At 45.0% G+C, this 56,750-nt stretch carries 56 protein-coding genes, 2 tRNA genes and 2 CRISPR repeat arrays (2 of these 60 running past the window's edge); of the genes, 17 read left to right on the top strand and 41 right to left on the bottom strand.

Annotated features, from left to right (window positions below; genetic code table 11):
- Positions 1-852: the 3' portion of a hypothetical protein gene (locus tag P8X24_RS03985; RefSeq protein ID WP_372914151.1), read on the top strand. It extends 219 nt beyond the left edge of the window; the window shows 852 of its 1,071 coding nt (coding positions 220-1,071); its start codon lies beyond the left edge, outside the window; its stop codon occupies positions 850-852.
- On the opposite strand, the gene P8X24_RS03980 is transcribed toward P8X24_RS03985, so the two are convergent.
- Positions 835-2,043 carry a hypothetical protein gene (locus P8X24_RS03980; protein WP_372914150.1) on the bottom strand — a complete coding sequence of 403 codons (1,209 nt, stop codon included), beginning with the start codon at positions 2,041-2,043 and terminating at the stop codon, positions 835-837. The genes P8X24_RS03985 and P8X24_RS03980 overlap by 18 nt on opposite strands.
- 62 nt (positions 2,044-2,105) lie before the next feature.
- On the opposite strand from P8X24_RS03980, the gene P8X24_RS03975 reads away from it, so the two are divergent.
- On the top strand, positions 2,106-2,750 hold the full coding sequence (locus P8X24_RS03975) for an alanine--tRNA ligase-related protein (RefSeq protein WP_372914195.1): 645 nt from the start codon (positions 2,106-2,108) through the stop codon (positions 2,748-2,750).
- A 38-nt stretch (positions 2,751-2,788) separates the two neighbouring features.
- Complete coding sequence (locus P8X24_RS03970; protein ID WP_372914149.1) at positions 2,789-6,730, top strand: bifunctional RecB family nuclease/DEAD/DEAH box helicase; 3,942 nt, start codon at positions 2,789-2,791, stop codon at positions 6,728-6,730.
- On the opposite strand, the gene P8X24_RS03965 is transcribed toward P8X24_RS03970, so the two are convergent.
- The 18 genes from P8X24_RS03965 to cas6 form a co-directional block, all read right to left on the bottom strand.
- Positions 6,727-7,698, bottom strand: a complete 972-nt coding sequence (locus P8X24_RS03965; protein ID WP_372914148.1) for a type I restriction endonuclease — start codon at positions 7,696-7,698, stop codon at positions 6,727-6,729. The genes P8X24_RS03970 and P8X24_RS03965 overlap by 4 nt on opposite strands.
- Positions 7,695-9,140, bottom strand: coding sequence for a hypothetical protein (locus P8X24_RS03960; RefSeq protein ID WP_372914147.1), 1,446 nt, complete (start codon positions 9,138-9,140; stop codon positions 7,695-7,697). The genes P8X24_RS03965 and P8X24_RS03960 overlap by 4 nt, the downstream gene beginning before the upstream one ends.
- Positions 9,141-9,150: 10 nt before the next feature.
- A complete protein-coding gene (gene cas3, locus P8X24_RS03955; protein WP_372914146.1) occupies positions 9,151-11,226 on the bottom strand; it encodes a CRISPR-associated helicase Cas3' in 2,076 nt (691 codons plus the stop codon).
- The gene (locus tag P8X24_RS03950; protein WP_372914145.1) at positions 11,174-11,440 is read right to left on the bottom strand and encodes a hypothetical protein; all 267 of its coding nucleotides are present in this window, start codon (positions 11,438-11,440) and stop codon (positions 11,174-11,176) included. The genes cas3 and P8X24_RS03950 overlap by 53 nt, the downstream gene beginning before the upstream one ends.
- A 23-nt stretch (positions 11,441-11,463) precedes the next feature.
- A complete protein-coding gene (locus P8X24_RS03945) occupies positions 11,464-11,748 on the bottom strand; it encodes a hypothetical protein (protein ID WP_372914144.1) in 285 nt (94 codons plus the stop codon).
- Between the two features lie 29 nt (positions 11,749-11,777).
- A complete protein-coding gene (gene cas4, locus P8X24_RS03940) occupies positions 11,778-12,266 on the bottom strand; it encodes a CRISPR-associated protein Cas4 (protein ID WP_068322502.1) in 489 nt (162 codons plus the stop codon).
- Positions 12,263-12,520, bottom strand: coding sequence for a CRISPR-associated endonuclease Cas2 (gene cas2, locus P8X24_RS03935; RefSeq protein ID WP_068322505.1), 258 nt, complete (start codon positions 12,518-12,520; stop codon positions 12,263-12,265). The genes cas4 and cas2 overlap by 4 nt, the downstream gene beginning before the upstream one ends.
- Positions 12,520-13,539, bottom strand: a complete 1,020-nt coding sequence (cas1b, locus tag P8X24_RS03930) for a type I-B CRISPR-associated endonuclease Cas1b (protein WP_444851862.1) — start codon at positions 13,537-13,539, stop codon at positions 12,520-12,522. Before cas1b ends, cas2 begins: the two co-directional genes overlap by 1 nt.
- Positions 13,540-13,554: 15 nt before the next feature.
- Positions 13,555-16,423: a CRISPR direct-repeat array (repeat unit 29 nt; unit sequence CTTTCCACACTATTCAGTTCTACGGAAAC).
- A gap of 543 nt (positions 16,424-16,966) precedes the next feature.
- The gene (cas5, locus tag P8X24_RS03925; RefSeq protein WP_372842558.1) at positions 16,967-17,653 is read right to left on the bottom strand and encodes a CRISPR-associated protein Cas5; all 687 of its coding nucleotides are present in this window, start codon (positions 17,651-17,653) and stop codon (positions 16,967-16,969) included.
- A complete protein-coding gene (cas7i, locus tag P8X24_RS03920; protein ID WP_372914142.1) occupies positions 17,646-18,629 on the bottom strand; it encodes a type I-B CRISPR-associated protein Cas7/Cst2/DevR in 984 nt (327 codons plus the stop codon). The genes cas5 and cas7i overlap by 8 nt, the downstream gene beginning before the upstream one ends.
- Complete coding sequence (locus P8X24_RS03915; RefSeq protein ID WP_372914141.1) at positions 18,616-19,869, bottom strand: hypothetical protein; 1,254 nt, start codon at positions 19,867-19,869, stop codon at positions 18,616-18,618. Before P8X24_RS03915 ends, cas7i begins: the two co-directional genes overlap by 14 nt.
- Position 19,870: 1 nt before the next feature.
- Positions 19,871-21,088, bottom strand: a complete 1,218-nt coding sequence (gene csx1, locus P8X24_RS03910; protein ID WP_372914140.1) for a CRISPR-associated CARF protein Csx1 — start codon at positions 21,086-21,088, stop codon at positions 19,871-19,873.
- Entirely contained in the window at positions 21,085-22,239 is a 1,155-nt protein-coding gene (gene csm5 / locus P8X24_RS03905) for a type III-A CRISPR-associated RAMP protein Csm5 (protein WP_372914139.1), read from the bottom strand. Before csm5 ends, csx1 begins: the two co-directional genes overlap by 4 nt.
- A complete protein-coding gene (gene csm4, locus P8X24_RS03900) occupies positions 22,236-23,093 on the bottom strand; it encodes a type III-A CRISPR-associated RAMP protein Csm4 (RefSeq protein ID WP_372914138.1) in 858 nt (285 codons plus the stop codon). The genes csm5 and csm4 overlap by 4 nt, the downstream gene beginning before the upstream one ends.
- A gap of 5 nt (positions 23,094-23,098) precedes the next feature.
- Complete coding sequence (csm3, locus tag P8X24_RS03895; RefSeq protein ID WP_372914137.1) at positions 23,099-23,962, bottom strand: type III-A CRISPR-associated RAMP protein Csm3; 864 nt, start codon at positions 23,960-23,962, stop codon at positions 23,099-23,101.
- Positions 23,959-24,435 (bottom strand): type III-A CRISPR-associated protein Csm2, encoded by a 477-nt coding sequence (gene csm2 / locus P8X24_RS03890; protein ID WP_372914136.1) that lies wholly within the window; start codon positions 24,433-24,435, stop codon positions 23,959-23,961. The genes csm3 and csm2 overlap by 4 nt, the downstream gene beginning before the upstream one ends.
- A 4-nt stretch (positions 24,436-24,439) precedes the next feature.
- On the bottom strand, positions 24,440-26,698 hold the full coding sequence (gene cas10, locus P8X24_RS03885; RefSeq protein ID WP_372914135.1) for a type III-A CRISPR-associated protein Cas10/Csm1: 2,259 nt from the start codon (positions 26,696-26,698) through the stop codon (positions 24,440-24,442).
- Between the two features lie 4 nt (positions 26,699-26,702).
- Positions 26,703-27,419, bottom strand: coding sequence for a CRISPR-associated endoribonuclease Cas6 (gene cas6, locus P8X24_RS03880; protein WP_372914134.1), 717 nt, complete (start codon positions 27,417-27,419; stop codon positions 26,703-26,705).
- A gap of 139 nt (positions 27,420-27,558) precedes the next feature.
- Between cas6 and P8X24_RS03875 the strand changes: the two genes are divergently transcribed.
- Complete coding sequence (locus tag P8X24_RS03875) at positions 27,559-28,098, top strand: RNA 2'-phosphotransferase (protein WP_372914133.1); 540 nt, start codon at positions 27,559-27,561, stop codon at positions 28,096-28,098.
- Here P8X24_RS03875 and P8X24_RS03870 read toward each other — a convergent pair.
- On the bottom strand, positions 28,058-28,750 hold the full coding sequence (locus P8X24_RS03870) for a biotin operon repressor (RefSeq protein ID WP_372914132.1): 693 nt from the start codon (positions 28,748-28,750) through the stop codon (positions 28,058-28,060). The two genes, P8X24_RS03875 and P8X24_RS03870, sit on opposite strands and share 41 nt — an antisense overlap.
- A 48-nt stretch (positions 28,751-28,798) precedes the next feature.
- On the opposite strand from P8X24_RS03870, the gene P8X24_RS03865 reads away from it, so the two are divergent.
- Positions 28,799-29,290 carry a biotin transporter BioY gene (locus P8X24_RS03865; protein WP_372914131.1) on the top strand — a complete coding sequence of 164 codons (492 nt, stop codon included), beginning with the start codon at positions 28,799-28,801 and terminating at the stop codon, positions 29,288-29,290.
- Here the strand turns inward: P8X24_RS03865 and wtpC are convergent.
- The 8 genes from wtpC to wtpA form a co-directional block, all read right to left on the bottom strand.
- Entirely contained in the window at positions 29,262-30,296 is a 1,035-nt protein-coding gene (gene wtpC / locus P8X24_RS03860; RefSeq protein WP_372914130.1) for a tungstate ABC transporter ATP-binding protein WtpC, read from the bottom strand. The two genes, P8X24_RS03865 and wtpC, sit on opposite strands and share 29 nt — an antisense overlap.
- A gap of 4 nt (positions 30,297-30,300) precedes the next feature.
- Entirely contained in the window at positions 30,301-31,014 is a 714-nt protein-coding gene (locus tag P8X24_RS03855) for a DUF3226 domain-containing protein (protein ID WP_372914129.1), read from the bottom strand.
- A 3-nt stretch (positions 31,015-31,017) separates the two neighbouring features.
- Positions 31,018-32,094, bottom strand: a complete 1,077-nt coding sequence (locus tag P8X24_RS03850; protein ID WP_372914128.1) for an AAA family ATPase — start codon at positions 32,092-32,094, stop codon at positions 31,018-31,020.
- A 33-nt stretch (positions 32,095-32,127) separates the two neighbouring features.
- Positions 32,128-32,874, bottom strand: a complete 747-nt coding sequence (wtpB, locus tag P8X24_RS03845; RefSeq protein WP_372914127.1) for a tungstate ABC transporter permease WtpB — start codon at positions 32,872-32,874, stop codon at positions 32,128-32,130.
- A gap of 32 nt (positions 32,875-32,906) precedes the next feature.
- Entirely contained in the window at positions 32,907-33,101 is a 195-nt protein-coding gene (locus P8X24_RS03840; protein ID WP_372914126.1) for a hypothetical protein, read from the bottom strand.
- Positions 33,102-33,137: 36 nt separating this feature from the next.
- A complete protein-coding gene (locus tag P8X24_RS03835; RefSeq protein ID WP_372842542.1) occupies positions 33,138-33,263 on the bottom strand; it encodes a hypothetical protein in 126 nt (41 codons plus the stop codon).
- A gap of 9 nt (positions 33,264-33,272) precedes the next feature.
- Positions 33,273-34,580 carry an ATP-binding protein gene (locus P8X24_RS03830; RefSeq protein ID WP_372914125.1) on the bottom strand — a complete coding sequence of 436 codons (1,308 nt, stop codon included), beginning with the start codon at positions 34,578-34,580 and terminating at the stop codon, positions 33,273-33,275.
- An 83-nt stretch (positions 34,581-34,663) separates the two neighbouring features.
- Positions 34,664-35,698, bottom strand: coding sequence for a tungstate ABC transporter substrate-binding protein WtpA (wtpA, locus tag P8X24_RS03825; protein ID WP_372914124.1), 1,035 nt, complete (start codon positions 35,696-35,698; stop codon positions 34,664-34,666).
- Positions 35,699-35,838: 140 nt separating this feature from the next.
- Between wtpA and P8X24_RS03820 the strand changes: the two genes are divergently transcribed.
- Both P8X24_RS03820 and P8X24_RS03815 read left to right on the top strand, forming a co-directional pair.
- A complete protein-coding gene (locus P8X24_RS03820) occupies positions 35,839-37,131 on the top strand; it encodes a 2,3-diphosphoglycerate synthetase (RefSeq protein WP_372914123.1) in 1,293 nt (430 codons plus the stop codon).
- Entirely contained in the window at positions 37,115-38,020 is a 906-nt protein-coding gene (locus tag P8X24_RS03815) for a 2-phosphoglycerate kinase (RefSeq protein WP_372914122.1), read from the top strand. Before P8X24_RS03820 ends, P8X24_RS03815 begins: the two co-directional genes overlap by 17 nt.
- On the opposite strand, the gene P8X24_RS03810 is transcribed toward P8X24_RS03815, so the two are convergent.
- Positions 38,006-38,713 (bottom strand): biotin--[acetyl-CoA-carboxylase] ligase, encoded by a 708-nt coding sequence (locus P8X24_RS03810; RefSeq protein ID WP_372914121.1) that lies wholly within the window; start codon positions 38,711-38,713, stop codon positions 38,006-38,008. The genes P8X24_RS03815 and P8X24_RS03810 overlap by 15 nt on opposite strands.
- Positions 38,714-38,770: 57 nt before the next feature.
- Here P8X24_RS03810 and P8X24_RS03805 point away from each other — a divergent pair.
- Together P8X24_RS03805 and P8X24_RS03800 are read left to right on the top strand one after the other, a co-directional pair.
- Positions 38,771-38,847, top strand: a tRNA-Phe gene (locus P8X24_RS03805).
- A gap of 8 nt (positions 38,848-38,855) precedes the next feature.
- Positions 38,856-38,933: transfer RNA gene (locus P8X24_RS03800), tRNA-Gly, on the top strand.
- Between the two features lie 485 nt (positions 38,934-39,418).
- Positions 39,419-43,693: direct repeats of the CRISPR family, unit length 30 nt; unit sequence GTTCCAATAAGACTAAAAGAGAATTGAAAG.
- Between the two features lie 7 nt (positions 43,694-43,700).
- On the opposite strand, the gene P8X24_RS03795 is transcribed toward P8X24_RS03800, so the two are convergent.
- Both P8X24_RS03795 and P8X24_RS03790 read right to left on the bottom strand, forming a co-directional pair.
- Positions 43,701-44,780, bottom strand: coding sequence for a DmpA family aminopeptidase (locus tag P8X24_RS03795; protein WP_372914120.1), 1,080 nt, complete (start codon positions 44,778-44,780; stop codon positions 43,701-43,703).
- A gap of 25 nt (positions 44,781-44,805) precedes the next feature.
- A complete protein-coding gene (locus P8X24_RS03790; RefSeq protein ID WP_372914119.1) occupies positions 44,806-45,636 on the bottom strand; it encodes a DUF835 domain-containing protein in 831 nt (276 codons plus the stop codon).
- A gap of 107 nt (positions 45,637-45,743) precedes the next feature.
- Here P8X24_RS03790 and cobO point away from each other — a divergent pair, with 107 nt between their 5' ends.
- Entirely contained in the window at positions 45,744-46,268 is a 525-nt protein-coding gene (gene cobO / locus P8X24_RS03785; RefSeq protein WP_372914118.1) for a cob(I)yrinic acid a,c-diamide adenosyltransferase, read from the top strand.
- On the opposite strand, the gene P8X24_RS03780 is transcribed toward cobO, so the two are convergent.
- The 3 genes from P8X24_RS03780 to mobA all read right to left on the bottom strand — a co-directional run bounded on the left by P8X24_RS03780 (position 46,265) and on the right by mobA (position 47,911).
- The gene (locus P8X24_RS03780) at positions 46,265-46,735 is read right to left on the bottom strand and encodes a TIGR00288 family NYN domain-containing protein (RefSeq protein WP_372914117.1); all 471 of its coding nucleotides are present in this window, start codon (positions 46,733-46,735) and stop codon (positions 46,265-46,267) included. The two genes, cobO and P8X24_RS03780, sit on opposite strands and share 4 nt — an antisense overlap.
- On the bottom strand, positions 46,620-47,228 hold the full coding sequence (locus P8X24_RS03775; protein ID WP_372914116.1) for a TIGR00288 family NYN domain-containing protein: 609 nt from the start codon (positions 47,226-47,228) through the stop codon (positions 46,620-46,622). Before P8X24_RS03775 ends, P8X24_RS03780 begins: the two co-directional genes overlap by 116 nt.
- Before the next feature lie 95 nt (positions 47,229-47,323).
- A complete protein-coding gene (mobA, locus tag P8X24_RS03770; protein WP_372914115.1) occupies positions 47,324-47,911 on the bottom strand; it encodes a molybdenum cofactor guanylyltransferase in 588 nt (195 codons plus the stop codon).
- Between the two features lie 27 nt (positions 47,912-47,938).
- Here mobA and P8X24_RS03765 point away from each other — a divergent pair, with 27 nt between their 5' ends.
- A complete protein-coding gene (locus P8X24_RS03765) occupies positions 47,939-48,520 on the top strand; it encodes an endonuclease dU (RefSeq protein ID WP_372914114.1) in 582 nt (193 codons plus the stop codon).
- On the opposite strand, the gene P8X24_RS03760 is transcribed toward P8X24_RS03765, so the two are convergent.
- Complete coding sequence (locus P8X24_RS03760; protein ID WP_372914113.1) at positions 48,492-49,340, bottom strand: carboxylate/amino acid/amine transporter; 849 nt, start codon at positions 49,338-49,340, stop codon at positions 48,492-48,494. The genes P8X24_RS03765 and P8X24_RS03760 overlap by 29 nt on opposite strands.
- An 83-nt stretch (positions 49,341-49,423) precedes the next feature.
- On the opposite strand from P8X24_RS03760, the gene P8X24_RS03755 reads away from it, so the two are divergent.
- Positions 49,424-50,767: a glycogen/starch synthase gene (locus P8X24_RS03755; protein ID WP_372914112.1), complete on the top strand. Its 1,344-nt coding sequence runs from the start codon at positions 49,424-49,426 to the stop codon at positions 50,765-50,767.
- Between the two features lie 47 nt (positions 50,768-50,814).
- Here P8X24_RS03755 and P8X24_RS03750 read toward each other — a convergent pair whose 3' ends face one another.
- Positions 50,815-51,279, bottom strand: coding sequence for a hypothetical protein (locus P8X24_RS03750; RefSeq protein ID WP_372914111.1), 465 nt, complete (start codon positions 51,277-51,279; stop codon positions 50,815-50,817).
- Between the two features lie 73 nt (positions 51,280-51,352).
- Between P8X24_RS03750 and P8X24_RS03745 the strand changes: the two genes are divergently transcribed.
- Both P8X24_RS03745 and P8X24_RS03740 read left to right on the top strand, forming a co-directional pair.
- Positions 51,353-52,042, top strand: a complete 690-nt coding sequence (locus tag P8X24_RS03745; protein WP_372914110.1) for a DUF4152 family protein — start codon at positions 51,353-51,355, stop codon at positions 52,040-52,042.
- Positions 52,043-52,128: 86 nt separating this feature from the next.
- Complete coding sequence (locus P8X24_RS03740) at positions 52,129-53,115, top strand: asparaginase (protein ID WP_372914109.1); 987 nt, start codon at positions 52,129-52,131, stop codon at positions 53,113-53,115.
- Here the strand turns inward: P8X24_RS03740 and P8X24_RS03735 are convergent.
- The 4 genes from P8X24_RS03735 to P8X24_RS03720 form a co-directional block, all read right to left on the bottom strand.
- Entirely contained in the window at positions 53,099-53,311 is a 213-nt protein-coding gene (locus P8X24_RS03735; protein WP_372914194.1) for a hypothetical protein, read from the bottom strand. The genes P8X24_RS03740 and P8X24_RS03735 overlap by 17 nt on opposite strands.
- 186 nt (positions 53,312-53,497) lie before the next feature.
- Entirely contained in the window at positions 53,498-53,704 is a 207-nt protein-coding gene (locus tag P8X24_RS03730) for a hypothetical protein (protein WP_372914108.1), read from the bottom strand.
- The gene (locus P8X24_RS03725) at positions 53,698-54,411 is read right to left on the bottom strand and encodes a PrsW family intramembrane metalloprotease (protein WP_372914107.1); all 714 of its coding nucleotides are present in this window, start codon (positions 54,409-54,411) and stop codon (positions 53,698-53,700) included. Before P8X24_RS03725 ends, P8X24_RS03730 begins: the two co-directional genes overlap by 7 nt.
- A 59-nt stretch (positions 54,412-54,470) precedes the next feature.
- Complete coding sequence (locus tag P8X24_RS03720; protein WP_372914106.1) at positions 54,471-55,226, bottom strand: DUF2666 family protein; 756 nt, start codon at positions 55,224-55,226, stop codon at positions 54,471-54,473.
- Between the two features lie 117 nt (positions 55,227-55,343).
- Here P8X24_RS03720 and P8X24_RS03715 point away from each other — a divergent pair, with 117 nt between their 5' ends.
- The 3 genes from P8X24_RS03715 (at position 55,344) to P8X24_RS03705 (ending at position 56,521) form a co-directional block, all read left to right on the top strand.
- Positions 55,344-55,742, top strand: coding sequence for an ArsR/SmtB family transcription factor (locus P8X24_RS03715; protein WP_372914193.1), 399 nt, complete (start codon positions 55,344-55,346; stop codon positions 55,740-55,742).
- Entirely contained in the window at positions 55,720-55,995 is a 276-nt protein-coding gene (locus tag P8X24_RS03710; RefSeq protein WP_372914105.1) for a nucleotide pyrophosphohydrolase, read from the top strand. The genes P8X24_RS03715 and P8X24_RS03710 overlap by 23 nt, the downstream gene beginning before the upstream one ends.
- A gap of 79 nt (positions 55,996-56,074) precedes the next feature.
- Positions 56,075-56,521 (top strand): Lrp/AsnC family transcriptional regulator, encoded by a 447-nt coding sequence (locus P8X24_RS03705; protein WP_372914104.1) that lies wholly within the window; start codon positions 56,075-56,077, stop codon positions 56,519-56,521.
- On the opposite strand, the gene P8X24_RS03700 is transcribed toward P8X24_RS03705, so the two are convergent.
- A protein-coding gene (locus P8X24_RS03700) for a 30S ribosomal protein S3ae (RefSeq protein ID WP_372838784.1) crosses the window boundary here: on the bottom strand, positions 56,518-56,750 show its end. Its footprint extends 367 nt past the window's final position; 233 of the gene's 600 nt are visible here — the last part of the coding sequence; the start codon falls outside the window, past its right edge — the gene reads right to left on this strand; the stop codon is at positions 56,518-56,520. The two genes, P8X24_RS03705 and P8X24_RS03700, sit on opposite strands and share 4 nt — an antisense overlap.

Below are 56,750 nucleotides of genomic sequence, written 5' to 3'. Positions count from 1 at the left end.
GGAGATGTGCTAACACTCTATGGCATATCCCTCTTTGTCTTGTTCGCTATGACCCTCACCGCATGGCTTCCAGACGGTTTAGAGGAGGGGGATCTAATATTCACAATATCCACCTTAGCCTATACTCTTGGCTTGGTGTTCCTGAGTGCCTGGGTATTTGGAGTTCCCAGGAAGAGCACTCCCCTCCCCGCAAGGGCCAAGTATCTTGTTGCTTCCCTAAGCATTCCAAACTGGAGTGATGATAACGTGTTTAAAAGGGCTAAATGCCAGGATTTCCTCCGAGGAACAGTTTATGAGGGAGATAAGCCACTAAACATAATCCCTCTCTATGCAGCCTTAGCCTATCACAGAGACAGGCTCGAGAAGGTTTTCCTTTTAGTCTCCAATAAAGTTGCTGGTGAAATTGAACGAAGGAGGTACCTAGAGAGGTTTTTCTCAGTAGCTTCAAAATGCCTTGGCTTAAAGTTCGTCGTAAACTTTGGGGAGCTGTCCCCTGGGAGAGGAGAGTGTATTGTTGGGGAAGGTAGGGAGGTTCACGTTCACTTCATAAGGATCGGTAGTGGTCAGGATATAAAGGAAGTTAAGAACTCGATATCTGCTGAGCTTTCAGACCTTCTTGGGAAAGAGGGAAGTGATGTTGTGTTTGATATTACAAGCGGAACTGCGGTAATAAGTGTCGCAATGATACTTGAAGCTATAAAGGGCGATGCAAGAGCCGAATATCTACTTCAAAACTGTGAGAAAGAGTACAAAAGCGAGTGCATAGAGTTAATAGAGCTGACTTTATTCGACTTTGAAGATTTGGTTAGGGAGTTTAGGGAATACTTCGAGAGGCTATATGAGGGCTCTTAGAGTCGGATAGAAGTACGCAAGCGTGAGGGAGAGGAGAGCGGTTCCTAAAGCCCCGTTAATGATATCATATGGTGGTAGTTCTCCATAGTCTCTCTTTACTAAGATAATGTAGAGCGTGAAGAGAAGTGCCTCCAGTATTCCTGCATTCTTAAGGACATCTGGAGATACAAGTTCTTGGAAGTACGGGAAGAGCTGAGCTAGTCCCCAGATCGCAAGGCCCAGGGAAGCCCATCTAAGGATGTACGGATTAACGGTGCTGTAGCCATGATAATGAAGTTCTCCGCTGAGGAATATAAGTTCAATGAAGCTGAGGATTGCAAAAACGGCAATTAGGGTTATTACTAGCTTGTTCTCAGAGAGGATGTTGTGCAGGTACTTGTACGCCATGCCTTCCCCTATAAGAACCAGGGTTAGGTAATGGACGAACTTCAACATGCCCTCTGGAGAGAGAACTATGCCGAAGAATATCGCCGCAAAGGCCAACAGCATGGCTCTGCCCCAGAAGTTTGGTGATCCAACGATGCCAGTCATCCACACGGGTAGCTCTTTGTAGTGAATTATGACTAAGTAAAATGGGAGGATAAATGCTGTATATAAAGCCGGTGCTACTGGATAGTAGATATTGTCTTCCTCCTTCTTTGCGTACAAAAGGTGTCCTAGGCTCTCTTGAAATGAATAAGGGATGAAACCCAGGGGTCCCAGCGTGAAGAAGTAGAAGGTTGTTAAGTCGATATCCCCTTCGGCCATTTTTTCTATGATCGCGTTTTCCGTGTATCCAATCATTAGACCAAAAACTCCCCAAATGAAAGCTGCTGCATCGGGATGCATATAGGAATTAAAGAAGGCAATGGGAATTCCGAGCAGGGTTAAATAGTAAGCCTCCCTCTCCCTTCCGAACAGCAGGAGAGTTGTGAAGATCCAGAAAACTATGAGAAATGGAATTGCATTGAAAAGCCCTCCTATGGTTCCGAATATGAATGCCAGCATAAGTCCAGTAAGCCTTGTGGAGAGAATCCCGAAAACGAAGTAGTCCCACCATGAAAAGGCTATGAAGAGGATTAGCATTATAACGACGAATGGGTCTTTTAAGTATCCTTCCAAGTGTATTTTCCCATCGCTAATCTTGAATATTATCTGAAAACCGACTATGGTCAGGAACCCCAGGACGAAGAATCCTAGAACTCTCCTCATCCCTTCCTAGCTTAGCTAAAGTAATTAAAAGATTTCTGATGATATTCAGCATAGGTGATACCATGACCAGAAAGCTGTACTATGAGGATGCATATTTAAAGGAAGCCAAGGCGAAAGTTTTGGAGATAAGGGACAACGCTCTGCTTTTAGATCAAACGATATTCTACCCAACGGGCGGCGGACAGCCCCACGACAGGGGCTGGATAAACGGCGTTGAAGTCTTAGATGTATACAAAGACGAAGAAGGAAACGTATGGCACGTGGTTAAGGAACCGGAGAAGTTCAAGGTTGGGGATGAAGTCGAGCTCAAGATAGACTGGGACTATAGATACAAACTTATGAGAATCCACTCGGCCCTCCATCTCCTTGAGCACGTTCTGAACGAAGTATTGGGATATGGGAAGTGGGAGCTCGTTGGTTCTGGAATGAGCGTCGAGAAGGGAAGGTACGATATTGCTTACCCAGATAACATTAACAAGTACAAGGAGAAGATAATCGAGCTCTTCAACAAGTACGTTGATGAAGGCGGTAAGATGAAGATATGGTGGGAGGGAGAAACAAGGTACACTCAGATAAGGGACTTTGAGGTAATTCCATGCGGCGGAACCCACGTAAAGGACATCAGGGAGATAGGGCACATAAAGAAGCTTAAGCGCTCCAGCATTGGGAGGGGCAAGCAGAGGATTGAAATATGGTTGGAGGACTAATGGTAAGCCTTTTATTCCCTTTTTGAGTTTTTAATAGCATGATAGAGCTCCACCCAAGTGAGATAGCGAGGTTCTTCGAGCTTGATCACTGTCCTAGATTCATGATATTGCTTCAAAAAAGGAAAAAGGGTGAGCTTAAAGGGTACGAGGAGATTATAAGGAGGAAGGAAACAGAGGATAGAGAGCTCGCGAAGTGGGGAGAGGAATTCGAGCTTCAAATCTTGAGGAGTCTTCAAGGCAGATCTGAGGATATTTATGGCTTCTTCAGGAAGGGGGATTACGGGAGAACAAGGAAGTGGTTTGAAAAGCACAACTCCATGGGTATAATTGAATTCGAGAACGAAGATGATGCCGTTGATGCTCTCTTGGAAATCCTGGGGTCGCATGAGAGAGTTCTAGTTTATCAGGCTCCTTTAACCGGGGAGATAGGAAAGTTCAGAATAAAGGGGAGGGCTGACTTCATCGCCAAGCTTGGCGATAAATACTATCTCCTTGAAACGAAGTTCACTAAGGAGGAGAAGCTATCCCACAGGGTTCAGGCCGTTATATATTCGATGCTTCTCTCGAAGCTTGTCGATGGGGAGATATATCTCTCGGTAGTTACGAGGGACAACGTTCCTTGGCCTACAAACTTCCTCAAGTTTCCTGATGACGTCCTTGAATTTGTGTTCACAATTGAGGATACACTTTCGAGGGACTTCAGGGAAGTTGAGCCATGGATAACCGTTAGGTGCACCACATGTCAGTTCGAGGCTCTCTGCCTCTCCCAGGCTTTAAGCACCGGGGATCTTGGGTTGCTTGGAGTGGCCCCAGGGGAGAAAAGGGTGTTCGTTGAGAACGGAATTAGAGACATTCAAGATTTAGCCAACCTCTTCTCCTTTCCTTCAAACAGTCCCGTTGATTTTAGGGAGCCCAAGGTGAGGAACAGGGATGCCGTAAAGGAGATAGCGAGGAGGACAGGTCTTAACATCGTTAGGCTTTCAAGGATAGCACAGGCGGTTCTGGCGGAGAGGAGTGGAAGGGTGGAGAGACTTTACATCCCCGGGTCGGGCTACAACCTTCCCAAGACAAGGGGAGAGTACTATCAAGACTTAGTTAAGGTCTTCATGTACGTCCAGAAGAGCCCGATAACCGAAACCCTCGTTGGCATCTCAGCCCTCGTTAAGGGTTCCAGAGGCAAGAGGATAATAGCGAAGATCGTAGAGGGGGCACCTATCGAGGTTCAAACGGGTCTCGGAGAGGAAGAGAAGATGCTCGGAAAGTTCTTCAGAGAGCTGATAGATGCCATAAAGGATCTCTCATCCAGTGAGGACATCTATCTCCACCTTTACTTCTACACGAGGGGCCAGAGGGAGAGCCTAGTTGATGCCCTGAGGAGGCATCCCGACCTTTGGTGGAGCAAGCCTATAAGGGCAATCCTAAGCTTGAGAAGAGCAATAGACTGGGAGGGCTTTTCCATTCTAACGGACGAGCTCATAGAGAGGCATGCCCTTCCCTTTGCCCAGGGCCTTGGAATAATTCCCGTATCAATTCAGTTCGGCTACAAATGGAGGGATAATGAGCTCTTCGAGGACGTTTTTAAGATCTTAGCGTGGAAGAGTGATGGAAAGCTTTACTTGGGAAAGCTGGAGAGCGTTACTAGGTGGGATCCGCTCAGGGATCCCCTCTATCCCGTAATAAATAGGGACGATGCTGAGCTCCCGTTCACGCCGTTCTGGAAGGCCCTCGTTGAGATGAGCAACTCCAATAGCGATGAGATAGCCTCGGGCCTTCGCGACATCCTGGGGCAGGTAGTTGAGGCCATGGCAACGATAGAAGAGGCGATAGATGAGAGGTACAAGGACGGGTTCGTGAAGAAACAGCCTATTAAGAGGGACGAGTTGGAGAACTTTGACATAGAGGATGGTTCTTTGGCCAAGGTTCTTATGGAGTACCTCCTCCTTGAGTTTCACTCAAGGAAGGGAATTCTTGAGAAGTACTACAGGCTACCCCTTGACGTCAGGGCGTATTCCGAGAAGACTGCTATAGTCAAGGTAACTAAGGTTGAGAAGGGTAAAGAGTGCAGGGTCTGGGGTCAACTGGTTATCCCTGGGGAAAAGGGATTTGTGAAGTACTCGCCAGATGAGGTGTTGGTCGATATAGATGAAGATTCCTGGGTTGTCGTGACTCCCCTTAATGGCTTAGGTGATGATGACCCAGCTAAGATAATCAAGAGAATGCCTCTTGGAATAGTCGAGGCTATAAATCATAAGCATGGGGACATCGTGATAAAGCTGATATCAGTTGGCAACATGAAGTTCACGTTTCCTCACTTTAGCTATAGGTGTAGGAACGGCGAGGTGATAATTAACGGTATAAAAGTGAGGGCCGGAGACTACTTGGTCTTAGATCCCGCAATCGATGACATAGGCATGTCTAAGGCCTATGATATCCTTAAGAACATCAATAATCATGTGATCTACGATTTGCTTAGGAACCTGTACGAGGATAATGCTGAAGTCAACGTTACCGTTGATCTGTGGGATGAAGGTCTAGTTAAGGAGTTCTTGGCAAACATTGAGTACCTGAACGATGAGCAGAGAGCCTTCGCTTCAGACGTAAGGCATAGGTTAGTAACACTCCAGGGACCCCCTGGGACGGGTAAGACCTCTGGAGCCTTAGCCCCCGCCATACTCGCGAGGGCCTATGCCACGCTCAAGAAGGGAAGGAGCGCTCTCTTCCTAGTTACCGGCCTTTCCCATAGGGCCGTAAACGAAGTTCTCCTAAGAACCTATAAGCTGATTCAGGATCTGAAGGATAAGTTCCCCTTATTAAATGATGTCCGCCTGCTCAGGGGAGTTTCGGGGGAGGAGGCAATCGAGGTCATAAGGAAAGACCTTGGCGTGGAAGTTGATTACGTGTTCAAAGAAATAAGATTCACGTCCGGTCAGCTGAGCCTCTTCGGCGGTGGAAGGGTTGAGATTCTCTTCGCAACCCCCCAAACCGCCCATAGGCTGCTCAAGAACGTTAAGGGCGTTGATTTGGTTGTTGTGGATGAGGCCAGCATGATGGATCTCCCCATGTTCCTCCTTGCCACCTCTAAAGCTAAAGGTCAAGTCCTCCTCGTTGGTGATCACAGGCAGATGCAGCCGATACAGGTTCACGAGTGGGAGCTCGAGGACAGGAAGACAATAGAGAGACATCTCCCCTTTCTCTCTGCCTTAAACTTCGTGAGGTTCCTCAGGGGAGAGCTCGACGAGAGGGAGCTTAAGAGGTTCAAGAGGATCTTGGGTAGGGATCCGCCAAAGCTGAACGGGAAGAAAGATGAGCTTTTGCCGATGTACAGGCTTAGGGAAACCTACAGACTACCTCAAACTTTAGCCAGATTGCACACTGAATTATTCTACTCCTTCGATGGGATAGACCTCAGGAGCGCAAAGAAGCCTAAGAAGGAGGTTTTAGATGCATTAAGAAGGGCTGGAAAGGATGAGTTCTTGGGCTTTGTGCTTGATCCCAATTATCCTGTAGTCTTGATTGTTCATGAGGAGGGAGAATCTACGAAGGTCAACGAGCTTGAGGCTTCCCTCGTGGAGAATATCGTTAACGCCTTGGAAGGTGTTGGTGTGGGAGTCGTCGTTCCCTACAGGGCCCAGAAGAGGCTGATAAGGTCTAAGGTTGACGTGCAGGTTGATACAGTTGAGAGGTTCCAGGGCGGGGAGAAGGACGTTATAATAGTCTCAATGACCTCGAGCGATCCGGCCTATCTTTCAAAGGTCATGGACTTCCTCTACGATCCAAACAGGCTTAATGTTGCAGCGAGCAGGGCTAAAGAAAAGCTGATAATGATAGCCTCGAGGAACATCTTCACCCTGACCCCCAGGGATCTTGACACTTTCGAGCTCGTTAGGCCGTGGAAGAGGTTCTACGTGAGGATGAGGGAAGGGGAAAAGCTCAGTTGGGTATTTAAGGGGGTTAATATTGAAGCCTATCGCATAAGCTAATCTATCTCTATCGCTATATCAACTCCTGTTTTTCTCTTTATCTCTTGAAGTAACCTTAGGGTGGCGTTCCCGTCACTTGGCATTATAGTGCCAAAATCATTGTATACCTGAACCTTGGCTAAGCTCCTCGTCAGCCTGTCTAGGTAATCGACTTTCGATGGTATCCTTACGTCCTCTGGGGTGTATCCATGCTCCAAGAGAAACACAACTACGGCGGGAAGTATGGTGCTCCATGCTATCTTTGGTGGTCTTCTCCAATTCTCTCCTCCTACTATTTCTATTTTCCACCATTTGTTCCCGATTTTGACGTATAGACTAGTTGGCTTCCTTCCCCTTAAATCAACGTGTATTAACTCGTTAATGGTTGGTGCATCTGGGGTATCAACTTTTGTACCTGTGACGTATATCGTTCTATATTCGGAAGAAGGTGGATAACTGTATTCCTCCTTTCTCAAGTTTTCCCTCCTATTAACTACCTCTATAATACCCTCTATTTTGGGAATGTCTCTGATTTTGTCCTTAGAAAACCATGAAAGTCTCTCAATGATCTCGTCTATCTTAGCCACCCTTAGGTCAATTCTGATCTTTGTCCTGTCATCTATTCTCTTCCCCACCTCAAAGGCACTAATTGCCACCCATTGGATACCATTAGTGAGAATTCCAACACCAACTCCATCAACAAAGCAGTAGTGACCGAGTTGAGTAAGGGCGTTTCTGTCCCTCAACACATCCACTCCCAAACTTTTAGCCTCAATGTAAGCAACTGGTGTTGAGTCTATGTAAAGTGCGTAGTCTACCCTCCCTCTTCCTCCCGTGTTTACCTCTGGCACAACTTCATCTGGACTGAATACATCCCAGCCTAAACTCTGCAATAGCGGAAGGATTAGATGCTGTTTGGTCGCCTCTTCGTTAGCTCGATATAAGTTTAGCTTGGAGAGGGATAAAATCCTGGCAATGATGTCCTTCACCTTAACACCTCCAATATCCTCGAGTACTCGAAATTCCTTACCCTAACAACTTCGTCCTTCCAGTCTCCATGACTCTTGCCTCTCCAGATTCCCAGGATCGAGTACTTTCCAATCTTCATCTCTCCCAACAGAGCGGCCAGGGTGTATATGCTGTCCCTGAGCTCTTCCCATGTTCCTTCCAGCGTTGAGCCGAAGGAGAACTCCCACTCGAGCTTAAAGGGTATTAAGCCAGTCCCGGAATAGGCGTTCATCTCGGAGTACGCTGTATCGTCGGTCGTAACTACTACAACGTTTGCATCCTTTTCCTCAGCGAAAACCTTGTAGTCTAGGGCTATCTTTGTGTCTCCAACAGCGACCTCCCTAGACTTTGCTCTTTCAGCTCCAAGCATCTTTATCTTTTCTAGCTCTACACTCCCTATCATGGCCAGCCTCGCCCTTGGAGTTGGTTGGTTTGAGAACTCCCCGTACTCCCTCCCATAGGGGAGTTTATCATTTAGTCGCCTTCCAACTTCCTCCGCAACTTCATCAGAGTACACGAAGTCAACTATTAGGTTGCCCTCCTCCTTGAACCTTGGGTCTTCTAATATCTTTGAAGGAACCCTGAAGTACAGGGTGTTCGTGTCAAAGCCTATGTACACTGGCCTTTTCGAGGTCTTGAGGCTTCTTATCAAGCTTATCAATTCATCCCAGTTCCTGAACTTAGCCAAACCTCCGGCTATTAATGCTTCCCTGATGAGGTTGTGATCTCCGTGGATGTCGTCGTTTAGATTTACGAAGGAGGGAACGCTGAACTTAACCTTCCTCTCAAGCTTTACCCTGCCGATTAACGCATCCCCGACTTTCACCGTGAAGACATAGTCCCCATCTATGTACATCGAGTTTATTACGGCCATTAATTCCTCTCTCCTAATCTTTACCTCCTGGGGCTTGCCCTTCTTTCTTCCTGGGAACTCTATTCTTCCCTTCTTTCCAGTCAGTTGTTCCTTGAGGAAGAGCTGTTGCTCTACCATTGGTATTTCAAAGAGCAACTTTCCCATGTACCTCCTGAAGTCCTGGAGGTGGAGGTAGACAATCTCTGCAACATCGTTTATCATCCCGGCACCGAGCATTAGCGCGCTCATGAACTTCCTTCCGGGAGTTATATCCACTATTACCTCCTTACCCCTCAGCGATTGGAGGAGTGAGGAAACCTTTTCCCTGAACTCTATTGGGTTATCCTCAGAGAATTTCATCGATTCGTCTATAATTACTTCCAGATTGATGTTGTAAGCCCTCTTTAGCCTCTCGAGTAGCTCCTTAACCTCTTTAAGGACATCAACTACGTCATCGTTCCAGAACATGTAAATCCTATCGGGAACCCACGAGTAGACCTCGATCAAATGCCACAGGGGGTTAAAGACCGCTTCGGGTGACGTTCCTACTGAGGTCACGTACACCTTCATCTCAACCCCCCTAAAATATTACCTCCCTTTCATCAATTAAACCTACCTCCGGCGAGTAGTTCATGTCTATTCCAAAAACTCCAAAAATTGAATATACCTTTTCATCGATTATCTTGGCCTTTTCGAGGATCCATATAGGAACGTTCACGGTGTGCTCTATAACGTAAACAGTGGCCTCTAGCTTTTCCTTATCGCTCATCTTACCCCAGTTCTCTGTGAACTCCACAACTTTATCCCAAAAGTTCCTGGGAATGGCAGGTAGGGATATGAAAGTGTCCCTCGTGGACAGCCACTCTTCTCCGATCTTGAACCTGTGGATAGTTTTTAGCCCATGCTTGTGTAACCACTCCTCCTTGAAGGCCTTCTCGTACTTATCCCACATTTCCTCGTAGTAGCGATCATTAACGGTGAGAAACTCAAGTTCATTTTTCGCATTTTCCAAGTCACTAATTAAGGTTAGGGACGTTGAGATAGCCCTTTTGATGTAGGGTAAGCATCTTTCTGGCGTGTAGAGGTGCGCAGTTCCCTTTTTCAACCCCCTTCTGTTGACCCTCCCAAACCTCTGAATGAGGGAATCAATGGGTGAAACTTCGGTGAACATGACGTCGTAGTCTATATCTAGGGAAACCTCTACCACCTGGGTTGCAACTAGAATTCCAGACTTTAGCTCCTCCACAAGCCTCATCTTCTCCTGCTTGTCTTTAACCGTGAACCTCGAGTGGAAGAGGTAAACATCGTCCCTGTATCCCCTTAGGGTCTCATACAATTCTCGGGCCTTAGTGACGGTATTAACCACGACTAGAACTTTTCCCTTTGTATTGACGATCTCATTTATCGCATCCATTATTCCATGGTCGTGGAACTTCACGGTAACCCTCTTCCTACTTGCATACCTCTCCCTAACCTTCTCAAAGGGGATCAGCTCCTTTAATCCAATTTCCCTGAGCCTCTCCTGAAGGAGCGAGGGCATCGTAGCTGACATGACGGTCACCTTAGTCCCTAGGAACTCCATAGCAAAGTTAATGCCCTCGAGGATTAAGCTCATCGTGAACGGTGAGTAGGAGTGTATCTCATCTATTATCAGGTGGGCCCTCCTCAGGGAGAACTCCCTTAAGGGGAACCTGAAGTAGTTGAGGAAGGCTAAAAGCACTTGGTCAATAGTTGAGACGTGGATCCTCTTCATGGCGTACCTGTTTATTAGCCTCTCATCAAGCCTTCCCTCTCTGTAGAGGGAGTAGAAGAGCATGCTGTGGCCGAAAGACACGTTTTCTTTCCCAAACATATCCTCAAGCCTTCTCCTAATCCCCTCGACGGTGGTTATCGTCGGGAGGGTGTAAATTACTTTTACTGATTCAGGAGTTGCCAACAGGCTGGTTTCAGTCTTCCCATCCCCCGTGGGAAGGAGGAAGTAGCCAGGGCCTTTTCCGATGACTAGGAGTTGATAGTCTCTGGGTTTGAACCCCTTTTTCCTAAGGTATTCTAGAACCCCTTCATGGATGAACTCCTTGTTTGTGTGGTACATCTCTGGGCTTAGCGATGCACTTTCGAGCCAATCTGCTAACCTTAAAACCCCGTTGAAGAGGGAATAAAGGTTTCTGAGCTCCTCTGGAGAGTACTCACTAGTTCCAAGCTCGAAAAAGTCTGGAAAGACTTCATCCCTTAGCCAAAGGACAGTTTCTGCCGGCTTTGAGATTATCTTGCCGTTAACTATTAGCTTTTCATCCCTGTCGATGGGTTCCTGGTAAAGGGTAACATGGAAGTCAGTGTGGTGGGTCAATATCGAGAGGAGGGCTATCTCCTTGTACGGACTCTCGCAGTCGAGGAACCTTGAAGCGAGCTCAATTCCTAAATAAGCGTGGGGAGGAGCCCTTCCGCCCTTCTTCAGCTTTTTCTGAAACCTACCGTCTATCTTCCCTATATCGTGTAGGAAGACGTGCTGGAGTATGCAATCCTTGAGCTCCTCACAATTTATCCTATCGAGGAGCTTTTCTGCGATTTTCCTAGCTCTTTCAGAGTGATCGTAGAGGGTTTTGTCAGACTTTCCCAACCTTTCCTTCATCAACGTTACGAGTTCGTGGAATTTCATCTATACCATCTCTCCTGTCGTCGATTACCATAATTCCCTCTTTGATGGGTTCATCAACGAGATCGTTCCTTTTCTTACGCCTCTCTATCCTCCTATACAGTTTTATTACATTGTCAAGCTCTGTTTCGAAGTCAATGAAAACATGCTTTTCCCATTCGAGTTCTTCAATGCCTTCCCAGACGGTGACCCTCCACGGCACATACCCTACTACCATTAGCCATGGCTCGCCTTTCAGCCTCAAAACCTTCCAGGTATTACTGACCAATTTTCCAGTCTGCTAAGGCGAACTAAGATTATGAGTTTATCAAAAATTCTCGTAAAGTCTTTGATTTCTTCTTCCTTTATTTTTCTGAGGTATAGGATTATGTAAGCCTCTAGAACAAACTCCTTCTTTCCCCTTAGAATTATAGCGTATCTGCCCCTTTCGGGTTCGCTAAAAACTCCGGTTTCCACGTATTCGGCATCCTTGAATATCTCATTCCACATATCACGATACTTCTTGAGGGGGCAGAACGTGACCACTTAACTCCCCCCGTAAAGAAGTCTCTCCATTATATCCAGCAGAAGTCCCGATATGAACATTTTTTGCAATAAGGCTTTTTAACAGCCTTTGGTGGTTTGTCCGATGCGACTATCTCCTCAATCTCCTTTATAGCATCCTCAAGAACCCTGATATCTTCCTCTGTTAGCTTTATCTCCTCTTGCCTACCCTCCTTTGGATAGGAGATAATGCCTACAGCCTCAATTCCGGCCTTTTTGAGGTAGTAGAGGTAGTATTTTAGTTGCCACTTCGCGGGCTCTTCAAGCTTCGAGCTCTTCTTTATCTCTATGACCCTAAGCCCACCTTTCCTCTTTATAGCGTCAATCTTTATGTCTTCAAGCAGTATCTCCTTCCAGTCTCCCTCCCTTGCCTCTTCGTGTATTATCCTCCCTATTATCATGTCATCGTTCTCGAAGTCGAAGTTTATGCCCCTCGAAAAGAACCAGAGCTCCCTCTTGCACGTGAAGTAATACTGAACCATAAGCCCAGTTACCCTCATAGTACCGTCTCCACCGGGCTTTTATCAGTTCCAATAACGTGGAGGTTGAAGTTCTTGTAGGGAAGCTCGTAGATAAGGACTGAATCTTCCTCTTTAACGATCTTGCTTAGCCTTCTCTTGAGCTCGTACAGTTGGGCCTTAGTTAGTTCCCCCTCGAACACGCTGTTCTGCCTCCAGAAGAGGTAAGTCTTTAGGAGCTTGTGAACCCTGTTAACCCTCTCAACGGAGACATCGTAGACAACTATAACGTACATCACCACCACGCCCTGAGGGCCTTGTACTCCTTATCTCCCAGGAAATGCTTCACGAGGGAATAAGCTTCGAGCCTAATCAGGTATCTTATTGAGACTTTCCTCTTGAGCTTCGGGTGCATAACCTTCCTCTCAAGCTCACCGTTGAGCTCCTTCAGGAATATTCTCAGGCCCTCCCTGTTTAATAGAACACCAACGTCCCTCGAGAAGTGCTCCTCCTTTATCTTCCTCTTGTTCACCAACCTTAGTATCACCCTGAAGACGGTTATTGGCTTGAATATATCCGCCAAATCGAGGGACAGGGAGTACCTCCTCTCTAACGGTTCGTGCAGGAAGCTTATGGCGGGGTGGAGGTATGTCTTTCTGATTTCGGATAGGGTTACGGTGTAAAGAACTGAGTTTCCGTAACTTATCATTGCATTTACTTCATCTTTAGGGGGCCTCCTGTTTCTCTCGCTAAACGAGAAGTACTTTAGCATCCCAGCAAAGTTCTCGTAGAATGCCTTCCACAGCTGGCTTTCAATACCCATAAGCTCCTGGGGACTCTCTCCTTTTACCTCGATTTCCTCTATGTCCATAGGATCCACGCTCTGGGATTTGAATAACCTTATCATCGAAGCCTTTATTCCGTTCAGGAACTCCCTAGCTATATAGGCCCTCTTCTTCCTGTCTAAATAGTGAGAAGCTTGGGCTATAACTATAGCCCCGCTAATCTGACCTTCTGCGGGCATAAAGGAACCTCGGTAGTAGCCATACTTGTTGTAAAAGTGCACGGGAACGTCATTGTCTGCGAGTAGCTTTATCACACCGCTGGTCAGGGTTGTTGGGGCAAAGCAATGTATTTCACTTATGTTCTGTATTGGTAAAGCTTTCTTTCCATTTTCGTTCACGAAGAAGACTGTATTTGCCTTTCTTTCCAATATCCCGGGCTGGGTAATATATATCGGGCTTTTCATAGCCTCCAGCCCACTACTAAGTTCTACGGAAACTTCTACGGAAACAGCTTCGCTATGCTGTCCCAACGTCGGACTCTTCTGCTTTTCACACTATTCAGTTCTACGGAAACAAACCCATCACACCAGAGGATCTAAAGACAATAAGACTGCCTTTTCCACACTATTCAGTTCTACGGAAACTGGAAAGAGAACATGATATAGGCACCCGTTCCCCCTTATCATCCCTTTCCACACTATTCAATTCTACGGAAACGAGGTAAAAACGAGGGGGTGATTGGGATGAAGGTGTTCTTTCCACACTATTCAATTCTACGGAAACAAGAACTCCTTGAGAGACCGCCCAGCAGAGCCAAGGTTGTCTTTCCACACTATTCAGTTCTACGGAAACGGGACTCCTGCTGAGGACTGGGAAGAGTGGATAGTGTACTTTCCACACTATTCAGTTCTACGGAAACAAGCTAGGTTTTGAAGAAGAAGTAGTGGACGTTGAGAACCCAGCTTTCCACACTATTCAGTTCTACGGAAACCCGACACAGAGCAGTTCGTGAAAGACACGCAGGCATACAGGGACTACGTTACGCCTTTCCACACTATTCAGTTCTACGGAAACATGGTTGCACAGCGGAAGATTGGGAAGAATGGCATGTGTACTTTCCACACTATTCAGTTCTACGGAAACTGGAAAGCTGACGAGAGCCTGCCCCGTGGCCCCTCCCAGTCTCGCTTTCCACACTATTCAGTTCTACGGAAACTTGGGGATTGTTGATGCTTGGGACGAGGAAGTTGTACTTTCCACACTATTCAGTTCTACGGAAACCTATAAGTTGGGGAGGATAACCCCTCTTTGCTAAATAAGCTTTCCACACTATTCAGTTCTACGGAAACAGAGAAACACAAAAAGAGTTTAAATATTGGCTCTCCAAATACCCTTTCCACACTATTCAGTTCTACGGAAACGTGGAAAGGCTTCCTCTTTGCCATAGGCTTCATTGTAGCAGTGGTCTTTCCACACTATTCAGTTCTACGGAAACTGATACAAGACACCCCCTGCCCAGACCCATTCTGGTTGGTTTCCACACTATTCAGTTCTACGGAAACATAGCCTCCTTGGGGGTAGCGGAGATGTTCGGGTTCGCTTTCCACACTATTCAGTTCTACGGAAACAGTAAACGGCATATATTTCAGGAGAATTGAAGTGAGTCCTTTCCACACTATTCAGTTCTACGGAAACGGATGAATTCTATTCCTCGGTGAAATCTCCACTCTCCTGCTTTCCACACTATTCAGTTCTACGGAAACCAGGTTTATGCAGACGCCCTCAGGGACGTTCTCAGCACTTTCCACACTATTCAGTTCTACGGAAACAGTATTTCAACAAGGAGACAGGGTACGTCGAGTACTACTTTCCACACTATTCAGTTCTACGGAAACGCGATTTGTTCTCTTAATGCCCTGTTCTCTTTTGTTCTTTCCACACTATTCAGTTCTACGGAAACAGGCCAATCCCCCTAAGGGACGCCTGCCTTATAGTCCCACAGGGCCTTTCCACACTATTCAGTTCTACGGAAACCAAAATAGGCTGAAAAAGAACTACTCTCTTGGTAAATCTTTCCACACTATTCAGTTCTACGGAAACCGTAGATCGAATTATTATGAATTCGAGTTTATTATGAACTTTCCACACTATTCAGTTCTACGGAAACCTTGTTGGATGTCCTTGAGGGTTCTAATGTTGTCAAAGAACTTCACTTTCCACACTATTCAGTTCTACGGAAACGTGGAGGGGTTGGAAAAGAGGAAGGCTGGTCATAATCTTTCCACACTATTCAGTTCTACGGAAACGAACCAATGACAAGAGAAGAGCTTGTGAGAGCTCTTTCCACACTATTCAGTTCTACGGAAACCTTATCAATTAGGTAGTAATCCACCATCCAAACCACCTCCTCTAATTAGCTTTCCACACTATTCAGTTCTACGGAAACCTGGATATTGACAAATGGAGAGTCATTTACCTCAAACTTTCCACACTATTCAGTTCTACGGAAACTCCTTTGAGTTGCTAGACGAGGCAATAGCGTCGAACATCTTTCCACACTATTCAGTTCTACGGAAACAGGTGGAGTGGTGGTGGACATGACGGGTGAGCCAAAGTCTTTCCACACTATTCAGTTCTACGGAAACCTGGGAGAAGTTCGCCGGTGGGGAAGTCGGCGCCCCCCTCGGTGAGAACTTTCCACACTATTCAGTTCTACGGAAACTTGAGGTTTCACCCAGAAATAGGATACATGGGGATTTTACGGAAGATCCAGCTTTCCACACTATTCAGTTCTACGGAAACCAGATGCTCAATTTTACGGTGGTCTTAGACAACTAACTTTCCACACTATTCAGTTCTACGGAAACATAAATGTGGGGCAAAATCGTAACAAAATGTTACGCCCTCTTTCCACACTATTCAGTTCTACGGAAACGTGGTGTTGGTGTTGGTGGTAGGAACGCCACTAAGAGCTTTCCACACTATTCAGTTCTACGGAAACTTATCCCCTCCTCGATAAGGGTTCTGGCGAACTCTTCCGGCTTTCCACACTATTCAGTTCTACGGAAACAAAGGTAGAATGGTGATAGCCATGGTGTGGAGAATATTCTTTCCACACTATTCAGTTCTACGGAAACTTTTGCCCCCCTTCTCTTCTACCACCTTTCTGCGTAACTTTCCACACTATTCAGTTCTACGGAAACTAAACGACTTAGAGCTAGAGGGAGATAAAGAAACCCTCGAAGCCCTCTTTCCACACTATTCAGTTCTACGGAAACGGGAGGGGGAGGCGATTTGAGCTCCTCCTTATTTCTAACATAATCTTTCCACACTATTCAGTTCTACGGAAACATTTTAAGTGGTGGTCAAATATTATTGTTTTTGTCTTTCCACACTATTCAGTTCTACGGAAACTTTGGGGTTTTTGGCTTTGTTCGTTCAATACTCTCTTCTAGGGGCTTAAATAATTTACTTTCCTGGGAAACCCGTAGCACTGTCCTTCCTTTATAAACTTACCCTGAAAATAACGGAGCTAAGAGGTAACAATAATTCACTAACTCAGAGTTTTAAACTGTTAAAATTAACTTTCAAACGATCGAAATTAAATAAACCAGAAAAAAGTTCGGGGCGTTAAATTAATCCAAAAACGCGAGTTAATTAGAACTCCTAGACTATCTAATTTGAGGGTCTCAAGACTTTAAATCAAAAATGGGGCCAAGAGAAGTTATAACTTCCCAATTAGATAAAACATCCAGCAAATTACCACTAATGAGATACTCCGAAAGCAAAAGTTTATAATATAACATTAAATCAAGAATACTTGAAATTAAATCAGTAATTGGAAAATCTGGACCCGAGCAGGTCTTCAGCAGGACAAAACAAGCTTAGTAAGCTCAAAACACACAAATGAAAAAACCAACATAACAAAAAATGACACAAAAAAGAAAAATAGTAACACTAAAACACGAACACGGGTTCCCCATCGAAGAGCATAACTTTCAGGGGCTCTTCGAGCTCGACGAAGCCCCCGGAGTAGGCTATGAACCTCCCGTACACTGCTCTCCTGCTCTTTCCCTTAACTATAAAATCAACTGGAGCCTCGTACATCCTGGGGACTTGTATCCTCTTCCTGAGTGGTTTAAACTCCTTTATTTTGGCATCTCCGGGAAGCACGCTCCTGAGTGTTGTTTCTTCTCCTTCTTCAACGCTTACTATCTCCACGAAGTCCTTTCCGTGGGGATAAAATAGGCTCTCGCTCTCGCCCATGTAAGGGACGTACACAGGATCCTGGATAGCTTCATAGGCCCTCTCAATTATCTCGTCCTCACCAAGGAAGAACATCCTGAACCTCGGCTTGTACAGGGAAACCCTTGTTATTGGGTAGCTCGGGGAGTAGGGGTTCTTGTATATCGCGCTTACCTCCTCAATTCTCTCCCCAGGGTCTTCTATTATCACTCCATACTTTACCTCCCTCAGTAGTTGGAGGAATTCTTCCTCGCCAAACCCCATGCAACCTGCTATCATCCCTATAGCGGTCGTCTTTGGTGGGAAAGGATAGGTTTCCAAGAGTAGGGAGGAGTGGGGGATCCTGAAGTGTGCCTGGATTGGTCTTGTGTCCACTATTAGGCCGAGCAACTCACTCACCGAGTTTTATTTTCTCCATCTCCTCCTTCAGCTCTTTCATGCTAACTATTTTCACGTTGTCCCAGTCCTTGAACGCCTCTTTAAGCTCTTCAACATTTGCGAACCTGCTCTCAAAGAGTCCTATGTAGGCCTTCTCTATATTGTCCCTGAATGCTTCAAGTGTCTCCTTGAGCCTCTCCACATCTAGAACGAACTTCCCGTCAACGTAGCCCTCCTTGACCCTCAATGCATCTCCAACCACCGGTATCTTCCTCCTCAAGAATACCACAACCGCGATCTCAGGGTACACCTTGGTGAAGAAGTTGCTCAGCTTAGCCCCACCGTGGTACTCCAGGATGGCCCTTATTATTGCCCTAAGCCTCTTCTCCCTCTCCTCCCTTGGTAGGACGTAGAGCGTAACTTCATTGCCCGTTGGATCCCTCTCCCTCCTGACTTCGAGCCCCTCGAGCTTTGGAACCTCTAAACCCTCCTTGAAAACTCCAAGCCTGTCTACCTCTATGAAGAAGTTCCCCCTCATGACGTTCGTCGTTATCTCGGTCTCGTATATGTTGTGCTGGTCTCCCGTCGGATCGTAGCGAACTCCGAAGTCCCTGTCCTCTTGGTAGGGGAATATTGACATCATTCCGTTCGTTCTAACGACTGCGGTTCTCCTTAGGGTGGCGTTCTTGCCCTCGACTTTCTTGGCAATCATGTAGCCGAAGAGGTCGTCATCTATGTACCTGTGGGGCTCTCCCTGGGAGACTATGACCTTCTGCCCGCCTTCAGCCCTGGGGACTATCTGGCTGAGCTCCCAGCCTAATTCTTTAAGGATCTGCCTCAGGTGGTACTTCACGCTCTGTCCCGAGATCCTCACGTACTCCCTCCCATCGACGGGATCCCTGACCTTCTTTAAGACCGAAATTACTCCCTCGGTTCCGTTCGAGTTTAGATTTGCCCCTTCAACCTTGGTCAGGGTAACTATTTCAATCGCCTTCATCTTCACCACCGTGGATTGCATTTAGCATACCGTTCAGGAGGATGGCCTTCAAAACCTTCCAATTCCTTTCGTTCTCGTAGAACGGCCTAACGTCCATACTAATTTCGAGCTTAGCTTGTAGTTCAACTAGTTTGTTCATGAACTCCTCAAAGCCCCTGGCCCTGAAGAGCTCCCAGAAGTATTTTTCTAGGTTCGTTCCCTTCACCTTCTTCCCCAGGGAGTAGCCCATGCCGTTTATCCTTTCAAAAACCTCCGGGTTCAAGATATCACCTCCAAATGCATCGAAATACGCGCGAGCCCAGGGAAGGTAATACCTCGGAACTTTTAGCTTCCTCCTAACTCTCTCAATGAATATCTGGTTCAGCAGGGTGAAGTCGAACGTTCCATCCAGTAGTTTCGCGAAGAACTTCTCCCTCTCGAGCGTATTCTTCTTTCTGTCCTTGCCCCTTGGAATTACTAAATCGTCAAAGAAGCCCTTTACAACCTTTTTCTCCGCTAGAGTTGCCAGGAACTTCGTGAGCTCTACAAGCCTAGTTCCCTCCACGATGGTTGACCCGTAGAACTGGCCCGAGCCGTAGACAAGGTAGGTTCTAATGTTTCTCTCAATATCGTAGGCTTCCTGTAGCATCCTTCTTCCCCTGAGGAAGTCAACGAAGTCGTAGAGAACTGAGAAAAATGCCTCATTCCCGTGGTAGGGCTTTAAGCTGAGCTTTACAGCTACCTTGCCCTTCTTTAGCTCAGATCTGTCCTTCCAGAACTCCCTAAACAGGTAGGAGAACCTTCTAAATGCCCTGCCTTCTCCCTCGAAGAAGAATTTGAGCTTATCCTTTCCTCCAATGGGGACTACGTAGAGGTATGCCATTGCCGAGTAGAGCTTGAAGGCGTGCTCAAGACAGAAGGCCAGTCTGTTCCTCTCGTTCACTATGGAATCTATCTTCCTCTCGAATGGGTATATGAAGGCTCTGTTTTCAACGACTTCCCCCTCTCTTCCGCAGATTGAGCATACTCCTTTCCTCCTCTTTAGAAAGGCATCTATTATGCTCTTTGCATTAGGAGCAACCTCAAAGCCATAGTTCTTTAATAACTTGAGGGCTTGGGTATCGTCTTCCACTGGAATTAGGTCGAGGGCTAGGGCCTTTATGGGCTCGAGGTACTTCTCCTTTACGACTTCTTCATTGATCTCTCCTACCCCAATTTTCTCCAGGAATAGTTTGCCGTTCCTCATATACGGGAGGAGCACTTTAACCACCCAAAATCTCCGATATAACCCTCCATGGATCTTTCATTTTTCCTCCATAGAGAACATGATCCTTGGTATATCTAAAAAGCACGTCTCCCTCTCTCTTTACCTCTACAAGGTTAGCTTCGAGGCCAGCGTGGGCCAAGAAGTTCCTGGGGTCTACCTGGGGAGTTGCATTCGGGAAGAGCGTCCTTAGCTTAGTCCACTCCTTTACATCTCCAACTTTCCTTACTATCCTGTTCACTTCGACTTTTGTTGACTCCCTAATCCTACCCTTGAACACCCTCTCCGCTATTTCAAAAAGCTCATCGGCGGATAACTCTTCCTTGGGCAGATCCATATCCCTAAGGAGATCATTAATGACTTCAATCTGGAAAGCAAGTTTAGATAGCGTCGCAAAGTCTTTTCCTAAACCTATTTTCCTTTCAAGAATGTTGCCTTGAACTTCAATGTTTTCCCTAAACTCACGGAGGGCCTCATCTAGGATTTGGAGTACCTCAGCTCGGTCTGGGTAGGTGGTTGCTAGGAGTAGGGGCAATCCAAGCAAAATTGAAGAAGCCCAGAGGTTTAGCCTCGTCGAGTTAACCTTAAACTTGGCCATTATCTTTCCGAACTCAGTACTGTCAAGGGAGTAGTTTTCGAGCACCCTTTTTCCAACCTTCTCGTTCACTGGTCTCTCCATGATGTTCCTCTCTTCTATCACGTTTACTCCTAACCTCTCAACTCCTTTAACGAAGGGATCCGTGTTGTAGACTGTCATTTTCACCGTTTTTCCTATGGCCAGTATCCCCAGGATGTCCTCTAAGGCTCTCTGAGTGAAGAAAGTTAGGTAGTTCAGGCCGTGGGTTATGTCCAGGTGAACCTCCAAGTCTTCCACGGGAATTTCCTGGGAGAGCCCGTAGGTTAGGTAGTAGTAGGCATCCGTTGGATGGCCTAGGAATTCTCCGTTTGGGAACTTCCCTGTTCCTGGGATTACTAGCACCTCGGCGCTGACTCCAAGCTCCTTTAAAAACTCTTTTGCCTCTCCTTCAACCTCTTTGTCTGCCCTCTCGAGATCGCTTGCGAGAGTGTTTGGGAGTATCACGATTGTTTTATCCGGCTCAATAATATCATAAAGGAGAAGTATTGGTGATTTTGATCTTCTACTTTTGCCGTTGAAGATATATTCTACCTCATTCCAGCTTCTGAAGTTTCCCCAGGGGGAAATTAGGAGCTTCATATCTCAACCCATCCCATGGGCATTCCATTAGCAATCCTCCTTGTCTTAGGGAACATGGAAGAGATTCCTTTTCCTCCTGGTTTCCTCCCAAGCCCTAGTTTTCTCCTCACCTGCTCCCATTTCTGGCCTTTCCTCTTTAATAGGAGGCCTATCGTGTTTGATATCCAGCCCTTGCCCCAACCTATCCTCAGTAGGTTTGATCCCCTAATTCCATCGATTTTGGCAAGTTCTCGATAGAAATCCTCAACGGCCTTCCATATGAACTCCTCAAGTTCCTTCCCCTTGCAGTGCCACAATAGACCGTTGAAGTAGTCCGAGTTCCTCTCGGCCAACTCCTTGTCAAAAATTATTTCCACATTAAATCTTGTATTGGGCTCTAATGCCTCTACCCACACTGGAATGTTTACATCTGCTCCGATAACCCTGACCTCGTAAACGGCTAGGTTATTGAGGGGTATCTTCGATGAATCTCTAACGATCAAAGCTCTCGTAGGATCTCTCTTTGGCTCGTGTCTTATTCCACCCCTTCCAATATCGAAGCCGAACACTATTGCCTCTAAAAGGTCGTCAACGGTCTTCAGGTTTACCTTCTTTCTCCTTTGGAGGGCTCTCTTAATCTCCATGTTGATGTAGTGGATGTAGTAATCAAGAATATCGTGGTTTGCAGGGTGTTCTATGCTCCTTATGAGCCCCTGTATTGCTATTGGATCCTTTCCTGCTATCCTTGTTCCTTCTTTTAGGGCCTCTACTACCGTAACGGTATCTCCACATTCTTTGAGAATCTCATACATTACAGCCGTCCTAATTGCTCCCTTTATTGAGCTCCCGGGAATGTAGGGCTTTCCACTTTCCTTTATGAATTCCCTTATCCTTGAGCTCATCTTCCCTATCTTTCCCCTCACCTTAAGCTTGTACTTGGCGTACTGCTCTGGATTTATCTTGTACTCTGTGAGGAACTTTTTCCACACGTAGAGGTCTTCGGCTGGGTTTCTAATCATGCCGAGAATTTCCTCTATGTCTGCCCCAAGCTTCTGCAGATCATCTACTAGCCTTTCGACGTCCAAGACAAGTATTTCATTCTCCCGAGGATAGAAGTCTACTGGAGTGAGCTCGTTTCCATTTCCTACGTGGAGCGGAGTTAGAACGTTCATAAAGCATCCCCCGGGGCTTCGGTCCTAACTGGGAAGGCCTTTCCGTTCACATAAACCTTAAACGGAAGGCCTAGATCAAGCTCGATCATCTTTCCTGGATCGTCTCTGATCACGGATCCCTCCAGAACCATTGGCACCTTTGGCTTCCTCCTCCCCCAGCTCCATCCTCCGATCTTCTCGACCTTCCACAGGATCAGGGAGTTCTCATTCCTCGGGTACATCGGGGATAAAGTGACGAAGGCGTTTCCTTGGGGCTCGTCTATGTAGACTTCCGTTATTTCTGGAACGAACAATCCGTAGCCCCAGGTTCTCTTCCCTCCAATCCCATGATCCCCCAGGAAGTTCATTGCGGGCACTATGTACTTCTCGAAGATATCTTTTGGCCCGTCATAGAGGAAGTAGAGGCCACCATTTTCCTTGAATACGACTGCATCCCAGAAGTAAATTGAAGAGTCTTGGGAAACCCTGTCTAGCGAAACCTTTGGTATCTCCACCTTCTTGTAGGGGAGATCCTTTACCGTGAATTCTTGGAGCCTTATGGCCTTCTCAAATGCGTCTAAGGGTATGTAAGGCTTCTCTCTTGCCTCCTTGATCTTTGAGATGTCCCCCTTGAAGATCTCATATAGGCTTGCTTCGGCGTTCAGGGGAAAAGGAAGGAAGTATTCCTCTCCCAAGTAGGGAAAAGCTGAGGAAATCTTAGCTTTCTCGCTGAACTCTCTTATGAACTTTTCCGTTTCATCACTCCCGTAGATCTCTCTTACGGCGTTGGCTATCGCTCCGAAGAGTGTGGTGGCCTTCGGGATTTCCCTGATGGGCCCCTTGGGAATCATCTTAATTGCTAAGTACTTGCCCACAACATCTAGCCCCCTTGGGGTTTTATCAGGCTTACAACATCGTTTATGTTGTTCAGCAACTCTTGGACGCTCTTGTACTGTTTAGTGGATTTTATTTTCCCTTCATCGCCGGTCTCGTAGAACTCTCTGGGCTTGAACGCTATCCTCTTGATGTGGAACTTGACCTTACCGTAACCTCTGCTTCCAGAACCTCCAAGGTAGCTGTCCTCTAGGAGAAGCATTGACATAAGGAGATGTCTTAGATCGTCTTCCACCTCGTTTAGATCTTCGACCGTGTAGATGATCTCAAAGTTGAACTTTGCTCCAGCGACAACCCTTTCTGTAGTCCTGGGGTTAGCCTGGGATGTAATCCTGTCTATTCCAACCTCCATCTTTGCCTCAGTAATCTCCTCTCCCTTCCTCCACTTCTCCTTCCACTCCTCCGTTAGGAAGGCATCCCTAACTATTACCCTAGAGGGGAAGTTACTCTCCTTTCCGCTCGCTCCAAACAGCCTACAGACTGGACAGTTCCTTGCTTCCTCGTATGTGTTGCAAACGTGGATCCAGACGTTATGCAGTTCTCTGTTGAAAAACCTCCCACAGTTCTCTTTCCCTATTTCCCTGCAACTACCTTTCATGTAATTCTTTAGTCCTTTGTACTGATCCTTAAGCTCATCGAGTTTCGAGTTGACGTAGATCTCGAAAAGTGACCTAAGCCTCCCTTTCAGGGAGGAACCTGGGATGTATGGCAGTCCGGTGTGCGGATCCTTTATAACTGGATTGTCAATTCCACCTATCTCGGAGGTATCCCTCTGCGCCCCTATGTGAAGACCCGTGAGAGCCTCGATCTCTCCCTCTATAATGACCTTACCATAAAATTCCCTGTTCATTTCTCCTTCCCCCCTAAAAACCTATGATAAGCGACTATTGCTTGGAGGAAATCGAAAAACTTGCCAAAATTATTGACCGCGAAATTATTGTCTTCACTCATCTTTTTCAGTATTGGTTCCAGAACCATATACAAGTGCTCCAATGCCTCCTTGGTATTTTTCTGAGACCTCCCTACCGTGTACGCCAAAAGAAGCCTTATTCTCACCACATCGTCTCTTATGTCTTCATCCCTTCCGGTCTTTACTTTCAACTCGACGTTCCTCACCATTTCGAGTATCTTTCTTATCTGGTTGGTTCTGAGATCCTTCGAAACTAGGTATGATGCTATTGTTATCGCATAGTCAAGGACTTCTCCTGGCTTCCAGTCTTGGAAGTTTTCAGCCTTTCTTGCTATCTCCTTAACCTTTGGCTCTACCTTGCTCCAGTAATTTTTGTCCATCCTCAACTGGTTCTTAACAACAAAAGGATCCACAGGATCACCCCCTAACGGCCATGAGAATAACTTTCAATATCCCATCAACCCAATAAATCGGCTGAGGCTTCCCCTCCTCTAATGCTTTGGAATCTATACCCAGGATCCTCCTAAACACTTCCTCGACCTCATGCCTAGAGAGGTGATATGCGAGGAGATAGGCCCATCTCACATCCCTGGGATCCCTAACATAGAGTTCCCTGAGCTCGAGTACCTTGTGGAGTAGCCCTTTCTTATCCCCGAACTTCTCGGTTAACCTGCCATCACTGTACACTTTCCTCCCAATCTCTCTCCAAAAGTCCATGTAAATCTCCCAGGGATAGGAGATTCTCCATCCTGTTCTCTCGATTACGTAGATGGCGTCTCTTCCCTCGTCTTTAGCCTTCTCTAACCTCTCCGTCATGACATCCGCGATCCTGTATATCGGTGTCTTCGGGTGGAAGTAGCCCAGGGCCATTGAAATGGTTAGGCCTCCTCCCGTATACCTTCTGAAGGCCTCCCTTATCCTAAAAGCAAGCTCAAAAATCTCGTTCCAGCTCCCCACTATGAAGAAGTCGTCACCACCGGCGTACACGACGACTACATTTGGATTCTCCTTCCATTCACTTAGCGAGGGAACTTCGCCAATGATATCGGAGTAGTACCCCCGAATTACTCCCTTTAAGTAGAACTTGAAGAAGTAGTCCATGAACCTTGAAGCGGTGGAGTACTCTGATATTGACCTTCTGTTGGCGAAGTACTCTCCTAGTTTATCAACGTCCCCCTTTATAACTCCGATCCTCTTTGCTCCCATTGACTCTTCCGCGAGCTCATTGAAGTTTATTACCCTCCCCTCTTTCTCCCTATAGTAGTCGGCGACTACGTAAGGGACGAAAACCATGTCCGTCCTGGGAGGGTTGAACGTGTTCTTCAGCAGGAGGTACTTCCCCTGCAGTTGCCCCTCATATGGTAGAAACTCCGAGAAAGGTCCTGGAATTCCTTCTCCGGTTATTTTGTCTGTGAGAACGAGGCCCTTTTCCATCTTTATTAGCCTCTCTCCCAGGAACCAGAGAGCGTGGCAGGTTTTACAGACTTTTGCTACCTCTCCGTCTTTAAACTCCAATTCCTTTAGCTCCTCCTCTGGAACTTCAACCCCACAGATCTGGCACTCCTCTAATTTTTCTGCCTTTCCAATTGAGAAAACGCCGTCAACGAACTCGAATCTCTTCAACTTCCTTATCGTAACTTTCTTCTTCAGCCTTCCCCTGACTTCCTTAAAGTCCTTCATTAACTCTTCTCCACTGCACTCCTCCCAGTCAATCCCTATGTACAGTTTCCCCTCAAAGCTCTTCCAAAGCCATGTCGTCACCTTTCTCCTTATATCCTCAAGCTTATTCCTCGCATCCTTGGTGTTTTGAGCAACTATCATGAAGTGCCCGCCAGCGTTGAAGACGATGTTAGCAAGCGTCAGGTTTAGATCCTTAATAATCTTCAGCACTATGTCCCACCCTATGAGCTCCAAATAGGCGCTCCTCGCCCTGAGGTACTTAAGCGTCCCCTTGCCGCTCACCGAATATATGAAGTCCTGAATTCCGGAAAAGTCCCCCTCTATTAGAAGGAGGTTCTTTTCTTTCATGCACTTCTCAGCTTCTCCAACGCTTCTTGGCCTGCAACCAGCGTTATATAAAGCTAAGGCAATCGCTGAAGTCATTTTTAAGTGGTCGTATAGGGAAATAACGTTGTTTTCCGTTGTAACAGAACTAACGAATGTTAGATGCTTCTCCAGAATTGGCATCACCTTGTCAGTCCTTGGTTCTACCCTCTTCATGTCTCCCTTAAGTGCTTCGACTATTCTCCTGTACTCCTCGCTTCCTATCCTCTCTACTGTCCCTGGAATGGGTAATCTCTCCAGGCTGAGCTGATAGAGAGGATAGCTTAGATCTCTGTTGAATACTGATTTTAGAGGTCTTCTGACATCATACCCACTTCTCTCATCTTCCCTCTCTCTAGAGGATATATTGTCGGCTATGTACACCAAATAAAGGGCCACCTTAACGTCATCAGGTATCTTGAGCTTTTCCACTTCCTCCATGTACTTCCTATGATGGTACCTAGCGAATAATGCAAGTGTTTCATACTCCTTGACTCCGGTCTCCCTTGCGAGATCAAGTAGAAACCTGTAACCTTGGATCGAATGATCTCCGCTGTAGAGGTGAGCTCTCTGAACCGGCTTGCCTATGTCGTGAAAAAGTCCTCCTAAGGCTATCAGTTCTTTTATATCCACTGAATCACCCCCTAATCGGATTCAAAAATCCAAAACCCAGGGAGTTCTTCTCCCCTAAGCCACAATCCATAATGAACTCGTAGAACTTCCTCTCCCCGGGTTTTATCCTCTCCTTCTCGAGCAACTCCCAGTTGCTCCCTATGACTGGGAATGGAATTCCATTCTTCACGACCTTAACGTAGACGTCTAGCTTCCCATTCCTCCTCAGCTTCGGTATTAATCTATCAAATATCGGGCCTTCTAAGTGGAATTCTTCATTGTAGAAAGCGTTAAACTTCTTCTCAGCGTTTTCTTTAAGCCTGTTGAGGAAGAACCTCAGATCCCTGTGCTCGTGCAACTTAAAATACTCGTTCTTCCTCGAGTCCTTGTATATTACGACCGGAGAACCAGTCTGAAACGCCCTCTTCAGTTTAAGCCTGAACTTCTTGACTTCAACTAACCTAAACTCGTCCTTTCCTATGTATATAATTTCCCTATCCTTTAAGTTTCCATACAGGGTGTTTATGAATCCCTTGTCTGGAGAAGATATGAGGAGCGTGTAGAATCCTCTCGAATCTTTGAAGATATCAGAGAACGTGAAAAACTTGAACCTCTTTTCATCATGCCTCAGCCCATATTCCGAGTCTTTGAGCATTGCATAGATGAACCCTTGAACTGCATGCTTGTTTTCTCGGAATCCAGTCATCCCATTTAAGGGCAAAAATGAAACCTTTAACCTCATACTAATCACCATTCTGGGGCATATATAAAACGACTTGAAATATTAAAAGTCTTTCTAATTACCATTTTAGATTAAATAGTTTTCGGAACGTAAAATTTTCGACGCAAAGCAAATAATTTCCTACGGGAAACTCAAAAGTGTGAAGGACAGGGTTAGGGTCAGCAAGCTGATGGCCTACATCCTCAGGCACGGCCCGTGGGATTTTGGCCTTAATCCAGATGAAGAGGGATTTGTCGAACTCGGAGATCTAGTTAGGGCAATTAGAACCCATTATCCTTGGGTCACGGAGGAAACCATAAGAGAGATCGTCGAGAAGGACGAGAAGGGTAGGTATGAGATAAGGGGGAGCAGGATAAGGGCGAGGTACGGGCACAGCTATCCCGTAGTATTGAACCATGAGGAGGACAAAGAATCGAAAGTCCTCTTTCACGGCACCCCAAGGAGGAACCTTAAGTCGATAATGAGGGAAGGAATTAAGCCCATGAAGAGGCAGTTCGTTCATTTAAGCGTTACCTATGATGATGCCTACTCCACGGGAAGGAGGCACGGGAATGACGTCGTTGTCTTGCTTATTGACTGCGATTGCCTTAGGGATAAGGGACTGAAGATATACAAGGCAGGAAGGAAGGTTAGGATTGTCAGGCACGTTCCTCCCGAGTGCATTTCAGGTGTTCTATGACCGGTTTAATAACGATCTCCCCAACCTCCCTCAAACTAACCTTTTCCCCAATTTCGAGCATTAAACTAGTGGCCCCAGGAGGCACTGGATTGTTGACGTTAATTCCAACCCCTAGAACCGCTTTTAGGTTATAATTGCTCCCCCTAACCTCAAGGATTATCCCGCCAATCTTCCTTCCGTCTACATAGAGCTTTCCGCCTTCATTCTCAACATCCGCGTACTTTCCGAGGGCATTGGCTATTACATTCCCTACCTCGTTGACATCGATCAAGCCTGGAGCTCTCACCGAGAAGTAGAGACCTCCTCTGGGAGATATCCACCTCCCTCTACTCCCCCTTCCCCCGGTCTGCTCTTCCGCTATTGCACCCTCGTACTTGGATCTCCAGACGATGTCCATGGTGGATTTAGCTTTCCTGCAGTACAGGAAGTTAACACCGATCTCCCATGGAAAGGGAAAATCCGGAGATTTGATTAGCCGATATCCCTGGGCCGTGGTCTCGATTACGTATCCCACTGAGCTCAAGGTTTTGATGTGCTTCCACACAGCAACCCTCGACATTCCTAGCTCTCTAGCTATCCTCTCCCCAGAAACGGCACCTTCCCTAAGCATCCTGAGAATGTGGGCCTTAAGTTCAGGTTTGATGCACCTCACGAGCTTCGTTAACCTAATTCATATAAAAGGTTAACCTAAGTGGAAACCATGAATGCTAAAGAGGTTGCATTAACTGGCCTTTTCGTGGCTTTAACTGCAATAGGAGCTCAAATCAGAATTCCCCTTGGTCCGGTACCCTTCACGATGCAAGTTTTCTTCGTCATCTTGGCAGGTCTTATCCTCGGGGCGAGACTTGGATTCATCAGCATAGCCCTCTACGACCTCTTAGGTGCCCTGGGACTTCCAGTATTCGCGGGAATGAAGGGAGGACTTGCCGTAGTTATTGGGCCAACTGGGGGTTATATACTTGCCTTTCCCATAGCCTCTGGGATAGCCGGCCTCGGAAGGGGGAGATTAAGAATCCTAACTGCATACTTGGGCCTTGCAGTAATTTATATCATGGGGTGGGCCTGGCTCTCGAGGTTCCTAGGTCCTGAGAAGGCATTGAAGCTCGGTGTTCTTCCCTTTATAGCCCCGGACTTGGCGAAGGTTGCATTGGCACTTGTGGTTGCTAGAAGATATGAACGGCTGAAGCCTTGAAGCTTACGTAAACTTCCTTCCCCTCTTCTATTCCCATCTCCACAAGGGATGATCTCGTTATGAAAGCCCTAAACCTAACGCCCTGAACGTTAACCGTCACCCTAACGAGGGCCCCAAGGTCTTCAACTCCCTCGACGGCTCCCCTGAACTCGTTTCTTGCAGAGGATCTTATCGGGCTTAGGGATAGGATTATGTCTTCTGGCCTTACACCAATCCTTATCCTCCCCTGGGCTTCCCTGGGTAGCTCTATCCTTATCCCATCGACTTCGAGGAACCTTCCATTGGCTTCTCCCTCTATTATGTTCTCAAACCCCAGGAACCTAGCTACCTCCTCGCTCTTGGGCCTCGAGAATACCTCACTCACCTCCCCAACTTGAACCAGCCTTCCGCTGAGCATGACCCCAACCCTGTCCCCTAAGCTCACCGCCTCCTCGAACGAGTGGGTGACGTGTAAAGCAGTAAACCCGAGCTCCTTCCTCCACCTCTTCATCTCCCTGATAAGCCTACTCCTGGTCTGAACGTCAAGGTTTGCGAAGGGCTCGTCCATGAGGATGAGCTCGGGCTCAATTACCAAGGCCCTGGCAATTGCCACCCTCTGCTGTTCCCCCCCGCTAAGGGTCTTGGGTTTCCTGTGAAGTAAATGCTTAATCCCAAGGACTTCCGCTATCTCCCTTACCTTCTTCTCGATCTCGGCCTTTGGAGTTTTCCTTATCTTAAGCCCGAAGGCTATATTATCGTAAACGGTCATGTTGGGAAATAACGCGTAGTTCTGCGGGATGTAGGCTAAACCCCTCTTTTCTGGGGGATAATCAGTTATATCCTCTCCATTTAGGTAGATTTTACCTTTGTCAGGCTCAATTATTCCGGCAATTATCTCCAAGAGAACGGTCTTTCCGGCCCCGCTGGGGCCCAGGATTATGAAGTGCTCCTTCTCTTTAACGTCAAATGTCACATCCCTCAGCTTAAACTCCTTCCAGTCCTTACTGACCCCTTCAACCTTGAGCATTGGATCACCCGGTTATTTTATCTAAAAACTCTCTTAGTCCAGTTTCTTTAAGAAACTCTTCAATGACCTTAGGATTTCTTCTGAGTATGTCTTCAATGAGTCTTCTGTAGAGTCCTGACATTGAGTCTCCATCGTATTCCTTTGCAATCGCGAGAACATGCATAATATCTTTAGGCTTGAGTCTTCTCCCAGTGTCTTCTTTAAGCTGATTTAAAGAACGCTGGAACCTTGATAGCGTGCTCTCTTTTTCTGCAAGTAGTGTGAGCAGTAGTTCAAGCTCTCTCTTTTTCTCGATAACTGGGTTCTCACTCTCAACATTACCAAGGCCGAAAGGTATAATTTCGGTGTCATTAATCCATAGAGAAGTTCCTTTCACAATTGGGTGAAATTGTCTAAGAGAACTCTTGGCCCACCCTATTATATCAAGATTTGTGTCCATATCCCTCAACAAGCCAATTCTATGGAGTTTTACTTTGTGGAAATTGGCCCATGAGAGCACATTTCTAAGGACGTCCTTCATTCTGTATTTGTCTTGAGCGTTTACCAGGACTATAACAGTATTATCTTTCTTGAATGTTACATATGTTAAATTAAGCCCCGTTTTTCCGAGCCCCTCAATCTCGACTTTCTCTTTCCTGAAGCCGTAGATCTTTTCTATCAGAGTTTCAAAGACGGTCCTGTCTGTCTGGCCCTCCACCAATAATACATTAACCTCCATAATTCATCCCCTTAAATCAATTCCGAGAATCTCTCTGAGCTCTTTGGCGTTTTCAAATGTCTCTATACTGTGCACGAGTTCCCCCTTTTCCTGCTTTATATAAATGATCCTCCCATTGACACCCTCTTCTATTCCATATTCTAGAATCGTATCAATAAACTCAAGGCTATGGGTTGTTAAAAAAACTTGAACGTTATTTTCTTTTGCTCCCTTTATTAAAGCCCTCACCATTACTTCGAGTGATCTTGGATGGTGGAATGCTTCGGCAGAATCTATCAAGAGGTATCCATTTTTTGTTGAAGAGACGAGAAATGCTATCATAGAGAGGAACTTGAATCCATCCCCCATACTATAGTAGGGGATGCTTTTGGGGACATGTTTTATGTCTACATACATTAGAACGCTTCCATCTTCGGGAACAGGGCTAAGCCCCTCGACTTCTGGATATGCCTCTTGGATAATTTCAAGTGCCTTATAATAGGACTTGACCTTAAACGCCTTTGAAAAAACTTCTTCAATGAACCCAGGCGTGTTCATATCGTAAGGTGTTACAAACTCAACAGGAAATTCGATTGGGTACAATTCATCATTAGATGTTGTTATTGTTATTGCCCCATTCTCTGAAATTAAAATCAAAGCTCCACGGCTAAATGAACCTGCTTTAATCTGAACCGGTACAATCTCAACAGATTCTGAAAGCATGTTCTTGAGGGTTTCGCTGTCAAATTTGATACCAAATTCTTTTTCAATGGCCTGCGGGAGATAGCTGGGGTACATAAATCTCGCGGAAAAGGGAGTATTGTTGGTAACGAATGTTAACTCTATTGGGGTCGAAGGGGTATTAAACAAAGAGTACACCGATGCACGTTTTAACCATCCCCTCCACTTTAACACCCGATTTAGAATTTCCTTCAGTACCGCTGTATCCTGATTTACGGCTCCTAAGGCAATTGAAATTGCTTCAAGAATAGATGATTTTCCAACATTATTTCTTCCTACGATAACGTTAACCTGGCCTAAATCGGTGAGACGTAATTCTGAGATGCCCCTAAAATTCTTAATGTGGAGAGATGTTATCATGCCTATCTCTACCTCATAGGGAAGAACTCCTTTTTATAATTTAATTTTTCTCCCAACCAGCCACCTCAGGATAACGAATATCGTAAGGCTCATCGCGATCAGTATCACCGAGATCGGCCTTGAAGCCCTTAGGCCATAGTTGTTGAAGTACTCCATCACCAAAATCTGGGCCGTCTTTGGATAGTAAGCAACTATCAAAATTGCACCGACCTCGCTTATAGCCCTAGCCCACGCCATTATCGCTCCACTGGCTATCGAGGGAAACGCTATTGGGAGCGTCACCGAAAAGAAGGCCCTGAGCTGAGAGGCACCCAAAGTTCTCGCTACCTGCTCGAGCTTCTCGTCCACAGCCAAGAATCCATCCCTCGCGGCATTTATCGCGAAGGGAGCGGAAACAAACAGCATAGCAGCAACTATTCCCTTATAGCTGTCCAGAATTGCGGTGGAGAAAGTCGTGAGGAGCATTATACCAACGACCGAGTGGGGAATCACGATGGGGACGTCAACTATGGCCTGCACTAGGCTTTTGCCCCTGAAATCCTTCCTCGCCAGCACGTAACCTAGGGGGACGCCAAACAGGACGGACAAGATCGCTGTAGCTGTAGCAGTTAGAACCGAATTCTTTAGGGCATCTAAGACGAGGGGATCGTAGAGGGTCTTTATAAGCATCTTGTAGTCATAAGCTTGCTCTGCAAATATCACAATTAGCGGGAGGGCTATGAAGACTATTAGGAAGCTCCCGATTGCCGCGAAGAAGTAAATGGTGTAGTCCCTCCTCATCTCTCTTGAAATCTTGGCCGATTTAAAAAACGTTATTGTTTAGTGATAATGTTTAACTTCGGGAGGAACCTCTCCCTCGTCTTCATGAACTCCTCGTATTTCTCTCCCCAGTACTCTAAAAGTTCCATCTCCTCTAGCTCGGTCAGCCTGTTCCACAGCGGGAGCATTAACATATAGCAGAAAAGCCCTGGGATATTGGAAAAGAAGAGGGCTATCCCGAAGCCCATGAATATGAATGCCGAATAAATGGATGCCTAACGGACCTATAAGAGCCCCGCGATGTGCATTGCCCGAGATAATCCATCAACTGGCACGTGAAAGATGGCTGATACTGGGATTAAAAGGAAGAACACCGTGAACACTATCTTCCTGAACTTCGAGGACTCCATGTTCCCTAATTATCTTGGGATCTTAAATAGCCAGCGCCAGAGAGGGACAAAGTAAACTCTTTTTCCGTTGATTTCCTTAACTCCTTCCTCCTCCCAGGTTATGATGGTTAGATTAGGGCAGTTTAAAACTCTTGATGCCCTCAACAGCGCCCTAATTTCCCTCTCTCGGGTTTGGGGTTCGTCAACCGCATAACTGACCTGTATTAGCTCTTTCACCCTTCCACCTAGTGAAACTACAAAGTCAACCTCTCCTCTCTCATCTCCCCAGTAGTATATTTCCAGCCTTGGCTCGAAGTAGTGCTTCCTCCGCAGGAGCTCTATGGCGATGATGTTCTCTATTCTATAACCGACGTCCCTAACTCCGAGGGCCGTTGCAAAGCCAACGTCCGCTATGTAGAGCTTCGGCTGGCTTCTCAATGATTCGATCTCGCTTGGATGATACCTTCTAACAGGGAGTACAAAACCGATGTCCTCAAGGTAGGTGAGGTACTCGGCAAGCGTCGGCCTACTAACCTTAATACCAGTTGAAGAAACGAGGGAGTGGAGCTTCCGAACTGAGACCTTTCTCGCGAAGTTTCTGGTCAGAACTCTTATTAGGGCTTTGAGAGCTGAAACCTTTTCTATCCCATAGCGCTCAACGAGATCCCTGTAAACTATCAGGTCGAGGTACTCCTGCAGTGTTCTGATCTTCAGCGGAGGTGAATAATCAACGATCCCTGGGAAACCACCGTATTCAACGTACTCCTCGAGGAGACGTAGCAGAATTCCCCTTCTCCTCTCGGTCAGAGGCTTTTCTATCTCGAAGCCTTTGAAGGTTAAGAACTCCCGGAAAGACAGTGGAAACAGTTGAAAGCTCAGAGTCCTCCCCCGAAGGGAAGTCGCTATTTCACGGGAGAGTAGCTCTGAGGACGAACCCGTTATAAAGATCCTTGCCCTCTTCCTCTCAAGCAGGCGCCTCACGAACCTCTCCCACCCCTCAACGGTCTGAACCTCGTCGAGGAAGAGGTACATCATATCGGCATCGGGGTTGTGCTTGTAATAGAGCTGGACTATCGTCGAGAGATCTTTGGCGGAGAGTCCAGCAAGCCTCTCGTCCTCGAAGTTCACGTAGAAAATTCGCTCGATTGGCAGGCCCTCATCGATAAGCCTTTTCATTGCAAGGTATAGGAGGTACGTTTTTCCAGTTCTCCTGAGGCCATAAACTGAGACTGCAACGTCAACATCTAAGGGAAGGCTTAACTCCCTTTCCTTAACTTCCGGAATTCCGAACTCGTGGAACTCACTGATGACTTCCTCCAGCGCCTCAATTATGGTCATATGGTAAACTTAACTTATCAAAATTTAAAGATTTTGGTCAACTCAACTTTACCAAATTTCGCAAAAAAGGTAAGATAGAAGCCTCAGCCTTCAACCTTAACCAATCCCTTTATCTCCTCGGGAACGTTTCCAAAGGCTATCGGCGGTGTTATGAAGTCCTGATAGTTTTCCTTGAAGACCCTCTGCCCGTTCTCTCCCAGTAAGTACTTAAGGAACTCTATCGCGAGATCCCTGTTGGGGGCATCCTTTAGAACCGTTACTCCATAAACTATCGGCTTCGCCTTTATGGTCTTCCCAGTTGAGCCCAGGGTTATTGAAACTTGGCCGTAGAAGTCCGCCTTGCTGAAGTCTTTAAGGTTGATCTCGTTTGGGAGAGTAATGTACTTGAGGTTATGTTGTTCGGCAACGCTCTTGTATATGAAGAAGTAATCTAAGCTGCCAGATTCAACTAAAGCAACTAAATCAGTTTCTTTTGGCCTTATAACAACTCTCCTGTCCCTGACCTGTATCTCCTTCGGAGCGTAGATGTGGGTTCCATTTGCGTATATATTGGTTGTCTTCTCAACCAGAGTCTCAAAGATTGGCTTCTTGTAGTAGAAGTCAGCCAACTTCATCACCATCACCGAACGATAGCCACAGGGATCTTGGTTTGGATCGCTGAAGCCAAACTTTACATCCTCCCTAGCGAGTACCTCGTACCACTTGTCAGGGTTCCTGAGCATCTCATCAGCGTACTTGCTCTTGTCCGTGAACGCTATGACTATCTCGTTAGTCGCAAACAGAACGTAGAAGTCGGTATAGTTTGGAACCATGAGCTGTGGGATTAAGGTGTAGTCAGCAACTGCCACTATGTCAGCCTTCTTTCCTAAGTCAGTGACCTTTCTAACTGCCTTAACGCTTCCACTAGCTTCATCCTGAAACGTCACCTTAACCCCAAGGTTCTTCTCGGCGTACTCCGCGAACTCTCTCTCTAGTTGCTGGAATGGAACGCTCAGGGAACCTGCGTGGAATATTATTAACTTCACCTCCCTATCTTTGATTTCGTTGGTGGTAGATCCTATACAGCCCGAAACAAAGACTCCTAGCATGATAATACCAATTATTAAATCCCTCTTCATGATGAAGCCCTAGTGGAGTGGTAGATCTTTTAACTTAAACATTTCGTTAATTTTTCCAAATTATTAAATAGTTTTGTTTAACTAAAAATTTTCGAAGGAAACGTTTTAATCCTCGTGGAATACTTAAATGGGGGATTCTCATGAGGCTAGCCCTTATAGATGGAGAGCACTATCCAGATGTTAACAGGTGGGCCCTTGATAAAATAAGCCCCTGCTGTGCGGTCTTCGTTGGGGGAATTGAGAAGATAGGGGGGATAGAGGACGTTGAAAGAGTTCTCGGCGTGAAGCTCTACCATGACTCGGATATATTTAAGGCATTGGAGAGGGCTTTATCAGAAAATCACGTTGAAGAAGTTATAGACTTAAGTGATGATCCCGTTCTAACTCCAGAACTCAGATTTAGAATAGCTTCATTCCTCTTAAGGAGAGGCGTAAGCTACATAGGCGCGGACTTCCAATTCAAACCAAAAGAGTGGCTTAAGATTGATATCCCCTCAATAAACATCATAGGGACAGGAAAGAGGGTGGGGAAAACTTCCGTTGGGGCCTTTGTAGGCAGGACATTGAAGCATCTGTACAGGGTCGTGATAGTCACGATGGGCAGAGGAGGGCCTGAAAAGCCCGAGATTATAAGGGGTGACCTCATGGAGATAACCCCTGAGTTCCTCCTAAAAGTTGCTGAAGAAGGCAGACATGCGGCATCTGACCACTTTGAAGATGCCTTAATGGCAGGAGTTGCCACAGTTGGCTGTAGAAGGTGCGGAGGAGGGCTGGCTGGCTTCTCCTTCTTTGACGTTATAGAAGGGGGGATAGAAGTTGCGAAATCCCTAAATCCCGACTTAATAATATTCGAGGGCTCAGGGGCCACGTTCGCCAACGTTCTCTCTGAGGGCTTTATAACGGTCGTGAGCGCTAAGCAGGGAGTATCTAAAGTTAGGGATTATTTTGGACCCTTCAGGATATCTTTGGCTGATATAATTGTAATCACGATGGCTGACTCAGTTGAGGAGAATGAGCTTAAGAAGCTCCTTAAAACTATAGAGGGGATAAATCCTTCGGCTGACGTCCACATCACAAGGTTCGCCCCGAGGCTTATTGGTGATGTTGAGGGCAAAGCGATAGTCGTCACAACATCTCCCGAGTCAGCGAGGAAAGTTGCTGAGGAACTTAGGAAGGAAGGCGTTGACATCGTTGGCTATTCGGGTAGCTTGGCTAACAGGAAAAAGCTGAGAGAAGAGCTTTCAAAATTCCAGTACGACACCACTATAGTGGAACTCAAGGCCGGGGCGGTTGATGTGGTGGTCAAGGACGCTTTAAGCAGGGGTAAGAGGGTCGTCTTCCTCGACAACGAGCCAAGGAACATCGACGACAAAGACTTAGGCAAAGCCGTTAAGGAGCTCGCGAGGAGGGTTATAAATGATAAGGGTGGTTGAGAAGGGAGGCAGAGTCTCGCTCCCCTTCTCAAGGGGAATACTCACAAGGTCAATAACCTCCGTTGGAATAGACGTGGACCTAGCGTACACCATAGCGATAGAGGTTCAAGAAGAGCTGAGGAGAAAGGGAAAAACCCTAGTTACCAAGGATGAGATAAGGAGGTTGACATATCAAAAGCTCGTTGAGAAGGGTTTCACGGAAGAGGCGAGGAGGTATCTCTTCTGGAGGAGATTCCGAAAGATGAAGATACCTCTAATAATCCTCCTGGGTGGACCTACTGGAGTTGGAAAGTCTACCATAGCTACTGAACTCGCTTTTAGGTTGGGAATAAGGAGTGTCATAGGAACTGATACTATAAGGGAAGTCCTAAGGAAGATAATTACCCCCGAACTACTACCCACGATTCACACATCGACATTCTTGGCTTGGAAAGAGCTTAGGGGAACGATAGAGGGATCCCCAGTCATAGCAGGATTTGAAAGCCAGGTGAGTGCAGTTTCTGTTGGAATAAACGCCGTTATTCAAAGGGCTAGGAGAGAAGGGCTAAACGCAATAATTGAAGGCATTCACGTCGTTCCTGGGTTCGTTGACATAGATCACGAGATGACTTTCATGTACATGATAGTTGCAAGGAGCAGGGAAGAGCTTGAGGCGAGGTTCTACGAAAGGACTAGGTACAGCAAGAGGCCCGCGGAGTACTACATAGCCCACATTGAAGAAATTTTGGAGATTCAAAGCTACCTCATAGAGAGGGCGAAGAGCTTTGGGATACCGATCATAGAAAACATAGAACTTGAGGAAACCGTTGGGAGGATAATGCAGGACATAATGGAGAAAACAGTAGAGGTAATGAAAAGGAAGGGGCTTGACATGCTAGAGGAACCTTAAGGACACGTCACCGTAGATAATCTTCCTTATTTCTCCGTTCCCAAGCCTTAAGACGAGTCTTCCGTCCTCATCTATATCCTCAGCAATTCCAACGACCTCTCCATTTCCAAGAACTTTAACTGGAACGTTAAGTATCATGAGCTCCCTTGCAAGTTCCACTATATTTCCTGGGGACTTCAAGTAAATCTCGTACAGCTCGTCGAGATTCTCTAATAGGGTTTTGAAGACGTAAATTAGACTAACTTCCTTATCCAGAACATCCTTCACGGCTATTCCGTTTTCCGGGGCGTCGTTGTTCACATTTATTCCGATGCCTAGAATGACTTTCTCCCCAACCTTCTCGGTTAGAATTCCTGATATTTTCCTGAAGTTTACTAGAACGTCATTTGGCCACTTAATCCTTCCGGGGATTGATAATTCTTCAAGTGTTCTAACTACCCCTATGGCCCCCAGGAAAACTATCTTTGGAATGTCCTGGGGCGCAACCTTCGGCTTTAAAACTACTGAAAGCCATAAGCCCCCTTCTGGAGAAATCCATTTTCTGTTGAGTCTTCCCCTTCCTCTTGTCTGCCTGTCGGCGACTACAACTGTTCCTTCTTCAACATCGAGGGATTTTGCAACATCATTGGTAGAAGAAATTTCCTGGTAGTAGATTACCTTTTTGCCAATTATAGAGGTTTTCAGGCCAAGCATATCTTAACCTAACCGCAAGGTTTATAAAAACCATACTTCACCATAACTTTCGAGGGTGGGGCGGTAGCTCAGCCTGGGAGAGCACCGGACTGAAGATCCGGGTGTCGGGGGTTCAAATCCCCCCCGCCCCACCAGTGTTTGTGCGGTGGTAGTCTAGCCTGGTCTAGGACGCCGGCCTTCCGAGCCGGCGACCCGGGTTCAAATCCCGGCCACCGCACCATTCTTCTAAAAATTTTAGAAACCCTTCCTGGAGTAGCTGTTTTTCTTAGATTCCCTGATCCTTCCTCAAATTTGTTAATCCCCTGCTCTTTGGTCTTTGGAGGGTTTTAGTAATATGTTGTGAAAATATCACTAAATGTTCAAATTTTGGTCATATTATGTAACGAATTTTCTTCAAATTTACCTGTTAAATCAGTAGATATCTTGGTTATATACTGACGCACGATGTATTCTGAGTTTTTGGCATGATAAAACATGGGAGAGAAGTAGCGGATAAGAGAAGGTCTCAGACCCTTTTGGAGTTTATGAGGTAGTTTAACTGTTGAATATTCTGGAGCTGTATCTCCTCTATACATTGAATTACAAGGTTTGTAGCCCGAGCTTAGATTTGCCTTATTGAGTAGGATAAATACCCTTCATCGAAAGGCTTATAATATTGGGGCTTTCTTAGGAGATATTGAGAGAATCGCACGAAAAATCGCGCCTGTTCCAATAAGACTAAAAGAGAATTGAAAGCTGAGGATGGGTTCACGATGTACACCTTTACGGCGTGTTCCAATAAGACTAAAAGAGAATTGAAAGCATAACCATTCACCTTATCATAAACCTTCAACACCGTGTTCCAATAAGACTAAAAGAGAATTGAAAGATTTGATATCTTGAGGGTTAAGGGTGTTCCGCTTGAGTGTTCCAATAAGACTAAAAGAGAATTGAAAGCGATGTTGTTCGAGAGGGCGAACTTCAGTCTCTCAACGTTCCAATAAGACTAAAAGAGAATTGAAAGTGAGTTCGAGCTTGATGAGAATGGTGTTGCTCTTCCTGTTCCAATAAGACTAAAAGAGAATTGAAAGTAGAACTTTTCTAGCAAATCGCTGATAATAGGATATGTTCCAATAAGACTAAAAGAGAATTGAAAGCTCGGAATTTGTGCTCCTCTTGGGCCCATATACCGCCGTTCCAATAAGACTAAAAGAGAATTGAAAGGAGAATTATCGCCTTGAGCCTCCTGTCGCCCAGGAGCGTTCCAATAAGACTAAAAGAGAATTGAAAGTGGGGGATCATGAGGGAAAGCCCCCCGTTTTTACTACCGTTCCAATAAGACTAAAAGAGAATTGAAAGCTTACTTGAATATATTTCCATCTCTTTTCGTCTGCGTGTTCCAATAAGACTAAAAGAGAATTGAAAGAGAAGAACAATTATAGAAGAGATTTACGATATTAGATGTTCCAATAAGACTAAAAGAGAATTGAAAGAGTCCAGAACAGGCCTCCTGAGGAGATAGACATTACGGCGTTCCAATAAGACTAAAAGAGAATTGAAAGAGGAAGGTTACTTTGAGGAATGTTCAGGGGGAGGCTAGTTCCAATAAGACTAAAAGAGAATTGAAAGCTTAAAATAAGTAAAAGCATCCTCATAGGAAAGTTGCTCGTTCCAATAAGACTAAAAGAGAATTGAAAGTCATTTACAACACCCCCCCTTAACAAAAACTAACTTTGTTCCAATAAGACTAAAAGAGAATTGAAAGAGACCTACGCGACCCCGTTCAGCAACGGGGTGCCCAGTTCCAATAAGACTAAAAGAGAATTGAAAGGTAGAACGGGCCTTGCTCTCCTTCTGCTGCTTCTCCTGTTCCAATAAGACTAAAAGAGAATTGAAAGATTTTTCACACCCCCAACCACTCCAACAGAGAGTATGTTCCAATAAGACTAAAAGAGAATTGAAAGAGATACGGGATAACACTCTTGACTGCATTGGCCATCAGTTCCAATAAGACTAAAAGAGAATTGAAAGAGTTCTCCTTTTCGAGCTCTGTTAGTGCGTGCATCAGGTTCCAATAAGACTAAAAGAGAATTGAAAGCTTTGGAGAAGTTCTAGAGACAATAGGCAGGTTCTGGGTTCCAATAAGACTAAAAGAGAATTGAAAGTGAAGCGACACTATGGCATGAGATGGGGCACCTAGTCGGTTCCAATAAGACTAAAAGAGAATTGAAAGTGTGCTCACTGTAGCCCTGCTCTGTAAGCCACTGCCTGTTCCAATAAGACTAAAAGAGAATTGAAAGGGGGAACGAGAAAAGGAGAAGATTGGAGGAGATCGAGTTCCAATAAGACTAAAAGAGAATTGAAAGAACAGAATTTGACGAAGGAACGCTTAGAGGAGGGTTCTTGTTCCAATAAGACTAAAAGAGAATTGAAAGCAATAAATAACATAATGAATTCGAGCTTTTGGCCTCTGAGTTCCAATAAGACTAAAAGAGAATTGAAAGCAGATAACCGGCTCACAAGAAATCACAAAGGGCGACAGTTCCAATAAGACTAAAAGAGAATTGAAAGCATGAGGGAGGGAGCACTATGAGTGAGGCTGAGTTTTGTTCCAATAAGACTAAAAGAGAATTGAAAGCTCAAGAGCAACATCGGTAAGGTTAGCACTAGCCTGAGTTCCAATAAGACTAAAAGAGAATTGAAAGAAGGCCCTCTTGACTTCAAGCTCCCCCTGCAGGCTCGTTCCAATAAGACTAAAAGAGAATTGAAAGCGTGGAAGATGTCCTCGTGCTTGCTGAGGACGAACCTGTTCCAATAAGACTAAAAGAGAATTGAAAGTAGTTTATCTCGTAGCCTTTGAAAACTCTCTTTATGGTTCCAATAAGACTAAAAGAGAATTGAAAGCTATAATTATATACAAGGCATCTTTACCTTGCTCGAAGTTCCAATAAGACTAAAAGAGAATTGAAAGGTGGCGGGTAGGCCATGCCGAGCTCGACCTCTGGCGGGTTCCAATAAGACTAAAAGAGAATTGAAAGAAACTTGTACAGTACTCCATCAGCGAGAAACATTGAAGTTCCAATAAGACTAAAAGAGAATTGAAAGCGGTGAGGGAGAAGGGTGTGGTGGTTTTACTGTTTGTGTTCCAATAAGACTAAAAGAGAATTGAAAGTATACAGGTGCTGGGGAGTATAACCAAACTTGCCAGGTTCCAATAAGACTAAAAGAGAATTGAAAGTTTCTAGGGACTCGCTTGAACTGTACTTGCTCTGCATGTTCCAATAAGACTAAAAGAGAATTGAAAGCATAGTATGCCTCGAGAAATCTGTCTAAAATTCTAAGTTCCAATAAGACTAAAAGAGAATTGAAAGTTACTATCGCATGAATAAGCTGGTGCCCTCTCATTCCGTTCCAATAAGACTAAAAGAGAATTGAAAGTTAAAGTGGGCAGTAGTGTTAAGTGAAGGTGCAGGGGTTCCAATAAGACTAAAAGAGAATTGAAAGCTGAACAGTTTCTTCCAATTTCTTAACAGATTCATTTAAGTTCCAATAAGACTAAAAGAGAATTGAAAGTGTGTATGCTAAAAGCTCTCGTCGAAGATGTCCTTCCGTTCCAATAAGACTAAAAGAGAATTGAAAGAGGATAAAGAACGACATAATGATGGACGGCTTCGAGGGTTCCAATAAGACTAAAAGAGAATTGAAAGTAAGATACAGTGTTGAGCTAACCAAGAGAGAGATCGGTTCCAATAAGACTAAAAGAGAATTGAAAGTATAGAGGTGTGGCCCCAGTCGAACTTCCGTAGAGCACGTTCCAATAAGACTAAAAGAGAATTGAAAGGTGGGAAATAGTAAAAAGGTGAAAGGTGTTGTTCAGGGTTCCAATAAGACTAAAAGAGAATTGAAAGCATACTTTTTAATTTTCCTTAACAAATCCAATACTTGTTCCAATAAGACTAAAAGAGAATTGAAAGTGTTGCCCACCTCATTAGCATATTGTCATTAACTCATGTTCCAATAAGACTAAAAGAGAATTGAAAGAGCTTGGCGAGGAGCCTAAGCCCATCGGCGTAGGCGGGTTCCAATAAGACTAAAAGAGAATTGAAAGCGACTTCTTGGCCCCCTCCCCCGCAAGGAGCCTTATCTCGATCCACGGGTCATGTTCCAATAAGACTAAAAGAGAATTGAAAGGAAGTGGTGCAGTTGCGTTTCCTGGGAGTATTACAGGTTCCAATAAGACTAAAAGAGAATTGAAAGGGGAGAAGTTGAAGGAACTGGAGGACAGGTGGCAGGGTTCCAATAAGACTAAAAGAGAATTGAAAGCTTGGTAGGCTAAGGGCGACTATATTGGACTATTTGAGTTCCAATAAGACTAAAAGAGAATTGAAAGTACTCATTAGCCAGCTCTTCTGCAACTAACTTAACGTTCCAATAAGACTAAAAGAGAATTGAAAGAGTTCTACGTGTTCGAAGATCAATCGGTGTACTTCGAGTTCCAATAAGACTAAAAGAGAATTGAAAGCAGTTATTCCTGATGAGCGAAATTTCTCCTCATCCCGTGTTCCAATAAGACTAAAAGAGAATTGAAAGGCGGTTCATAGGGTGTGGGGTTAGGGTTATTCCCCCAGTTCCAATAAGACTAAAAGAGAATTGAAAGTATGTGGCACCCGTCTTTGAACTCTCTCACTAGCTTGTTCCAATAAGACTAAAAGAGAATTGAAAGCTTATTTTCAACTTATGAACAATCAAACCGATTTTGGAGTTCCAATAAGACTAAAAGAGAATTGAAAGTGACAAAGCCTTATGTTCCGGCCTCCGTGATAGGAAGCAACCCAGGTTCCAATAAGACTAAAAGAGAATTGAAAGCTTGGAAAAAATGCTCCACATTGCAAAGAAACTAAAAGGTTCCAATAAGACTAAAAGAGAATTGAAAGAGGAGTTATTACAGCCAACTTAAACGCATACAACCCTGTTCCAATAAGATTAAAAGAGAATTGAAAGGTGGGGATTAAATCCTACCATACTTCCTCATTATCTCTATAAGCTTGTCCTTTGGGAGTTCATACCTCACGTGGTTGTCCCTCCCATCCATCGTCCTCGCGTTCAGCAAGGAATTGACTATGGCCTCCTCTACGGCTTCTGCCGTTGCCTTAAACAGGGGCGAGAGAACTGAATCAGGTAGCGCTTTAACCTCTAGGGTCTCCTTTCCGTAGTGCTTAATCTTGTTTGCAGTCGAGAAAGCAACAGCTATGTCTCCACTCCCGTTGTACGCATAACCTCCAGTTCTCGCCAATCCTACTGTTGCCCTCTTGGCCAGTCTGTTCAGTTGTCTTGAGGTTAAAGGCGCATCGGTGGCAACGACCATTATTATACTTCCCTTTCCTTCTCCTCCTCTGCCGGGCCAGTCTTTCAGCTCAATACCGACAGGCACTCCAGCTATAGTCAGGTCTTCCCTCTTTCCAAAGTTGCTTAAAACCAGTGCTCCAACCGTGTACTTCTTGCCCTCTATCTCCACCACCCTTGATGCCGAACCTATCCCACCCTTAAACTCGAAGGCGCTCATCCCTGTCCCAGCCCCTACTGCCCCTTCTTCAAACTCCTCGCTGGCGTTCTCAATCGCCTCGACAACGTGCTCCCTCTTCACGTGCCTTCCACGTATGTCGTTAAGGTAAGAATCGTTACACTCCAGAACGAGGGGATTCACGGATCCAGTTTTTACGCCGATGTCATCGTTCTCCCTCAAAACGTAGTCAAGCAAGCCATCAATGGCCGTTCCTATGCTGAGGGTGTTCGTTAATATTATCGGGGTTTCTATGACACCAAGCTCCCAGAGCTGTATTAATCCTACTGGCTTGGAGTAGCCGTTCATTACGAAGGCTCCAGCTAAAACTTTTTCCTTGTATATATTTCCTTCATGGGGAAGTATTGCCGTGACTCCAGTTCTTACTGGCCCTTTCCCAGGAATTAGCTTTCCTTTTCCCTCTATCAAGGTCACATGGCCTACTTTGACTCCTTTTACGTCCGCTATTGAGTCCCTCTTGCCCTTCTTGAAGACACCTATCTCGATTCCTAACTCATGGGCTTTCATGTTTCATCCTAGCTACCTAGACCTTTTAGCTTTCTTCCCTAGCCTTCATCCTTAGCTTCTCTAGGGGTTCGAGCTCGGATGTTAGGAAGTTGTAAGCTTTCTCTGATAGAGCCTCCTTTTCAATGCTCACTATCAATATCCCCCTGTTAAGGGTTGCGAAGTCCTTTAATGTAGTTACGAACTTAAACACGGCATCTTCTCCGTTTTCTAAGACTAAGTAGTCCACACAATCTATTAAAATAACCTTATCCACATCAACGCTCTTCAAAAAGTCCGCCAATCTCTGAGTTAGGTACTCTAACCTTGTGGGGCTTACTGCATCTTCATGCTGTACCTTCGATATCCAGATAACTGGGGTTAGCTTTAGTCCAAGTTTTTCCCTGAATATATTTGGGGGATCTCGGGTTATTGCTATCCCTGGGAGTCTCATTTCTAAGAGCTTCTTAAATGCTGCATAACATTCCTCCTTCCTGCACCAGTAGCCTCCCCATGCCTCTATCGTTGGCTCTGTAACCACCTTGAGAACCATATACCTTCCACTTCCAAAGGGAAGGTAGAACATCATGACTGAGAAAAGAAGGAGGAACGCTGCTATTGTTAGCATAACTGACCTTATGGCCTGCCAGTAGTCTTTCTCAGCATACAAGACTGTGGTGTTTATCAAGGCTCCAATTATTTGAGCTATGGTTATCAAGAGGAAGCTTATGAATCCTGAAAAGGATGCTAGTGCAAAAGGCCTGTACCGGAGGGTAGCCCTAGCCCTTCGTCTCAGCATGAGGATTATTACTGCCGCTGTTAAAGTTGTTGCCATAACTAGTAGGTCTCTAACAAAATAGCCCAGGTGAACAATTTCCATAGGGTAACCCAGAAATTTTAATTTGTTTTAGACTTTATATCCTTTGTCCCGTGACGAATCTCGCTCGGCTGATTGGTGATGAAGGGCATACTGGCTGAGGTGGTCTTATGTGGAGGGAAAAGCTTGGTCTAGTCCACATATACACTGGAAATGGGAAGGGCAAGACGACTGCCGCTATAGGACTAGCAGTTAGAATGCTTGGTTCCGGCGGTAGGGTAATTGTGATACAGTTCATGAAGGCTCCCAAAGTGTACGGGGAATATCACATGGCCGAGAGATGTGGCTTTGTTATAGAGTCTTACGGCCTTCCAAAGTTCGTCCATGGAAAGCCCGAGCAGGATGATATAGAGGCCGCAAAGAGGGCCCTTGATAGGGCTAAAGAGGTAGTTAAGAGCGGGGAGTGGGATCTCGTGATCTTGGACGAGATATGCGTTGCCCTTGGCTTTGGAATGATAAGCATTGACGAGGTTAAGGAGCTCATAAGGAGCAAGGCCCCAAACACTGAGCTTGTTCTCACGGGCAGGTACTGTCCAGAGGAACTATATGAGCCGGCTGACTACGTTACTGAGATGAGGGAGATAAAGCATCCTTACCAAAAGGGAATTCTCGCTAGAAGAGGTGTCGAGTACTAATCCTCACCCTTCTTTTCCATCTTAATTACATAATCGGCGGCATTTTGAAGTGCCACAGAAAAGCCGGGCTCAATCCCAATTATGACAGTCTCTTTCCCTCTTCTCTTGGCCTCACTTATGAGCGGGAGGAAGTCTGCATCTCTAGTTGCCAGAGCTAGCACATCTATGTCAGCATTATATATTAGTTCCATAGCCTCTATCGCTACCCTAACATCAGTGTCCCCTGCAACTATTATGGGCTCGAATCCCTGATTAACTATTGCTTCTATTAATCCCTGGGGTGCGTACTGGTTAAGAACGACTTTGGCCACTCTTATTTTTCCTATCTTCTCTAATGCTATTTTTATATCTTCAAGCTTTATCCCAAACTCCTTCCTTAGGATGTTGGGCCCATCGATTATTAATCCTATTGTCTTCTCCCCTTCCTCCTCTTCCCTCCTCAGTATCTTCGCTATAACCTTCCTCAACTCCCTCACCCCGTGATGTAAGGATTATTACGTAGTCCGCCGCGTGCTTTAGTGCTGAGCTTAATCCGGGCTCAACTCCTATAATTGCTGTCTCTTTCCCTTTTTCCTTGGCCTTGAGGATTATTGGGACGAACTCGGTATTCCTCGTTGCTAGGGCTATCATGTCTATGTTTGGGTTGTAGACCTCTCTCATAGCTTCCACTGCCAGCTTTACCCCTATTTCCCCAGCCACTATTACGGGCTCAAATCCCTGATTTGATATAGCCTCAATCAGACTCTGAGGTGCGTACTGGTTTAGTATCACTTTGGCCACTCTTATATTTCCAAGCTTGCTTAAGGCTTCAACTATATCCTCAAGGTGAATTCCAAGATCTTTCCTCAGGATATTCGGACCATCAACAAGAAGTGCTATCCTCTTCCCCCTAGCTATTATCCTACTTTTTATTAAAGCTATACTTTTAACTCCCTCAACGATCCTCTCCCATCTTGCCATCGTTGCCACCTAACTATCGGTGTAATCTTAATTACAACTAAGTGGGTTATCTAAGTAATAATTGACTAACAGGTATTTTTACTTTTCTATTTCTATTATACAAGCCCACTAAGCAGAACTTTCCTTAGGTCTTCTGAAGTTTTAACGCTGAAGAAGCTCCACCACACCTTTTCATTTTTGCTTATAAGCCCCTCAATGTCAAGGAATTCTGCATCCATGTATTCTGGTAGCTTTCTTATGTCTTTCTCGCCTTCAGCCTTCATGCCCTCCAGGGCATTTCTTAATGCCCTCACATTATAAACCGCGTGGAATATCTCTAGGTTCCCATTTCTCCATCTTGGTATTAGGGCATCAAGGAATTCATCCAAGTATATTGAGGTCATGTAATTAACTAGGAACGGCATCACTAGGGGTTTATTTCCTTTAATGAGGAAAACATCTCCCCCAGGTGGCAAACCTTCAAGCAATGCCTCGATGATATTTTTCCCTTTCACGGGCTTAACGTTACTAACGTGTAATGAGTATTTCTTTTCTTGCCCTTTTTTGACTAGTGTAACTACATCTTTTATTCTTTTTGCTTGCCTCAACCTATTCTCTATCATCTTGACCATAGGCTCGTCATTTATTGGGATAAGATAATTGTCAGTCCTTCTCAACTTGACGGCAAATATCACGCCAAGCATTTTAATCCCTCCGTTGAATTTACAGTGATGATAAGGAAAGTCAAGAGGGAAATAAGGGTCATTGGGTTTGACGATGGAACTTTTAAATTTAAGGATAGGGGAGAGAAGGTTATATTGGTCGGCGTAATCATGAAGGGTTCTTCTGATATCCTCGGAGTTGTTACAAGGTGGATAACTGTAGATGGACTCGATGTTACCGATGCAATGATAGATGCAATCTTGTCCTCAAGATTTAAGGACTTAAGGGTTATACTTCTTAAAGGAATCACATACGCCGGTTTTAACATTGTTGATGTTTCCAAGTTATTTGAAGCTACCGAACTGCCCATAATTATTATTATAAGGAAAAAACCAGACTTTAAGGCTATCGCAGAAGCTTTAAGAAAGCATTTCCCTGATTATCCGGTTAGGTTATCTCTACTGAGGAAAGGAGGACAGATAAGAGAGTTAATCCCAGGAAAGTTGTATTACCAGGCTATAGGACTTAATGATGAGACAGCTAGAGAAATAATTTCAGTAACGAGAAGGAATTCCATGATTCCTGAGGCTTTGAGAATAGCCCACATGATAGCTTCGGCCGTCATGACTGGCGAGAGTAAGAAGGAGTAATTTGAACCAGGATAGCTCCGCTGATTATTAATCCAGCTCCAATTATCTGTAGTGCTGTGAGGCGCTCTCCAAATATTATAAACGCCAAGATCATTGCAACTACAGGCTCTATCGTTGCAATTACGGAGGCCTTGCTTATTTCTACCGTTTTAAGGGCTGTGTTGTAGAGTATATATCCCAAGAATGTTGGGAAGAATGCTAATGCGATTAAATATGGGATTGCCCTTATTGGAACCCTAAAGTCTGTAAGTGGAAGCAGGAATATCATTCCAATAAGGAGAACATTAAATAGGACTTTTTCAGGTGGCTCTTCTCTTACAGCAATCTTTGAGAAGACCCCATAGAGAGAGTACGTAAGCCCACTTGCAAGTCCCGTTACAATGGCAAGGGTCGAAAACTTCATTGAACTTGAATTTAACATGAGTACTCCAATTATTACGAGGGCAACTGCAAGTAGCTTTGTTGGCGTAATTTCCTCGTTGAATATTAACTTCCCAAATATTACGGAATATGCAGGTGCCGTGTATAGCATTAAGACTGCAAAAGAAACCGAGGATATTTTGACCGTGTAAAAGTAGAGGGCATAAAACAAGAATATACTGAAAAACCCATAAGCGATATAAAATTTCAGCCTACTCTTAGGGATTAGGGGCTTAATCCCTCTTGCCCTTAGATAGATGAAGAGGAATATCACCGCGAATAGAACTCTATAAAACACTATCGTGTACGTTGAAAGGTTGTACTCATATAGGAACTTTGCGAATATTCCCAAAGTTCCCCACATTGTGGCTGCAAGGAAAACAAGGATATATCCTCTCATCGCTCAGCCATTCTTCCTTGGCCTTATTAACTTTGCGAGAAACTCCTTTAAAGAGCCCGAGGATATCCTTATTGGTGCCGAACATGAAGGTGTTACTTCTAGGCTTTGAGTACCTCCCCATAAAGGTTGGTGGACTTGCTGAGGCTCTAACCTATATATCAAGGGCACTTGCGAGCTTGGGGCATGAAGTGATAGTCTTTACCCCTTCCCACGGGAAGTTTCAGGGGAAAATCATTGGGAGCGTGAGGGCATTTGGAGAGAGAGTTGACATCAAGGCTCACTTGGAGGAGAATGAGAACCTCAGAATTTATAGAATCGGTGGAGGGCTTCTTGACTCAACAGATGTATATGGCCCAGGGTGGGATGGCTTACTTAGAAAGTCCGTGCTTTTTGGAAAGGCAAGTGTTCTCTTGCTAAATGAGCTGTTAAAAGAGGAAGGGTTACCCGAGGTAGTTCACTTCCATGATTGGCATACTGTCTTTGCTGGAGCCTTGATAAAGAAATACTTCAAGATTCCGGCCATTTTCACTATTCATAGGCTTAATAAAGCTAAGATACCGGCTCATTACTTCCACGAGGCCAACTTATCAGAATTAGCTCCCTATCCTGATTTAGACCCTGAGCATACTGGAGGCTACATTGCAGATATGGTAACAACCGTCAGTAGGGGATATCTCCTTGATGAATGGGGTTTTTTCAGAAATTTTGATGGCAAAGTGACTTATGTTTTCAATGGAATAGATTGTAGCTTTTGGAGTGAGAAATTCCTAGAGGGGTCAAGGGATGAAAGACGTAAGAGAATATTGTCAAAATTTGGAATGGAGGATGGAATAACGTTCATGTTTATAGGGAGGTTCGATAGGGGACAGAAGGGAGTGGATGTATTGTTAAGGGCGATAGAAATTCTTTCCTCAAGGGAGGAATTCAAAGATATGAGATTTATAATAGTGGGAAAAGGTGATCCTGAGCTTGAAGATTGGGCAAAAAAGTTGGCCAATTCTCATGGAAACATAGGAGTTCTAACTCAAATGCTCTCAAGGGAATTCGTGAGGGAGCTCTATGGTTCCGTTGATTTCGTAGTAATTCCTTCGTATTTCGAGCCTTTTGGTCTTGTTCAGTTAGAGGCAATGTGTCTCGGCGCTATTCCTATAGCCTCCTCTGTTGGGGGATTAAGGGACACGATAATAAGCCTTGACAAGGAACCCCACACTGCCACTGGCCTGTTGGTTCCACCAGGCGATCCTTGGGCATTAGCCAATGCAATTGTGAAGATGTTTAATATAGCTAAGAACAATCCAGGTCTACTTAGAGAGCTTAGGGAGAACTGCAAGAGAAGAGCAAGAAGCTTTTCCTGGGAAAAAGCTGCAGAGAGATATATTAGGGTGTATAAAGGGGACGTAGACAGATTTTTTGACTTTGCCCTGTGATCAGCACCGGAGTTACTCCCTCACCGCTCGGGTAGCGGCCAAGTTCATCATCTTATCCTATTTTTCCTTTTTCCTTCCCTTAAATATTTCTCTAAATAAGTTGATGCCACCTCACTCTCTTCTTCAATTGTCCAAAGCTTTTCTTCTTCAATAATATTCTTAAGGAGCCTTATAACTTCCTTGGGTGCTTCCAGCTTTAACACAACAGAAGCATCAAACTTTTCAAGAGCTCCATGTGGTTCTATGTAAATTGAATCCTTCATAATATGTGCCTTAGTTAATGCTGTCCTGACGAAGGCTTCGTGTTCAACTCCTTTGTCCCTCCAAAAGGCATAAAATGTTAAATGCCCATCCCTGAGAAAGACCTGAATCGTTGGGGGTATTATTCCCTCAATTAGGGGATACTCCTTATCTCCAACTATGAGGTATGCTACCCCTTTAAAGGTTGCAATCCTTATACCTTCACAGAGATCCCTTACATAAGTTCCTATAACAAACTTTACGGTCTCCATAGCTAACCATCAATTCTTATACCCTTGAAAATGCTTAAGTAATTCCCAATTAACGCTTTCAGGGGGTGATTGAATGAGAATCGTAGCTGCTGATACTGGAGGAGCGGTCCTTGATGATACTTTCCAGCCCTTAGGATTAATAGCGACGGTGGCAGTTCTCGTTGAAAAGCCGTATAAAACCGCAAGTGAAGTTATGGTTCGCTTTGCGAACCCCTATGATTACGATCTTAGTGGGAGACAGGCAATTAAGGATGAGATGGAATTGGCAATAGAGCTTGCTAAAAAAGTTAAGCCTGATGTTATCCACTTAGATTCTACATTGGGTGGGATAGAGGTTAGAAAGCTTGATGAGCCAACGATAGATGCCCTTGGAATATCCGATAGGGGTAAAGAAGTCTGGAAAGATCTTTCGAAGGAACTTCAGCCCTTAGCTAGAAGATTCTGGGAGGAAACTGGAATAGAGATAGTGGCAATCGGAAAGAGTAGCGTTCCTATAAGGATAGCAGAGATATACTCTGGAATATACTCAGCTATTTGGGCCATTAAAGAAGCCCAGGAGAAGGGTCATGTGCTTGTAGGTCTCCCACGGTATATGGAGGTTAGTATAGAGGGGAATAAAGTAATAGGAAGAAGCCTTGATCCCAGGGAATACGGTCTTTTTGGAGTAGTTAAGTTCGAACCTCCAGAAGGCTTAAAGTGGGAGGTATATCCAAATCCCTTGGTTAGAAGGTTTCTTATATTCGAAGTTACCTCCAAACATTGACATATCGCCAATTTTTGCTTAAAATTTTTATAAACAATTTGCCAAAAATTCTAAATTTGAACCATTGTAGTAGGTATGGTGATTAAATGAAGCTCCTCATGATCGGAATGGGGGGAACTATTGCGAGCGTGAAGGGAAGTGAGGGTTATGAGAGCGTTCTTTCCGCAGAAGAGATTCTAAAGATTTCACGCATAAAGGTTGATCATGAGATTGAATTTGTGGATTTGATGAACATAGATAGCACTTTAATTCAGCCGTCAGATTGGGTTAAATTAGCCGAGGAGGTATATAAGAGGGCAAGCGAATTCGACGGAATTCTGATAACCCATGGGACAGACACCCTCGCATACACGGCTTCAATGTTGTCTTTCATGGTTAGAGGCGTTGATATACCTGTAGTCATAACTGGCTCAATGATTCCACTCACAGAAAAAAACAGTGATGCTCCTTTAAACCTTCTAACGGCAATAAAATTCCTTGAAAAAGGCATAGGGGGTATCTTTGTATCCTTCAATGGGAAGATAATGCTTGGGGTTAGAACGTCAAAAGTTAGAACTATGAGCAAGGACGCTTTTGAGAGTATAAATTACCCCGTGATAGCAAAGCTTGAGAACAATGAAATAAAAATCCTTTATAGACCAAATATCGCAAGTTCCAGCTTAACATTAGATACAAGACATGAACCAAAGATCCTTGTTCTCAAGTTGATCCCTGGGCTATCGGGGGATATAATATCTAAGGCCATAGAAGCAGGATACAAGGGAATAATAATAGAAGGGTATGGAGCTGGGGGTATTCCCTATAGAAACAGTGACCTTCTGGAGACTATATCGAAAGTCTCAGCAAGCGTGCCAGTTGTGATGACGACCCAGGCAGTTTACGACGGTGTTGATCTAATGAGGTACAAGGTAGGGAGGATGGCCCTTAGGGCTGGGGTAATTCCCGCTGGGGACATGACAAAGGAAGCCACCGTTACAAAGCTAATGTGGGTCTTGGGCCATACAAGAAAAGTTGAAGAAGTTAGAGAGTTAATGAAGAAGAATATAGCTGGAGAGCTCACTCGAGCTTCTTGATCTCTTCCTCTCCAATCATTAAGGGTCTCGCTGCCTCGTAAACGTCTGCAAGTTCCCACTTTACTTCTCCCTTGTTCATTAGCTCTGCATACTTCTTTGCAAGCTCAACTGCTTTTTCATAACTATCAGCTTCAACGATTCTTCTGACGTACCACTTTCTGTTTCCAAATCTTAGCTTGAATTCTGCCATATACATAAGCACCACCATCAAAAGGTTATTTTGTGGGAATAAAACTTTTTCCTCCTCAGTCTGGAACGGCTTCCTCATCAACTCGGCAGCTACCCTGTTACCATCATCGGACATCGTTTTATACCTAACCCTGCTTAAATACTTTCACCCGATGATGATGGATCAACCGGCTGATTCGTGATGAGGTCCGCATCACCTGAGGGACCTTAAATGGTTTAGTAATATCCTTATATCGGTCTTAAATGGCTCTTCGCTCTGCTTTTCAATGTCCTCAAGCTTAGTTATTAACTCTTCTATCGTGGGGGATTCTTTTGATAGTGATTCTACAAGCTCTTTTAGCCTCTCATAGTATTCAATGTAAGGCCTTACCTCCAAGAGGACATTGGTTACGTCTACCATCTCCTACCACCCAGCAACCAATACCACCAATACCTCTGCATATCCTCAATCTTACCTAGGATTATCAATCTCCTCAGGATTAGGAAGTTTAGCAATAGTAGTAGCCAGAGTAATATGGAATAAAGGGAAACTATTGTGGAGAGGAACGCAAAGTAATCCCATAGGAAATGCAGGAACATTGCTATAATAAAGTAAGGGGCAACTGTGTAAACCTTTCCCTCCGCCTTTAGTCCATACCCCACTCCCACTATGGCACTCCATGTTGCATGGGCAAAAGGTGTTAATAAAGCCCTTGAAATCGTGGTTCCCAGACCGTATCCCAGACCATATAGGAGGTTTTCCGTGGCCGCAAAGCCCAACCCGGCAGCAACTCCATAGATTACTCCATCCATTATGCCAAACAAGTTGCCTGTATTATACGCATACTTTATTGCCACTGCCTTGGCTGGTTCCTCAACTACCCCGGCAACTAGAGCCATATAAAAGAACGTGGCTGGAAGGAGAGCAGGGATAGTTTGAAACCATCTTGGCACCAAGATGTTCTCAAGGATTACGGCGATGGCTATTGACAGACTACCACCCAGTATGAAAGTATTTATTACAACTTTTTTCGGTTCCGGCTCGAGCTTGTCTTGGTGGTAGAAATACCAGAGTAGAGCCAGAGCAGGCGCATATGCGAAAAATATGAGGTAAGTGAGGAAGGACACTGTATCACCACCGGTCGGCGAAGCGAAGAATCATCACCAGTCAGGTGTCCTCGGCTTCATCATCCCGCTTTCTCGAGGTACTTCTCAAGGTTTTTGGCTGGGGGGTCTATCGTTAGGTTCAGCTTTGACAACATAACGTTCACTGCGTACCTGATCTCAATGTTATTTTCCGGTTTAAATTCCCTAAACTTTCCAACAAGCCTTGCTATGTCTTCTGCTTTCCTAACCTTCCTAAACTCTGAGAAGTGTTCCTCTATTCTATCCATGTCAATCCTCGCAAATCTCGGTATTTTATTAATGGTTGTCTCATTTATGCTCGCAAGTAATCTTGCTACGTCAAGCATTGGAGTTTTCTCGTCGATTATAAGCCTCTTAACAACGATCCACTCTCCATATTTAACTGTAAAGTTTACGTGATCCTCCTTATACCTTGGCTCGATCTTTAGTTCTTCTATCCTACCCCCAGGGAACTCCACTGGTAATTCTCCCTTTAGAGCTTCCCTCGTGAGGACTGCCTTTGCAACTTCAATTAATAATTTCTTTAGCTTTTTATTTTCCTCTCTTACATAGTTTCCTATCTTCCTTGATATTCCCGGAGATTTTAGAACTTTAAGCTTCTCTTCAAGGCTCCCCTGAGGAATAAGGGTCAGTATACCTTTAACGTCCACAACTTCTTCTATGTATTCTGGAAACTTCATCAGAACGGTATTTGAAACCCTGGCAAGAAACCTTGCCATGTTATCCTCTATGGGTTCATGAACGCTTTCACCTACAATAAATCCCCCATGCTTCATCGTGAACTCCACAACCTCCACTTTCTTACCCTCCCTTAGTTCTTAAGTTCCTTCCTGAAAAAGCTTTTTGGATTGGGATAAATTCAGATGAAACAAATTTTTATACCTTTAGTTCCACACTATAAGTTGGTGGAGATAATGAAGGTCAGGGAACTTATTGAAAAACTAAGTGAAAGGCAAAAAAAGACCGTCATGAGATGCCTCGAAAAGTGTAATATCATGGACCTTGACGAAGAAATAGAAGTTTATCCAAGGAGCGATGTTAACAGATTTCTGAAGATACTCTCCAACCCAATAAGGTATGGAATATTAAAGATGCTTATGAACAGATGGATGTGTGTATGCTTAATTGCTGAAGCTCTGGAAGTCGATCAGACCTTAGTTAGTCACCACTTAAGAATCTTGAAGGAGCTTAATATATTGGAGGAGAAGAGAGAAGGCAAGCTCAGATTCTATAGGACAAACAAGGAAAAACTTAAGGAATATCTAGATGCCCTACTGGAGGATTTGAACTATGAGCCTCCAGAAAGATGTTGATGAACTAATAAAGAAAATGGGGGGCTACTGGACACCAGCTCAAATGCTAACTGCCCTAGTTGAGGAAGTTGGAGAGCTTGCCGATGTAATTTTATCTTTTGAGGGCGTCAAAGGGGAAAAAGACCCATCAAAACTAAGGGAGGAAATAGGAGATGTTCTCTTTGCATTAGTCTGTATAGCCAACTATTTCGAAATTGACATAGAGGACGCCCTAAGAAATACAATCAGAAAATATTCAACGAGAGATTTGTGACGCTGCAATAATCTTGGAATATTGGAAATCATCCGAAACGTTTTTATAGAGCCAATTCTTCATCAGAAAGGGTGGGCATATGAAGAAACTCGATAAGGTTGATTTGCAATTAATTAAGGTATTATCCCAAAATTCTCGCCTTACCTATAGGGAATTAGCGGAAATGTTGGACACAACAAGGCAGAGAATTGCCAGGAGAATGGAGAAGTTAAAAAAATTAGGAGTTATCAAAAAATTTACAATCCTACCCGATCTTGAGAAATTAGGTTACATATATGCAGTGGTACTGATAAAACTAAAACCGATGGCAGATGTTGATAGGGTCATCAGCGATATCTCCGATATTGAATACGTCAAAATTGTGGAGAAGGGAGTGGGAAGGTACAACCTTATAGTGCATATCCTCGTTCCGAAGGATCTTAGTGGCGCTGAAAACAGGGTTAATGAGTTCTTATCGAATGTTAAAGATATAGAAAATGTTGAAATAGTATTCGTGAGCAAAGTTCCAAAATTTGAAATAATTTAAGCCGCAACCTCGGGTTCTCCAAGCACCTTTATCTTTCTTATTTCCGCCTTCTTCAGCGGGTATATCTTCTTTGCCTCCTTGGCTATCTCAGCAGCTATCTTTCCGTTTACGGCTTCGAGAACGAAGTCCTTGAAGTTGAGTTCTTCAGCTTTCTTGTAGATTATCTCTTGCATGATCTTCCTTATGGCCCTCTCCTGGCTCGTCTGGATTCTCCTCATTGCTATAGCCA

This window comes from Pyrococcus kukulkanii (genome assembly GCF_041647995.1).
Taxonomy (GTDB): domain Archaea; phylum Methanobacteriota_B; class Thermococci; order Thermococcales; family Thermococcaceae; genus Pyrococcus.
Note: the sequence above shows the minus strand (reverse complement) of the source record. Positions and strands in the feature narration are given on the sequence as shown.

Excerpts from the sequence above, each read along its gene's own strand:
- P8X24_RS03865 (WP_372914131.1), top strand. The coding sequence starts at position 28,799 with ATGAATGCTAAAGAGGTTGCATTAACTGGCCTTTTCGTGGCTTTAACT.
- P8X24_RS03760 (WP_372914113.1), bottom strand. The coding sequence starts at position 49,340 with ATGAGAGGATATATCCTTGTTTTCCTTGCAGCCACAATGTGGGGAACT.
- P8X24_RS03840 (WP_372914126.1), bottom strand. The coding sequence starts at position 33,101 with ATGGGCTTCGGGATAGCCCTCTTCTTTTCCAATATCCCAGGGCTTTTC.
- P8X24_RS03960 (WP_372914147.1), bottom strand. The coding sequence starts at position 9,140 with ATGAAGGTGTACGTGACCTCAGTAGGAACGTCACCCGAAGCGGTCTTT.
- P8X24_RS03795 (WP_372914120.1), bottom strand. The coding sequence starts at position 44,780 with ATGAAAGCCCATGAGTTAGGAATCGAGATAGGTGTCTTCAAGAAGGGC.
- P8X24_RS03730 (WP_372914108.1), bottom strand. The coding sequence starts at position 53,704 with ATGGTAGACGTAACCAATGTCCTCTTGGAGGTAAGGCCTTACATTGAA.
- P8X24_RS03855 (WP_372914129.1), bottom strand. The coding sequence starts at position 31,014 with ATGGAGGTTAATGTATTATTGGTGGAGGGCCAGACAGACAGGACCGTC.
- P8X24_RS03820 (WP_372914123.1), top strand. The coding sequence starts at position 35,839 with ATGAGGCTAGCCCTTATAGATGGAGAGCACTATCCAGATGTTAACAGG.
- P8X24_RS03850 (WP_372914128.1), bottom strand. The coding sequence starts at position 32,094 with ATGATAACATCTCTCCACATTAAGAATTTTAGGGGCATCTCAGAATTA.
- P8X24_RS03790 (WP_372914119.1), bottom strand. The coding sequence starts at position 45,636 with ATGGAAATTGTTCACCTGGGCTATTTTGTTAGAGACCTACTAGTTATG.
- P8X24_RS03735 (WP_372914194.1), bottom strand. The coding sequence starts at position 53,311 with ATGTATATGGCAGAATTCAAGCTAAGATTTGGAAACAGAAAGTGGTAC.
- P8X24_RS03970 (WP_372914149.1), top strand. The coding sequence starts at position 2,789 with ATGATAGAGCTCCACCCAAGTGAGATAGCGAGGTTCTTCGAGCTTGAT.
- P8X24_RS03765 (WP_372914114.1), top strand. The coding sequence starts at position 47,939 with ATGATAAGGAAAGTCAAGAGGGAAATAAGGGTCATTGGGTTTGACGAT.
- P8X24_RS03830 (WP_372914125.1), bottom strand. The coding sequence starts at position 34,580 with ATGACCATAATTGAGGCGCTGGAGGAAGTCATCAGTGAGTTCCACGAG.
- P8X24_RS03975 (WP_372914195.1), top strand. The coding sequence starts at position 2,106 with ATGACCAGAAAGCTGTACTATGAGGATGCATATTTAAAGGAAGCCAAG.
- wtpC (WP_372914130.1), bottom strand. The coding sequence starts at position 30,296 with ATGCTCAAGGTTGAAGGGGTCAGTAAGGACTGGAAGGAGTTTAAGCTG.
- P8X24_RS03950 (WP_372914145.1), bottom strand. The coding sequence starts at position 11,440 with ATGGTAGTAGGGTATGTGCCGTGGAGGGTCACCGTCTGGGAAGGCATT.
- P8X24_RS03710 (WP_372914105.1), top strand. The coding sequence starts at position 55,720 with ATGAGCCTCCAGAAAGATGTTGATGAACTAATAAAGAAAATGGGGGGC.
- P8X24_RS03750 (WP_372914111.1), bottom strand. The coding sequence starts at position 51,279 with ATGGAGACCGTAAAGTTTGTTATAGGAACTTATGTAAGGGATCTCTGT.
- P8X24_RS03740 (WP_372914109.1), top strand. The coding sequence starts at position 52,129 with ATGAAGCTCCTCATGATCGGAATGGGGGGAACTATTGCGAGCGTGAAG.
- cas7i (WP_372914142.1), bottom strand. The coding sequence starts at position 18,629 with ATGAAGGCGATTGAAATAGTTACCCTGACCAAGGTTGAAGGGGCAAAT.
- csm3 (WP_372914137.1), bottom strand. The coding sequence starts at position 23,962 with ATGAACAGGGAATTTTATGGTAAGGTCATTATAGAGGGAGAGATCGAG.
- wtpA (WP_372914124.1), bottom strand. The coding sequence starts at position 35,698 with ATGAAGAGGGATTTAATAATTGGTATTATCATGCTAGGAGTCTTTGTT.
- P8X24_RS03755 (WP_372914112.1), top strand. The coding sequence starts at position 49,424 with ATGAAGGTGTTACTTCTAGGCTTTGAGTACCTCCCCATAAAGGTTGGT.
- cas6 (WP_372914134.1), bottom strand. The coding sequence starts at position 27,419 with ATGAGGTTAAAGGTTTCATTTTTGCCCTTAAATGGGATGACTGGATTC.
- cas2 (WP_068322505.1), bottom strand. The coding sequence starts at position 12,520 with ATGTACGTTATAGTTGTCTACGATGTCTCCGTTGAGAGGGTTAACAGG.
- P8X24_RS03775 (WP_372914116.1), bottom strand. The coding sequence starts at position 47,228 with ATGGCAAGATGGGAGAGGATCGTTGAGGGAGTTAAAAGTATAGCTTTA.
- P8X24_RS03835 (WP_372842542.1), bottom strand. The coding sequence starts at position 33,263 with ATGGAGTCCTCGAAGTTCAGGAAGATAGTGTTCACGGTGTTCTTCCTT.
- cas4 (WP_068322502.1), bottom strand. The coding sequence starts at position 12,266 with ATGAGGGTAACTGGGCTTATGGTTCAGTATTACTTCACGTGCAAGAGG.
- wtpB (WP_372914127.1), bottom strand. The coding sequence starts at position 32,874 with ATGAGGAGGGACTACACCATTTACTTCTTCGCGGCAATCGGGAGCTTC.
- P8X24_RS03980 (WP_372914150.1), bottom strand. The coding sequence starts at position 2,043 with ATGAGGAGAGTTCTAGGATTCTTCGTCCTGGGGTTCCTGACCATAGTC.
- mobA (WP_372914115.1), bottom strand. The coding sequence starts at position 47,911 with ATGCTTGGCGTGATATTTGCCGTCAAGTTGAGAAGGACTGACAATTAT.
- cobO (WP_372914118.1), top strand. The coding sequence starts at position 45,744 with ATGTGGAGGGAAAAGCTTGGTCTAGTCCACATATACACTGGAAATGGG.
- P8X24_RS03715 (WP_372914193.1), top strand. The coding sequence starts at position 55,344 with ATGAAGGTCAGGGAACTTATTGAAAAACTAAGTGAAAGGCAAAAAAAG.
- csx1 (WP_372914140.1), bottom strand. The coding sequence starts at position 21,088 with ATGAAGCTCCTAATTTCCCCCTGGGGAAACTTCAGAAGCTGGAATGAG.
- P8X24_RS03745 (WP_372914110.1), top strand. The coding sequence starts at position 51,353 with ATGAGAATCGTAGCTGCTGATACTGGAGGAGCGGTCCTTGATGATACT.
- P8X24_RS03810 (WP_372914121.1), bottom strand. The coding sequence starts at position 38,713 with ATGCTTGGCCTGAAAACCTCTATAATTGGCAAAAAGGTAATCTACTAC.
- P8X24_RS03705 (WP_372914104.1), top strand. The coding sequence starts at position 56,075 with ATGAAGAAACTCGATAAGGTTGATTTGCAATTAATTAAGGTATTATCC.
- csm5 (WP_372914139.1), bottom strand. The coding sequence starts at position 22,239 with ATGAACGTTCTAACTCCGCTCCACGTAGGAAATGGAAACGAGCTCACT.
- cas3 (WP_372914146.1), bottom strand. The coding sequence starts at position 11,226 with ATGAAATTCCACGAACTCGTAACGTTGATGAAGGAAAGGTTGGGAAAG.
- P8X24_RS03815 (WP_372914122.1), top strand. The coding sequence starts at position 37,115 with ATGATAAGGGTGGTTGAGAAGGGAGGCAGAGTCTCGCTCCCCTTCTCA.